Below are 56,023 nucleotides of genomic sequence, written 5' to 3' on the forward strand. Positions count from 1 at the left end.
CGCCGCTGTCGAAGTCCGTCCTCGTCGACGACGACCCGCGACCGGTCGAGCCGTACCGCGACGGGCGGCTCGACGTCGAGGGGCTCGAGGTCGTCGCCGGACGCGCGGCGACCTCGCTCGACCTCGAGGGGCGCACGGTCGAGCTCGACGACGGCACGCGCCTGGGCTTCGACCGGCTCGTCCTCGCGACGGGGTCGCAGCCGCGCCGCCTGCCCGGGCTGCCGGCTGCCGCGCTCACGTTGCGGACCTTCGAGGACGCCCTCGTGCTGCGCCAGGCCCTGCGGCCGGGCGCCCACCTGCTCGTCGTCGGCGCGGGGCTCGTCGGGCTCGAGGTCGCCGCGAGCGCCCGGACCCGCGGCGCCCGGGTCACGGTCGTCGAGGCTGCAGCGCGTGCCCTCGGGCGCGCGGTCCCCGAGCCCGTCGCCCGGGTCCTCGTCGAGCGTCACGAGGCCGAAGGAGTGGACCTGCACCTCGGCACGACCGTCGCGTCCGCGACCGGCGGGGACGGCGGGTGGCAGGTCGAGCTCTCCGACGGCAGCGTCGTCTCCCCCGACGTCGTGCTCCAGGCGGTGGGCTCCGTGCCGGAGACCGGGCTCGCCCGAGCAGCCGGCATCGAGGTCGACGACGGGGTGGTCGTCGACGCGGCGATGCGCACGAGCGCCCCGGGCGTCTGGGCCGCGGGTGACTGCTGCGCCGGGCCGGTCGCGGTGCTCGGGCGGCGTCAGCGGCTCGAGTCGTGGCGGATGGCGCACGACCAGGCGGCCGTCGCCGCGGCGTCGGTGCGCGGCGAGGACGCCTCGATGACCACCGTCCCGTGGTTCTGGTCCGACCAGTACGACCTCAGCCTGCAGGTCTCGGGCATGGCGGCGGCGGCCAGGCGGTGGGTCGAGCGCCCCCGGCCCGACGGCACCGTCGTGCACCTCGGGCTCGACGACGACGGAGCGCTCGTGTGCGCCGCCGGTGCCGGACGGGCCGCCGTGGCCAAGGACGTCCGCATGGCGGAGCGCCTCGTCGCAGCGGGCGCCCGCCCCGACCCCGACCGCCTCGCCGACCCTGACGTGCAGCTGAGGAGCTTGATCGGCTGAGGACCTACGGGTGGTCTCGAGGCTCCGTCGTCGCACCTCGACCGTCGAGACCGCTGAAGGCGCCGACGAAGGCCTCGAGCGCCGCGTCACCGGCGGCGACCGAGTCGCCACCGGAGGCGAAGGCCTCCAGCCCGACGACCCCGCGGTACCCCATGTCCTCCAACGCGACGGCCACCCCTTCGTAGCGGATCTCGCCGGTGCCGGGCTCGCACCGACCGGGGACGTCGGCGACCTGGATCTCACCGATCCAGGGCAGCGCCCGCCGGCACAGCCCGATGAGGTCGCCCTCGCCGATCTGCGCGTGGTAGAGGTCGAGGTTGAGCCGCAGGTGCGGGCTGTCGACCCCGCTCACGAGGTCGAGGGTGTCCGCGGCCCGGGCGAAGGGGGTCCCCGGGTGGTCGACGGAGAGGTTGAGGTTCTCCAGCACGAAGGTCACCCCTTCGCGCTCGCCGAGATCGGCCACGCGCCGGAGGGTGTCGCGAGCGGTCCTCCACATCTGCTCGTCGGCGCCGTCCGGACCGACCGGGGTGACCGGCAGGCCGGTCGGACCGAGACCGGTGCCGTGGAGGTTGAGCGCTCGGGCCCCGATGCGTCGGCCGACCTCGATCGACGCGGCCGCCGTGGCGAGCAGCTCGTCCGCCCCCTCGGGGTCCCCGAGCCGGCCGGTCGTGTACCCGGTCATCGACGTGAAGACGACCCCCTCGCCCGCGAGGGTCGCGAGGGCGTCGACGTCGTGCCCGCGCCAGTCCCAGATCTCGACGGCGAGGCCGCGCTCGTGGATGCGCCGCACCCGCTCGAGCATCGGCAGGTCCCCGTAGATCATCTGCGCCGAGGCAGCCAGCACGAAGGGGGATCGCACCCCCGCGGTCGCCGTCACCCCTCAGTCCGTCTGCGGGAAGCCGAGGTTGATGCCGCCGTGGCTCGGGTCGAGCCAGCGCTGCGTGACGACCTTGCCGCGGGTGAAGAAGTGCACGCCCTCCATGCCGTGGGCGTGGGTGTCGCCGAAGAGGCTGTTCTTCCACCCGCCGAAGGAGTAGTACGACACCGGGACGGGGATCGGCACGTTGATGCCGACCATGCCGACCTCGACCTCGTGCTGGAAGCGCCGGGCGGCGCCGCCGTCGTTGGTGAAGATCGCCGTGCCGTTGCCGTAGGGGTTGGCGTTGATGAGCTCGAGGCCCTCGTCGTAGCTGGCGACGCGGACGACCGAGAGCACCGGGCCGAAGATCTCGTCGTCGTAGACGCTCATCCCGGGGCGCACCTCGTCGATGAGCGTCGGGGCGACGAAGAAGCCGTCGCCGTCGGCGTCGAAGTCCCCGTCGCGCCCGTCGACGACGACCTTCGCGCCGGCCTGGGCGCCGGCGTCGACGTACGAGGCGACCTTGTCGCGGTGGGCGGCGGTGACGAGCGGGCCCATGTCGCAGCCGCGGCGCCCGTCACCGGTGCGCAGCTTGCCCATGCGGTCGACGATCTTGCTCACGAGCTCGTCGGCGACCGGCTCGACGACGACGAGCGCGGAGATCGCCATGCAGCGCTCACCGGCCGAGCCGAAGCCCGCGTTGATCGCGGCGTCGGCGGCGAGGTCGAGGTCGGCGTCGGGCAGGACGAGCATGTGGTTCTTCGCGCCGCCGAGCGCCTGGACGCGCTTGCCGGCGGCGGTGCCCGTCTCGTAGACGTACCTCGCGATCGGGGTCGAGCCGACGAAGGAGACGGAGCGCACCTTGTCGTGGGTGAGCAGCGCGTCGACGGCCTCCTTGTCACCGTGGACGACGTTCATCACCCCGTCGGGCAGGCCGGCGCGCTGCCACAGCTCGGCGACGGCGTTGGCCGCCGACGGGTCCTTCTCGCTCGGCTTGAGCACCACGGCGTTGCCGCACGCGATGGCGATGGGGACGAACCACAGCGGCACCATCGCGGGGAAGTTGAAGGGCGAGATGATCGCCGCGACGCCGAGCGGCTGACGCATCGAGTACACGTCGACCGCGGTCGAGGCGTTCTCGGAGAAGCCCCCGCGCAGCAGGTTGGGGATGCCGCACGCGTACTCGGCGACCTCGAGACCGCGCACGACCTCGCCGAGGGCGTCGGAGAGCACCTTGCCGTGCTCGGCGGTGATGAGCGCGGCGATGCGCTCCTTGTCCTCGTTGAGCAGCTCGCGGAAGCGGAAGAGGACCTGCGCGCGCCGGGTCAGCGAGGTGTCGCGCCACTCCAGCCACGCGGCGTGCGCGCCCTCGACGACCTCGCCGACGAGATCGGCGGAGGCGAGGTCGAGGGCGCCGGTGACCTCACCGGTCGCGGGGTCGTAGACCTCGCTCGTGCGCTCGGCCGTCCCCTCCCACGGGGATCCGGCGACGAGGTGGGTGATGCGGGTCGGGGTGCTCATGAACGCCTCTCTCGGGTCTAAATGTCCTGACATCATTACCTGTGACGGCTGGCGGGCGCCAGACCGTCCATGCTCAGAGCTCGGGGTCGAGCTCGACGACCACCGGGCGGCCGGAGGCCAGGGAGGCCACCCCGGCCGTGGCGACGACGGTCGCCGCGTACCCGTCCCAGCTGCGGGCGCCGACGACCTTGCCCCGACGAGACGCGTCGACCCACGCCTGCAGCTCGAGGTCGTAGGCCCGCGCGAAGCGCTCCCGGTAGTCCACCGGCAGCGCACCGCCCCACGACCCCGCACCGCCGTGCGGACCGGCCGCCGTCGAGCAGATGCCGCCCGAGGGGCGGCCGACGACCGCGCTGCCTCGCTCGGCGACGACCTCGCAGCGCACCTCGTAGCCGGTCGAGCTGCCGACGAAGACCTCGTTGGTCACGACCGCCCCTCCGGCCATCCTCAGGACCACGACCTGCGGGTCGGCCACCCCGTCCGGGACGAGCGACGAGGGCGACGGGGTGATCACCTGGATCTCGACCACCTCCTCGCCGAAGAGGTACCTGGCCGTGTCGATCTCGTGCACGAGGCTGTCGCGCACGATCATCTCGCTGCGGAAGTCCGCTCGCGGCGCGGCGAGGTTGCGGTGCACCTGGTGGGCGAGCAGCGGACGACCGACCCGTCCGCTCGTCAGGAGGTCGCGCAGCTGCACGTACTCCGGGTCGAAGCGACGCATGAAGCCCACCTGGACCAGCGGACGGCCACCGTCGCGCTCGGCGCGCACGAGGCGGGCCGACGACGCGTCGTCCGTCGTCAGGGGCTTCTCGCACAGCACGGGCGTACCGGTCTCGATGCACTCCCGCACCTGCTCCTCGTGCGCGTGGCCGGGCGAGGCGAGGACGACGGCGTCGACCGCGTCTGACCGGATGAGCTCGAGCGGGTCGGGGACGACGGCCACGCTCCCCGACCCGAGGTCGTCCGCACCCAGGCGTGCGGCCAGCTCCTGGGCACGTGCGACGTCCGGGTCGCTCACCGCCACGAGCGTGGCGCCGGCCACCCCGCGCGCGAGCCGGCGGGCGTGGTCGGCGCCCATGACGCCGACCCCGACCACGCCGACCCGCAGCGGTGCGCTCATCCGGTGCGGTCCCCTGCCGTCCCGTCGTGCACGACGGTCGGCTTGCCGGGGCCGGCGAGCTCGATCTCGGGGTTGCCGGGGTCGACGACCTTGCCGGGGTCGACGCCGCGCAGCTCGTGCTGCAGCTCGGCGAGCTCCTGACCGCCGGCCATCTCCGCCGTCAGCTCGTCGAGGGTGATCTCGTCGCGGTGCGCGTCGAGGACGACCCGGCCGAGCTTGAGGATGACGAAGTGGTTGCCCACGAGGTAGGCGTGGTGCGGGTTGTGGGTGATGAAGACGACGCCGAGGCCGGCGTCGCGCGCCTTGGCGATGTACTTGAGCACGACACCGGACTGGCGCACCCCGAGGGCTGCGGTGGGCTCGTCGAGGATGATGACCTTCGCCCCGAAGTAGATGGCGCGAGCGATGGCGATGCACTGCTTCTGACCACCCGACAGACCTCCGACCGGCCGGTCGAGGTCGCCGATGTGGATCCCCATCTTCTGCAGCTCCTCGTCGGCGACACGGCGCATCGTCGCCCCGTCGAGGAAGGGACCGCGGCGGACCTCGTTGCCCATGAAGAAGTTGCGCCAGACCGACATGAGCGGGGCCAGCGCGAGGTCCTGGTAGACCGTCGCGATGCCGAGCTGCTGGGCGGCTCGGGGCGAGGCGAGGTTGCGGGAGATCCCGTTGACCGTGAAGGTCCCCTCGGTGTGCTCGTGCAGGCCCGCCATGATCTTGATGAGCGTGGACTTGCCGGCTCCGTTGTCGCCGAGGACGCACGTCACCTCGCCCGGGTAGACCTCGAGCGAGACCCCACGCAGCGCGTGGACGTTGCCGTAGGACTTGCCGACGTCGTCCATCACCACGAGGGGCTGCACGCCCTCGGCCCGCTCACGGGTGGTCGGCTCGGTCGTCGTGCTCATCGGGCCTCCCCCTTCTTCTTGACGTAGAGGTTGACGAGGGTGGCGAGCAGGAGCATGACCCCGAGGAAGGTGTAGAACCAGTCGGGGTTCCATCCTGCGTAGTTGATGCCCAGGCGGGTCATGCCGAAGACGAGGGCGCCGAGCGAGGCGCCGACGATCGAGCCGTACCCGCCGGTGAGCAGGCAGCCCCCGACCACCGCGGCGATGATGAAGATGAACTCCTTGCCCACGCCCTCGCCGGACTGCATGACCTGGTACTCGAAGAGCAGGTGCATGCCGAGGACCCAGGCGCAGAAGCCGACGAACATGAAGAGGCCGATCTTGACCCGCTTCACCGGCACGCCCACCGCGCGGGCGGCATCGGCGTCGCCACCGACGGCGAAGACCCAGTTGCCGATCCGCGTCCTCATGAGGACCACCGACCCGACGGCCGTGAGGATCAGCCAGTAGACGACGAGCGCCTTGAGGGTGATCGGTCCGATCGTCGTCTGCCAGGCGAAGACCGCGGCGGCCGAGTCGAAGCCGGCGATGTCGGAGATCTGGGGCGTCGAGACGGTCCCGCCGACGAGACGGGTGACGGCGAGGTTGCCGCCCTGGAGGACGAAGAAGGTGCCGAGGGTGACGAGGAAGCTCGGCAGCCCGGTCCTCATGAGGAACCACCCGTTGAAGGCCCCCACGGCGAGCGAGAAGACGAGCGCGACGACCACCCCCACCCAGACGTTGAGCCCGAAGTTCCAGGCCGTGAGGGCGGCCGCGATGCCGGACGAGGTGGCCGCGACACCGGTGGAGAGGTCGAACTCCCCGCCGATCATGAGCATGGCGACGGGGACCGCCATGACCCCGATCGAGGCCACCTCGTACAGGATCGTCCCGGCGTTGTCGACGGAGCGGAAGCTCGGGGCGACCGACGCGAAGAGGATCGCCACGACGACCGCCCCGATGAGTGCCCCGACCTCGGGGCGGCTGAAGAGCAGGCCGGCCCGACCCTTCGCCGCGACGCGGTCGTCAGCCGGCTGCGCTGTCGGCGTCGTGGTGGTGGTGGTCATCGCCGGCTCACTTCAGGAGCAGGTCGACGTTGGACTCGTCGACGAAGGCAGGTCCGGAGAAGACCGGCTGCTGACCGCCGACGGAGGCGCCCTTCTGAGCGCGCAGCCACAGCGCGTCGACGGCCATGTAGCCCTGGACGTACGGCTGCTGGTCGACGGCCCAGAGGATCTTCTTGTCCTTGATCGCCGTCAGCGCGTCGTCGTTGAGGTCGAAGGTCGCGAGCTTGGCCGAGCTGCCCGACTCCTCGATCGACTTCAGGGCCACCATGGCGAAGGGGGCGCCGAGCGTGACGACGTGGGTGATGTCCTTGTCGTCCTGGAGCTTGGCGGTCATCGTCGACTGGACGTTGGCCGTGTCGGTGCCCTTGACGTAGATCTTCTCCGAGTTGGCGAACTTCTTCTTCAGGCCGTCGCAGCGCGCCTCGAGACCGACGTGGCCCTGCTCCTGGATGACGCACAGGACCTTGCCGGCCTTCTCCTCGGTGAGGCGCTCTCCGGCGGCCTCCCCGGCCAGGCCGTCGTCCTGGCCGAAGAAGGACAGCACCCCCATGTCCTTCCAGTCGCCCATGCCCGCGTTGAGGGCGACGGTCGGGATGCCGGCGTTGACCGCACCCTCGACGTTGCTCTTCATCGCCTCGGGCTTGGAGAGGGTGACGGCGATCCCGTCGACCTTCTTGTCCACGGCCTGCTGCACGAGCTGGGCCTGCTTGGCGCCGTCGGGGTCGGCGGTGTACTCGAGCTTGACGTTGTCCTTCTTGGCGGCGTCCTCGGCGCCGGCCCGGACCTGGTCCCAGAAGGTGTCGCCCGGGGCGGCGTGGGTGATGAGAGCGACGGTCATCTCCGGGGTGTCGGCAGCAGCACCGCCGCCACCGTCTGCGCTCGTCTCCTGCTTGCCACCGGTGGAGGAGCAGGCGGTGAGGGCGACGGCCAGCGCAGCCGCGCCGGCGAGGAAGGGGTATCGGGTCGGTCGGGACATCGTTGTCTCTCTTTCCATCACGGTGAGGGTGGTGCTACTGCGGGTCGCCGGGTCGAAGGTAGGCCCGTTGGCCGGTCTTGCGCTCGCGATATGCGTCGAACGCCTCGCGGGTCGAGGTGAGCTCGGAGACCTCGCTCACCGGCACGTCCCACCACGACGCGGAGTCGGGGCCGTGGACGAGCGGGTCGGTCTGGACGTGGATGACGAAGGGACCGCCGTCGGCGGGCCACCCCTTCGCCTCGTGGATCGCGGCGGCGAGGCCGTCACGGTCCTCCACCTCGACGACGTGGGCGCCGAGGGAGCGGGCGTTGGCGGCGAGGTCGACGGGCAGGGTCTGCCCGTCGAGACGCCCGTCCGCCCCCCGGGCGCGGTAGGAGGTGCCGAAGCGCTGGCTGCCGAGCGACTGCGAGAGCGAGCCGATGGAGTGGAAGCCGTGGTTCTGCACGAGGACGACGACGACCTTGACCCGCTCCTGCACGGCGGTGACGAGCTCGGTCGGCATCATGAGGTAGCCGCCGTCGCCGACCATCGCGAAGACGTCGCGGGTCTCGTCGGCCAGGCGCACGCCGATGGCGGCGGGCACCTCGTAGCCCATGCAGGAGTAGCCGTACTCGACGTGGTACCCGCGTCGGTCGCGCACGCGCCACGACTTGTGGAGGTCGCCGGGCATCGAGCCGGCAGCGCACAGGACGACGTCGCGCGGGTCGCTCAGCTCGTTGACGAGCCCGAGGACCTCGCCCTGGGTGAGCAGACCAGGCGCGAGGGCGGCGGTGACCTCGGCGGACGGGTGGTGGGCGGCCTCGACCTCGGCGTCCCAGCTCGACCAGAGCCGCTCCTGCTCCTCGCGGTAGCCGTCCTCGACCGACCAGCCCTCGAGGGCCTGCGCGAGCGCGACGAGGGACTCGCGGGCGTCCCCGACGACCATGACGCCGGAGTGCTTCACCGCGTCGACCGGGGCGACGTTGAGGTTGACGAAGCGCACCCCCTCGGCGGCGAAGGCGGTCCGCGAGGCCGTCGTGAAGTCCTGCCACCGCGTGCCCACGCCGATGACGACGTCGGCCTGCGCGGCGACCGCGTTGGCCGCGGTCGTACCGGTCGACCCGACGGCGCCGAGCAGCCGGGGGTCGCCGTGCAGCAGCGAGCCCTTGCCCGCCTGGGTCTCGCCGACGGGCATCCCCGTGTCCGCGCACAGCGCGGCGAGGGCCTCCTCGGCACGGGAGTAGTGCACGCCGCCGCCGGCGACGACCATGGGCCGCCGCGCGGAGCGGATGACCTGCGCGGCGCGGGCGATCGCCGCGGGCTCGGCCGGGGGCCGGCGCACGTGCCAGACGCGCTCGTCGAAGAGCTCGACCGGCCAGTCGTGGGCCTGCGCCTGCACGTCCTGGGGCAGCGAGATCGTCACGGCGCCGGTGTCGGCGGGGTCGGTGAGCACGCGCATCGCCTGGAGCAGGATCGCGGGCAGCTGCTCGGGGCGGCGCACCTCGTCGTAGAAGCGCGAGAGCGGTCGGAAGGCGTCGTTGACGGTGACGTCGGCGCTCACCGGGTGCTCGAGCTCTTGCAGCAGCGGTCCGGCCGAGCGGGTGGCGAAGGTCGAGGACGGCAGGAGCAGCACGGGCAGCCGGTTGATCGTCGCGAGCGCGGCGCCGGTGAGCATGTTCGTGCTGCCGGGGCCGACGGAGGCGGTGCACGCCCAGGTCTGCAGCCGGTCGCGCTGCTTGGCGAAGGCGACGGCGGTGTGCACCATCGCCTGCTCGTTGCGGGCCAGGACGTAGGGCAGACCGGGTCGCTCCCCCGCCTGCGTCGCGGCGAGCTCGTCCTGGAGCAGTGCCTGGCCCAGACCCGCGACGTTGCCGTGCCCGAAGATGCCCAGGCAGCCCTCGAGGAGGCGCTGCTGCACGCCGTCGCGCTCGCTGCGCTGGGCGGCGAGGAAGCGCACGACCGCCTGGGCGACGGTGAGGCGGACGGTCTGGCTCATCGGGTGGCTCCCATCGGCAGTCGGGGGTCGACGCGCTGCCCGGTCCAGCTCTCGCGGACCTGGCCGTGCGCGGGGTCGTCGCAGATGAGCCAGGCCCGCTCGGCGCCGGGACCGGCCATGACGTTGAGGTAGTACAGGTCGGCGTCGGGCGCGGCCATCGCCGGGCCGTGCCAGCCGTGCGGCACGAGGACGACGTCGCCGGTGCTCACCTCGACGAGCACGTCGATCGCACGCTCGTCGGTGCCGTAGACCTGCTGGTAGCCGACCGGGTCGAGGCCGTCGCCGCGCTCGGTGCCCCGGGTGACGGGCGCCCTCCCGGCGTCGGCGTCGCCGACGGCCTGGGTCTCGAAGTAGTAGATCTCCTCGAGCACGCTCTCCTCGCCGGGGCGGTCGCTGTCGTGCTTGTGCGGCGGGTAGGACGACCACCCCGCGGCCGGCGTGACGACCTCGCAGACGAGGATCTGCTCCGCCTCGGGCAGGGTGTCGGGCATGCCGTGGCCACGCACCTCGCGGCTGCAGCTGCCGGCGCCGCGCAGCTCGACGGGCGTCTCGTCGGCGGTGACGACCCGAGGGGTCCGTCCGCCGCCGGTGGGGTCGGCGACCTGGGCGCCGCACACGGCGACACGGGCGCCCTCGGCACCGGCACGAAGGAGCAGGGAGCGCCCGGCGGGCACGTAGGCGACGTCGCTCGGACCGGCGAAGACGCTCGTCCGACCGCGCAGGCCGAGGGTCTGGCCGTCGACGACGACGTCGACCGCTCCGACGAGCGGCACGACGACGACCTCCTCGCCATCGAGGTCGTGGTGCACCTCGCCGCCCGCGGCCAGCGCGGCCACGCGCAGCGACGTGTGCTGCCAGCCGTCGACGGCGTCGGTGATCTCGACCGCCCAGGGCGCACCGGCGGCGAAGGGGTGGAACCACCGCTCGTTGTCGGCGCCGGTGCGCGGGGCGCTCATCGCGCGCCCCCGTGCACGAGACCGGCCGCGATGTCGACGGCCGCGCCGACGTCGCCGTCCGGCGGGTAGAGCAGGGCCCGCCCGACGACGAGACCGCGCACCGAGGGCAGCCCGAGCGAGCGGCCCCACGCGTCGTAGCTGTCCTGGGGGTCCCCCTTCGGGTCCCCGCCGAGCAGGAGGGTCGGCATCGTCGTCGCGTCCATGACCCGCTCGAGGTCGTCGACGACCGGCAGCTTGAGCCAGGTGTACGCGCTGCTCGCGCCGAGGCCCGAGGCGACGTGGATCGACCGGATCGTGCTGTCGGGGTCGAGGAGGTTCTCGACCTTGCCGTCGCGGCGCCGGGAGAGGAAGGGCTCGACCATGGCCATGACCTCGTGCCGGGCGAGCTCGGTGACGGCCTGCGCGCTCGCCTCGAGGGTGGCGACCGTGCCGGGGTCGTCGAGGGCGATCCGCGTGAGCATCTTGCCGCCGTCGAGGCCGCGCGCGGCGATCTCGTCGGCGGTGTAGCCGGTGAAGCGGTCGTCGAGCTCGAAGACCGAGCCCTGCAGACCGCCGCGGTTCATCGACCCGATGACGACCTTGTCGTCGAGCGCGCCCATGAGCAGCAGGTCGTCGAGGACGTCGGGCGTGCCGAGGACGCCGTCGACACCGGGGCGCGAGAGGGCGGTCGCGAGGCGGTCGAGCAGGTCGCTGCGGCTGCCCATGGCCATCGCGTCGCCGCGCACGCCGAGGGCGCCGCGGGCGGGGTGGTCGGCCGCGACGACGAGCATCCGCCCGTCCTCGCCGACGAGCGGGCGGCGCCGCCGGCCGGCCCACATCCGCGCGACGAGGCCGGGGTCGGTGACCCGCAGGTCGGTGATCTGGGCGGGGCCGAGCCCGACGCGCTCGCTGGTCGTCATCGGGCCACCTCCTGGGTCTGCAGCGCGGCGAGGACCTCGTCCTCGGTGGGCATGGCGGTCGAGCACTCGAGCCGTGAGGCGACGATCGCACCCGCGACGTTGGCGAAGCGCAGGACGCGCTCGAGCTCCCAGCCGAGGAGCAGCCCGTGGCACAGCGCACCGCCGAAGGCGTCGCCGGCCCCGAGGCCGTTGACGACGTCGACGGGGTGGGTGGGGACCTCGACGCGCTCGTCACGGGTGGCCGCGAGGACCCCCTTCGGGCCCTGCTTGACGACGGCGAGCTCGAGACCGCGCTCGAGGAGCGCGTCGGCCGCACGGTGCGGGTCGCTCTCGCCGACCGCCACCTCGCACTCCTCGCGGTTGCCGACGGCCACGCTCACGTGCTCGAGCGCACGGGCGATCTCGGCGCCCGCGTCCCGCGGGTCCTCCCAGAACATCGGGCGGTAGTCGAGGTCGAGCACGCTCGGGTGGCGGCCGTCGCGGGCCGCGAGCGCCGCGTGGTGCGCGGCGCGCGAGGGCTCCTGCGACAGCCCGGTGACGGTGGCCCAGAAGATCTTCGCCTCGCGGATCGCCTCGAGCGGCAGCTCGTCGGGCTCGATCATGAGGTCGGGGGCGGTCGGGTAGCGGTAGAAGGAGAGCGGGAAGTCGTCCGGCGGGTGCACCTCGCAGAAGGTCACCGGCGTCGGCGGCACCCGGCCGGGCTCCCCGTCGAGGGTGCTGACGTAGCGGGCGTCGACGCCGAGCCGGGCTGCCTCGGCGCGCACGAAGCGGCCGAAGGCGTCCGGGCCGACCTTGCTGACGAGGGCGACGTCGTGGCCGTGGCGGGCCGCGGCGACGGCGACGTTCGTCGCGCTGCCGCCGAGGAACTTCTCGAAGGTGCGCACCTCCTCCAGCCCGACCCCGTGGTCGAGGGGGTAGATGTCGACCCCGGTGCGGCCGATGGCGACGACGTCGAAGACCACGGTGCGCTCACGCCCCCTTCGCGACGGAGAGCAGGTACGCGACCGAGGTGCGCACGTCGGCGACCGGGTCGGGACCCTCGCCGCCGTCGGCAGGATCGCCGGTGAGGATCGTGTCCTGCTCGAGGACGTACCAGCCCTGGTAGCCGTCGGCCTCGAGCGCGGTGACGATCGCGGCGATGTCGACGTCGCCGGCGCCGAGCGGCACGTACATCCCGGCGGCGACCGCCTCGGTGTACGTCGCGTCGCCGGCCTGGACCTTGCGGGCCCAGGCGAGGTCGACGTCCTTGAGGTGCATGTGGGCGATCCTGCCGGGGTGATCGGTGGCGACCGCGACCGGGTCACCGCCGCCGATGAGGAGGTGGCCGGTGTCGAGGCACAGCCCGATCCGCGAGCCGTCGAGGACCCGCTGGGTCTCCTCGCCGGACTCGACCATCGTGCCGACGTGCGGGTGGATCGTCGCGACGAGGCCGTGCGCGCGGGCGGCGTCGTCGATCCGGTCGAGGTTGGCGAGCAGGGTGCTCCAGCCGAGCTCGTCGAGCGCCGGGCGGTCGTCGTAGCCGTCGACCCCGGTCGCCGCGGCGATGACGACGGTGCTCGCGGACGCCGCGACGAGGCCCTCCATCGCGCTCTCGACGACCGGCAGCGGGTCGTGGGCCGGGTCGTGCAGGACGACGGGGACGAACTGCCCGACCGCGGCCAGGCCGTAGCCCGCGAGGGTGTCGGCCTTGGCCTGCGGGGCGTCGGGGAGGAACCCGTCGGGGCCGAACTCGGTGGCGCTGATGCCCAGCTCGCGCATCTGCGCCAGGACGGTCGGCGGCTGGTGCTGCCAGCCCCATCCGGGGACCTCGCACACCCCCCACGAGATGGGGGCGGCGGCGATGCGGTCGGGCACGGGGGTGGTCATGGTCGTCCTCACGAGGTGGCGGGGGCGGGCAGGGCGGAAGGGATCTCGCTCATGAGGACGGGGCGGCCCTCACGGCGGGAGAGGTCGCAGGCCTCGACGACGCGCGAGGCCTCGAGGGCGTCGTCGACGGTGCAGGGCGAAGGGGATCCGCCCACCATCGCGACGAAGCCGGCGAGCTCGTCGGCGAAGGCGGGGCGGAAGCGGGAGTAGAAGTCGGTGTGGACCGGGCCGGCCGGCTGGCTCGCGCCCGGCTCGACGCTGCGCAGGGCGAGGGAGTCGTCGAGACCGACGGCGACGGTGCCGTGCTCGCCGTGGACCTCGAGGCGCACGTCCTGGCCCTGGCCGTTGTAGCGGCTCGTCGAGAGCATCACGATGGTGCCGTCGTCGAGGGTGAGCAGGGCGGCCCCGGTGTCGACGTCGCCCGCGGCGGGGAAGAAGTCCGCCCCCTTCGTGCCGCCGACCGCGTAGACGCTCACGACCTCGCGGCCGGTGACGAAGCGGATGACGTCGGCGTCGTGCACGAGGCAGTCGCGGAAGATGCCGCCGCTGCCGGGGATGAAGTCCGCGGCCGGGGGGAGCATGTCGCTGGCGACGCCGCGCAGGGTGTGGACGAAGCCGAGCTCGCCGGAGCGCACGGCCTCGGCCGCCGCGCGGTAGCCGGCGTCGAAGCGGCGCTGGAAGCCGACGTGGACGGGGACGCCGCTGCGGCGGACGTGCTCTGCGACCTCGAGGATCTCGGTGAGGCTCGTCGCGAGCGGCTTCTCGCAGAAGGTCGGCAGCCCGGCGTCGACGGCCGCACGCACCCACGTGCCGTGGGCAGCCGAGCCGGTGGTGACGACGAGACCGTCGAGGTCGGCGGTGAGGAGCGCCTCGACGGGCACGGCGCTCACCGCGGCGAGGTGCTCCTCGGCCGCGGCCTGGAGGCCCTGCGCCCGACGGCCGTCGACGTCGGCGACGACGACCTCGCTCACCCCCGGGACCGCGCGCAGCGTCTGCACGTGGGAGGTCCCGATCCGTCCGAGCCCGACACAGCCGATCCGCACCCTGGCCACTCCTTCGTGACGTCCGTCGGGCCCCGTCGGCCCTCGCGGGGTCAACTCTGGCCGGATCCGCGCAGACCTGTCAAGCATTTGTCAGGACATTCTGACGTCGGGATGTCATTCGCCAGGTCGCTATCATCCGTCTCATGGCCGCCACCGAGCTCGACGTCGCCCTCGACCGGGACTCACCGGTGCCGCTCTACCACCAGATCGCCGAGCAGCTGAGCGCGGCGATCCACGACGGGCGGCTCGAATCGGGCGACGCCTTCGAGAACGAGATCGCCCTGGCCACGCGGCTCTCCGTGTCGCGCCCGACGATCCGGCGCGCGATCCAGGAGATGGTCGACCGCGGTCTGCTCGTGCGTCGGCGCGGGCTCGGCACGCACGTCGCCAACCGCAAGGTGCACCGCGAGGCCGTCCTGTCCTCGCTGTGGGACGACCTCGACGCGGCCGGTCGCTCGCCGCGCACGGAGGTGCTCGACCTCGAGCGCGCCGTCGACCCCCGCGCGGCCTCGATGCTCGACCTGCCGCCCGAGACCGAGCTGCTCTCGCTCACCCGCGTGCGCTACGCCGGCGACGACCCGCTCGCGCTCCTGCACAACTGGCTGCCGCCGAGCTCGGGCGAGATCGGCCGCGACGAGCTCGAGCGCGCGGGGCTGTACGCGGCGCTGCGCGGCCGGGGCGTGCGCCCGAGCGTCGCCCGCCAGTCCATCGGCGCCCGCATGCCCACCGCCGCCGAGCGCAAGGCGCTCCACATGCGCGCCGGCCAGCCCGTCCTCACGATGACCCGCGTCGCCTTCGACGCCGGCGGTACCGCCATCGAGCTCGGCGAGCATGCCTACCGCGCCGAGGACTACACGATCGACCTCATGGTCGACGAGCGCTGACCCCTTCGCTGGTCGAGGTGCGAAGGGGGACTCCTTCGCTGGTCGAGGTGCGAAGGGGGGACTCCTTCGCTGGTCGAGGTGCGAAGGGCGCTCAGCGCCCGAGCCTCGAGACCACCCGACCGTGCCCTCCCCGCGGTCAACGCGCGTCCCGCGGTGGGGGACTCACTTGACGGACGAGCCCCCCTGGGTGCTTACTAAGGACGACCTAAGTTGGTAGGTCGTCCTGAGCACGTCGAGAGAGACCACCATGCTCGTCAGCAACGCCCTCATCGGCCTGCGCGAAGGCCTCGAGGCCGCGCTCGTCGTCGTCATCCTCATCGCCTTCCTCGCCAAGACCGGCCGGACCTGGGCGATGAAGTGGGTCTGGGCCGGCGTCGCGACCGCGATCGTGCTGTCCGTCGTCCTCGGCGCGGTCCTCACCTTCGGCACCCGCCAGCTGAGCTTCGAGACCCAGGAGCTCATCGGTGGCAGCGCCTCGATCCTCGCGGTCGGCTTCGTCACCGTCATGGTCTTCTGGATGCGCACGGCCGCCCGGACGATCTCCGGCGAGCTCAAGGGCCGTCTCGACCGCGCCCTCGACCTCGGCCCGCTCGCGATCGCGCTCGTCGGCTTCCTCGGCGTCGGCCGTGAGGGCCTGGAGACCGCGATCTTCTTCTACGCGACGACCGAGGCCGCCGGCGCGGGCACCTACCAGCCCCTCGTCGGATGGGCGATCGGCCTGCTCTCCGCCGTCGCGCTCGGCGTGCTCATCTACCGCGGCGCGATCCGGATCAACCTCTCCGTCTTCTTCCGCTGGACCGGCGTCTTCCTCGTCGTCGTCGCCGCCGGGATCCTCGCCTACGGCATCCACGACCTGCAGGAGGCCGGCTTCCTGCCCGGCCTCAACGCCCTCGCCTTCGACGTCTCGCACGTCATCGCCCCCGACGGCTGGCTCGGCACCCTGCTCAAGGGCTTCTTCAACTTCACCCCCGCGACGACCTGGCTGCAGGCCATCGCCTGGACCGCGTACATCGCGATCGTCCTGCCCCTCTTCCTGCGGCCCACCAGCGGCGTGACGAGCGCCCCGCGCCCCGCCGCCGCGCAGTCCGCCTGACCGACCCGCCCCACCTCGACCTGCACCGTCATGACCCGAAGGACCCCGATGCGCCGCACCGTCACCACCACCGCCCTCGGCCTGTCCGCGGCCCTCGCCCTCACCGCCTGCGGCGGGGACGCGAAGGACGCGAGCGCGGGCGGCGGCCCGATCGCCGTCACCGCGAGCGACACCGAGTGCTCGCTCGCCCGGGCCGAGGCACCGGCCGGCACCGTCGAGTTCGAGGTGAAGAACACCGGCTCGAAGGTCAACGAGTTCTACGTCTACGCCGAGGGCGACCGCATCGTCGGCGAGGTCGAGAACATCGCCCCCGGCCTCAGCCGCACCTTCCACGTCACCGTCGCCGAGCCGGGTACCTACGTCACCGCGTGCAAGCCGGGCATGGTCGGGGCCGGCATCCGCTCGGACTTCACGATCACCGGCGCCTCTGCTGCCCCGAAGTCGCAGGACGAGCAGCTCGTCGCCGCCACCGACGGCTACGAGCGCTACGTCGCGAGCCAGGCCGACGCCTTCGAGACCGAGACCGGCAAGTTCGTCGCTGCCGTGAAGAAGGGCGACGTCGCCCAGGCCAAGCGCCTCTACCCGACCGCCCGCTCGTACTGGGAGCGCATCGAGCCCGTCGCCGAGTCCTTCGGCGACCTCGACCCGAAGATCGACGGGCGCGCCGACGTCCTCGACGAGGGCATGAAGTTCACCGGCTACCACCGCCTCGAGCGCGACCTGTGGAAGACCGGCCTCCAGGACGACTCCGACGCGATCGCCGACCAGCTGAAGAGCGATGTCGCCGAGCTCGTGACGAAGGCCAAGGCCGTCGAGCTCGACCCGCTCCAGCTCGCCAACGGCTCCAAGGCCCTCCTCGACGAGATGGCCACCGGCAAGATCACCGGCGAGGAGGAGCGGTACAGCCACACCGACCTCTACGACTTCGCCGCGAACTTCGAGGGCAGCAAGTCGGCGATCAGCAGCCTGCGCCCGTACCTCAAGAAGGCCGACGCCGACCTCGTCACCTCCATCGACAAGAAGACCAAGGCCCTCGACACCGTCCTGCAGCAGCACGCGACCGCCGACGGCTGGGCCCTCTACACCGACCTGTCCGACGCCGAGGTCAAGGAGCTCTCCGACGCCCTCGACGCGCTGAGCGAGGACGTCGCGAAGGTCGCCGGCGTCGTCGCCGACGGGCAGTGAGCAGGGAGCACGAGATGAGCAGCACGGGCGAAGGGGTGGGCCGTCGCGCCCTCGTCGGGTCAGCCGCGGGCGCGGTCCTCGCGACCGGTCTCGCGGTCGGCACCTCCCGGGCGGCGCACGCGAGCGCTCCCCCGGCCGCTCCCGCGGCCGACCCGGAGGAGGGCGTCGTCCCCTTCCGCGGCGAGCACCAGGCCGGCATCACCACCGCCGCCCAGGACCGCATGCACTTCGTCGCGCTCGACGTGACGACCGACGACGTCGACGAGCTGCGCGAGATGCTCACCGCGTGGACCCGCGCCGCCGAGCGGATGACGGTCGGCGCCGAGGCCGCCCCCGGCGGCGTGGTCGGCGGCGGGCCGTGGAAGGTCCCCGAGGACACCGGCGAGGCGATGGACCTGCCGCCGTCGAGCCTGACGATCACCATCGGCTACGGCCCGAGCCTCTTCGAGCGGCTCGGCATCGAGGACCGCCGCCCGGAGGCGCTGCGCGAGCTGCCCCCCTTCGCCGGCGACGACCTCGACGAGGCGCGCTCGGGCGGCGACATCTGCATCCAGGCGTGCGCCGACGACCCGCAGGTCGCCGTGCACGCCGTGCGCAACCTCGTGCGCCTCGGCTTCGGCACCGTCTCGGTGCGCTGGAGCCAGCTCGGCTTCGGGCGCACCTCGTCGACGTCGACGAGCCAGGCCACCCCGCGCAACCTCTTCGGCTTCAAGGACGGCACGGCCAACATCAAGGCCGAGGACCCGCAGGCCCTCGCCGAGCACGTGTGGATCGACCCGCAGGACGTGCCGGGCGAGGCCGCGTGGCTGGCGGGCGGCTCCTACCTCGTGGCCCGACGGATCCGGATGCACGTCGAGGTGTGGGACCGCACCCACCTGCAGGAGCAGCAGACCGTCATCGGGCGCGACAAGGGGGTCGGCGCGCCCCTCGGCCGCTCGGCCGAGATGGACGAGCCGGACTTCGCGGCGAAGGGGGCGGACGGCGCCCCGGCGATCGACGTCGCCGCCCATGTGCGGCTGGCGCACGCCGACAACCTCGACGGGGTGCGCATCCTGCGCCGCGGCTACAACTTCACCGACGGCACCGACGGGCTGGGCCACCTCGACGCGGGCCTCTTCTTCGTCGCCTTCTGCCGCGACGCGCACCGGCAGTTCGTGCCGATGCAGCGGGCGCTGGCGCGCGCGGACCTCCTCAACGAGTACATCGAGCACACGGGCAGCGCGCTCTTCGTCGTCCCGCCCGGCCTGGCGCCGGAGGAGGACTGGGGCACGCAGCTGCTCGGCTGACCCTCAGCGCACCGCGCGGGTCACCAGGGCTTCTCGGCGTAGTCCCCGCCGTTGCTCTCCTCTGCCTCGTCGATCTTCTTCTTCGTCTCGGCGTCGCCCTGCCCGGCCTTGTTCTTCTCCTCGAGCTGCTTCTGCTTCTCGTCCTTCTGGGGGTCCTCGCCCTCGCCCTCGGAGTCGTCCTTCGAGGGGTCCTGCTCCTCGTCCTCGCCGTCGCCCTCCTCGGGCTGGGTCTTCTCCTCGAGGCGCTGCTTGGACTCCTGCTGCTTCTGCCCGGCCTCGCCGCCGTTGCCGTCGGCGGACCCGTCGAGGCAGCCCTCCGGCCCGCCCTCGATGAGGGCGAGGGCCTCCTCGGCGATCTTCTTCTCGCCCTCGGTGTCGCCGGCCTCGCCCGCGGCGTCGGACTGGCGCTCGATCGTCAGCACGAGGTTGGTGCGCACGGTGCAGTCGTCCTGCGGGTTGCCGGTGCGCCCGAGCGCGAGCTCGAGGTCGCGCCGCCCGCCCTCGAGGTCGCCCTCCATGGCCCGCCCGGTGCCCTCGACGTACGGCGCGCGCCAGCGCTGCACGATGTCGACGATGCCGAGACGCTCGCCCGCGGTCCGCACGCCGGCGCCGTCGCCGCTCTCGTGCGCCCCTCCGGCGCTGCTCGTGAGCACCGGCAGGCTGAGCAGCTTGAGCGCGAGGAGCAGCACGAGCAGGACGGGCAGCGCGGAGGCGAGGAGCAGCCGGCGTCGACGACGCACCCACGGGGTCGTACTCATGACGCCTCCATCTCACGGGCCGCCCGGGTGATGCGCGAGACGTCGCGCGACACGAGCCACAGGTCGACGAGGAGCAGCGCGGCGGCGAGGGTGGCGAGCACCCACACGAGCGAGACGTGGGTCGGGGTCGACGCGGACGCGTCCTCGACGAGCTCGCCCGGCTCGGCCTGGGCGAGCGCCGGCGCGATGTCGCCGCCCTCGCGGTGCACGTAGGGCACCCCGAGCTGCTCGGCGACCTTCTTCAGGTCGTCCTCGCTGGCCTTCGAGATCGCGGTCTGGCCGTCGGTCGTCGTGATGTCGCCGTCGCTCTCGCCGATCGAGGTGAGGTTGGCCATCGGTGCCCCCTTCGCCGTGCCGTAGCCGAGGACCGCGCCGCCGTCGACGAGGTCACCGAGGTCGAAGGGGGTCGGGGCCTGGCCGTTGGTCTGCTCCCCGTCGCCGAGGTAGAAGACGACGCGGGCCCGCTCGGGGTAGCGCTCCTTGCTCTTCGTCAGCGCGCCGCGCAGGTACTCGTCCGCGACGGTGATCGAGGAGCCCGCCGAGTAGAGCGTGATCTCCTGCGACATCGTGTCGACCGCCGTCTGCAGGGCGTTCGTGTCGGTCGTCAGCGGCATCGTCGCCCGCGCCGAGGAGTCGAAGGTGACGAGCGAGAAGCGCGCGCCGGGCAGCGCCTCGGCGATCTTCGGGATGTCCTCGCGGTAGCCGTCGAGACGTGGCTTGCCACCCGGGTAGTCACGCGCCATCGCCGAGCTCGTCGTGTCGGCGACGAACCACACGTTGATCGCCCGGCTCGCCTGGGGGGCCTGGGCGCCGGCGACGCCGGGACCGAGCAGGGCGAGCGCGACGGCGGCGGCGGCCCCGGTGCGCAGCGCCCAGCGACGGCGCTGGGCGGGCCGGGTGAGCAGGGCGGCGACGCACAGGCCGACGAGCACGAGCCCGAGCAGGACCGCGACCGGCCAGGGCAGGACGGGGTGCAGACCGAGACCGTTCATCGACGCCACCTCCAGGCCAGGGGCAGGTACGCGAAGAGACCGAGCACGAGGAGGAGCACCGGCCAGCGGGGCTTGTCCGTGCGCAGGAACTGCGGCTTGGTGTCGGGCAGACGGGCCGCCTCGAGCCGCTCGATCTCGTCGGTGATGCCCGTGACGGCCTCCTCGTCGGTGAGCGGGTAGGTCTTGCCGCCGGTGCCCTCGGTGGCGTCGACGAGCTCCTCGTGGGCGCGGCCGCTGTCGTTGGGGTCGATGGCGTAGACCCGCGCGCCGAGGTCCTCCGCCGCGCGGAAGGCCTCTTCCTGCGTGTACACGCCCCGCCCGGCGACCATGTTGTCGGTGCCGAGGATGATCGCCCGGGGGCGGTCCTCCTCGCGCCGGTCGAAGCCGTAGGTGCAGCTCGCGAGCCCGTCGGGGATGAGCGAGGTGCCCGAGCTGTTGGGGTTCCACGTGCCGGCCTGCGGGTCGAGCCCGTCGCCGCCGATCGAGGAGAAGCCGTTGGCGTACTCCTCGAGCTGGGTGGTCACGAGGTCGTAGTCGTCGGTGAGCGGGAAGGCGGTGACCGCCTGGCTGTCGAAGAGGACGAGACCGATCCGCTCGCCCTCGAAGCCCTTCACGACGTCGGCGAAGGAGCGCAGGATCGCCTGGTCGGTGACGAACATCGAGCCCGAGACGTCGAGGCAGAGCATGATGTCGCGGTTGCGCTTCTCCGGCTCGACGAGGTAGCCGTCGGCCGGGCGCGAGGCGGCCCAGGCCGCCGGCACGAAGACGAGGGCCAGCACCGCGGTGAGCACGAGCAGCTGACCGCGCAGCCGGGTCAGGGCCCGCCGGTAGACGGGCAGGTCGGTCATCCGTCGCGTGTGCGCCGCGAGGACGACCTCGCCGACGCGCTCCTGGCGGGCACGCCACCACGACGTCGCGGCGACGAGCACCGCGGCGAGGAGCACGAGCACCCCGAGCCACCACCAGGTCAGCTCCATCCGCCGACCACCTCCCGGGCCGCGCTCGCGGCCTTGGCGATGCTCGGAGGGGCGCTCTCGGCAGCGCCGAACTGGCTCGGGTAGTACGCGGCGATGAGGCGCGCGAGGTGCTCGGGCCCGCGCTTGCGCAGGTCGCGGGCGGTCATCTTCTCGGCGTCCAGGCCGCTCACCTCGGCGACGAAGCGGCGCACGACCTTCGACAGCTCGTGATGGCCGGCGCGCGCGGTGCGCTCGCCCTCGCGCACGGAGCGCTCGACCTCGTCGATCTGCGCGAGCGTCTCGCCGCGCAGCTTCACGAGCGCGCTCGGCGGCAGGGGCGCGTGGCTCTCGTCCTGCGGGGGCCGCGTCATGAGCCACACGACGCCGGCCCACACGAGGAGGAGCAGCAGGAGCAGGCCGCCGAGGAGCGGCCACACGACGCCGTAGCTGCCCGGGGGCAGGAAGCTCGGGTCAGCGTCCACGACGCCTCCGCTCGAGCAGGCCGATGACGGCGGGGACGACCTCGTCGCGCGAGCCGACCCGGACCTCGCCGACGTCGACCCGGCGGAAGGTCGTCTCGAGCTCGGCGCGGCGCACCCGCTCCTGCTCGGCGTAGACCGCCCCGATCTCCGGGGCGAGCTCGAGCAGCGCGGGCAGGGTCCGTCCGCTGCTCACGTCGCGCACCCGGGTCGAGGCGGGGACCCCGACGACGTCGAGGTCGGCGACGGTGACCCAGAGGATCTCGTGACGCAGCCGCAGCGTGCGCAGCACCGCCTCGACCTCGGCGGCGTGCACGCCGTCGTCGGCGACGACGAGGACGATCTTGCGGCCCGTGACATGACGGGCGACGTGGTGGAGCAGCCCCGGGAGGTCGCCCGAGGGCGTCGTCTCGCCGCTGCGGGCGAGCATCTCCTGGAGCAGGCGCTCGAGATGACCCTCGCTGGCCCGGGCGCGGGTGGGGTGGATCGCCCCCGGCCGCCCGCTCACCATCGCGACCTCGTCGCCGTGACGGACCGCGAGCCAGCCGATGACGCCGGCGGCGAGCACCGCGACGTCGCGCTTGCTCTCCCCCGAGGTCGTCGCGGCGGCCATCTCGCGCCCGCCGGGCACGACGAGGACGAGCCCGAAGTGCCGCTCGGCGACATAGCGCTTGATGAGCATCGAGCCGTGCCGGGCCGAGGCCCGCCAGTCGATGTCGCGGACGTCGTCGCCGGCCGTGTACTCGCGCAGGTCGTCGAAGTCCATCGAGCGACCCTTGTGGATCGAGGCATACCCGCCCTCGAGGAGCGCGAGCGAGCGACGGCGCACGTGGATCGAGAGCCGTCCCTTGACCTGCTGGACGAGTGAGGACATGTCGGTGCCGGGGCGCCCTACGGGGTGCGCACGGAGCGCACGACGGCGTCGATGATCGTCTCGACCCGCACGTCGTCGGCGGTGGCCTCGTAGGTGAGAAGCACGCGGTGGCGCAGCACGCGGTGCGCGAGGTGGCGCACGTCCTCGGGGATGACGTGGTCCCGACCCTGGAGCAGGGCGCTCGCCCGGGCGGCCTTGGCGAAGGCGATGGACGCACGCGGCGAGGCGCCGATCTCGACATAGCGGGCGAGCTCGGGGGGCAGCACGTCGCGCGCCCGCCGCGTCGCCGCGACGATGAAGGTGATGTAGTCGAGGACGGCCTTGTCGAGGTAGACCGAGCCGGCGATGCGCTGCAGCTCGCGGGCGTCGGCGATGTCGATCATCGCCTGGTTGGGCCGCTCGAAGATGCCCGAGTCGATGCGTCGCACGACCTCGGCCTCCTCGCCGGGCGAGGGGTAGTCGAGCAGGTCCTTGAGCATGAAGCGGTCGAGCTGGGCCTCGGGCAGCTGGTAGGTGCCCTCCTGCTCGATGGGGTTCTGGGTGGCCAGGACGAGGAAGGGCTCGGGGACCTTGTAGACCTTGCCGCCGATCGAGGTCTGGCGCTCCTGCATCGCCTCGAGCATCGCCGACTGGGTCTTGGCCGAGGAGCGGTTGATCTCGTCGAGCAGGACGAAGTTCGCGTGCACCGGCCCGAGCTGGGTGACGAAGGCGCCCTGGCTCGCGTCGTAGATCTGCGTGCCGACGATGTCGCTCGGCAGGAGGTCGGGGGTGCACTGGATGCGCTTGAAGGAGCCGCCGATCGCCGTCGCGAGCGCGTGCGCCGCAGTCGTCTTGGCCAGACCGGGCACGGACTCGAGCAGGACGTGACCGCCGGTGAGCAGACCGATGAGGAGGCTCTCGCGCAGCCGGCGCTGGCCGACGACCTTGGACTCGAAGCCGCGGTCCACCGCCTTGACCAGGTCCCGGGCCCGGCTGACCTGGTCCGTGGTGATCCTCGCGGCAGCCGTCATGGCGCCCCCTTCGTGGCTCTGCTCCGGGACCCGTGCCCCGGCTCGACGCGGCCATCGTATGGCCCAGCACCGGTGTCCCCCATGGGGAGCGGTACCCCGCGCGCCGGGACGAGACAGCGCCGGGACCACGGGTGGTCCCGGCGCGCCTCCCCCTTCTTCAGGGGCGAAGAGGGTCCCGTGCGGCACCGCCGATCTCCCCCCGGCGAGTGCTGCGTCTGCAGAGTACGCCGGGGTAACTTCGGCGGGCGCCGGTTTGCGCATTTCCGCGAGACCACGCGCTGGGCAACCGGGGCGAAGGGGGAGACTGTCCCCCGATGAGCACCGTCGGAGCCCGCCAGATCCTCTCCCTGGCCGTGCCAGCATTCCTCGCCCTCGTCGCCGAGCCGCTCTTCCTGCTCGTCGACTCCGCCGTCGTCGGCCGGCTCGGCGTCGTGCCGCTCGCCGGTCTCGGGGCGGCGAGCGCCGTGCTGCTGACGATGGCCGGCGTCTTCGTCTTCCTCGCCTACGGCACGACCGCGGCGGTCTCGCGCCAGGTCGGCGCCGGGCTGCACCGCGACGCCATCGAGAGCGGCTGGTCCGGGGTGTGGCTCGCGCTCGTCATCGGCGCCCTCGCGGCGGTCATCACCGCGGTCTTCGCCCACCCGCTCGTCGCCGCCGTCGGGGGCTCGCCAGAGGTGCTCCTCCAGGGCGAGACCTACCTGCGCATCAGCGCGCTCGGGCTCCCGGCGATGCTCGTCGTCCTCGCGGCCACGGGCATCCTGCGCGGGCTTCTCGACACCCGCACACCGCTCGTCGTCGCCGGGGTGGGTTTCACCGTCAACGCCGTGCTCAACGTCGTCCTCGTCCACGGGCTGGGCATGGGCATCGCGGGGTCCGCCTGGGGCACGGTCGTCGCCCAGGCGGGCATGGCTCTAGCGCTCGTCACCGTCGTCGCCCGCCACGGACGTGCGCATGATGCGTCCCCCCGGCCGCACGTCGCCCGGGTGCTCCGGTCGGCCGTCGAGGGGGTGCCGCTGCTCGTGCGCACGCTCGCGCTGCGCGCCATCCTCCTGCTCACCGTGTGGACCGCCGCGAGCTTCGGCGACGTGCCCCTCGCGGCGCACCAGGTGACGATGACGATCTGGTCGGCCCTCGCCTTCGCCCTCGACGCGATCGCCATCGCCGCCCAGGCCCTCACCGGTCAGGCCCTCGGGGCCGGCGACCGCCGGGCGGTCCGCGACGCGAGCGCGATCATGATGCGGTGGGGCTGGTGGACCGGCGTCGTCCTCGGGCTCCTCGTCCTCGCGGGGCACCAGGTGCTCCCCGCCCTCTTCACGACGGACGCCGGGGTGCGCGCCGCCATCGCCTCGGGCCTGCTCGTCGTCGCGATCGGCCAGCCGCTCGCCGGCCTCGTCTTCACCGCCGACGGGATCCTCATCGGGGCCGGCGACGGGCGCTGGCTCGCCGGGGCCTCGACGGTCGTCCTGCTCGCCTACGTGCCGCTCGTCCTGCTCGCCCGCCACCTGGGCCAGGGGCACACGGCGACCTCGGCGATGGTCGTCCTCTGGGTCGCCTTCAGCGGCTTCATGCTCGTGCGCTGGGCGACGCTGTGGTGGCGCCTGCGCAGCGACGCCTGGCTCGTCACCGGCGCCCGCCGCTGACCGCCCACGGTCGCGGCACGTCCGGCACCGCGGGTCACAGCCGGACAACGTCTCGGTCTCACCCGTTGATCTGCCGCCACGACTGCGATTGCGTGGATCGGCATGACCCCGCCACAAGCGTCGTCCGTCCTGCCCGTCCCTGCCGCTGACAGCGGTGGCCTGCGAGGATTCGAGGAGGCGGTCAACGACGTCGTCGGCCCCTTCGCCGACTGGTTGTCCTCCGTCGTCTTCTACGCCGTACCCCTCCCCGGGGGCTCCGAGCTGCCCCTCGTCGTCCTCTGGCTCGTCGCCGCGGGCGTCATCATCACGGCCTATCTCGGCGTCGTGCAGGTGCGCGGCGCGCGGCTGTCGCTCGAGGTGGTCCGCGGCAAGTTCTCGCGCCCGGACGACCCCGGTGAGATCACGCACTTCCAGGCTCTCTCGTCGGCGCTGTCCGGCACCGTCGGCCTCGGCAACATCGCTGGCGTCGGCGCGGCTCTCGCCCTCGGTGGGGCGGGTGCGACCTTCTGGATGGTCATCTGCGGCCTGCTCGGCATGGCGACGAAGTTCGCGGAGTGCACGCTCGGCGTGAAGTACCGCACCGTCAACCCCGACGGCTCGATCTCCGGCGGCCCCTTCAAGTACCTCCCGGTCGCGTACGGCAGGTTCGGCCGGGTCCCTGCCGCGATCATGACCGGCGCCTTCGCCATCGCGATCTTCTTCTTCGGGGTCGGCGGCGGCAACATGTTCCAGGCCAACCAGACCTTCGCCCAGGCCCGCGAGGTGACCGGTGGCGCCGACGGCTTCCTCGGCTCCGACGGGTCCGCACTGGTCTTCGGCCTGGCCCTGGCCGCGCTCATCGGAGCGGTGATCCTCGGCGGCATCACCTCGATCGCCGCGGTGACCTCGAAGCTCGTCCCGGTCATGGGCATCGGCTACGTCGCGGCGTGCCTGCTCGTCATCGGCTCGAACATCAGCCAGGTCCCCGGCGCCCTCGGCGACATCGTCAGCGGCGCCTTCACCCCGGAGGCCGGGCTCGGCGGCCTCGTCGGCGTCCTCATCGTCGGCTTCCAGCGCGCGGCCTTCTCCAACGAGGCCGGCCTGGGCTCGGCACCGATCGCCCACTCGGCCGTGAAGACCACCCGCCCCGTCTCCGAGGGCTTCGTCGCCCTCCTCGAGCCCTTCATCGACACGGTCATCGTGTGCACGATGACCGCCCTGACCATCGTCATCGCGAACCCGCCGTCGTGGCGCGAGGGCATCGACCAGGTCAAGGCGGGTGGCGGTGCGCCCGACGGCGTGCTCCTCACCAGCGACGCCTTCGCCACCTTCCTGCCGCAGTTCCCGGTGATCCTCGCCGTCATGGTGGCGCTCTTCGCCTTCTCCACGCTCATCACGTGGAGCTACTACGGCGAGAAGGCCTGGGAGTACTTCTTCGGCCCGTCGCGGCCGAGCCTGCTCACCTACAAGCTGATCTTCGTCTCCTTCACGGTCATCGGCACGGTGCTCACCTTCGGCTCGGTGCTCACCCTCACCGACGCCTTCCTCTTCATGTGCGGCTTCATCAACCTCCTCGGGCTGTACTTCCTCCTGCCCGAGCTCAAGAGCGAGATGCGCGACTACCTGGCCGACTGGCGCAGCGGACGTCTCTACGAGCTCGGCGCCGCCGACGAGGCCGAGCTGAGCGCCATCCGCGAGGAGCAGGGCAACACCGGCGACCTCCCGCAGATGCGCACCGACTCGGCTCACGACGGCGGGCTGAGCATGGAGGAGCGCGCCCGCGGCGGGGCCCGGGCCGACGAGGACTGACACGCCCGACCCACGTCATGACGAGGACGACCCGCCGGCACGCAGCCGGCGGGTCGTCCTGCGTCCGTAGGCGGTCCGAGATGCGAGACACGAATCCCTACTGTTGCGATAGGACTTGGTCGCGCGCTAGGTTCCTCGCAGGTCATGAGCTCCAGCGCCAAGCCCCGGCTCGCTGGACAGCAACCCTCCATCTCGCGGTGGGGTGCTCCGGGTGAGGACCTGGCCCCTGCCGACGTGGCAGGGGCAAGCGCGAGGCCCCACGGCCTCGAGACGAGGACGGGCACCACATGAGCACCGACACGACCCGCACCGCGGGCCGGCGCAGCTGCCGGCACGTCGAGCGACGGCACGTCGACCTGCTCCGCGTCAGCAGCGCGCTCTGTCGCCGCTGACGCAGCAGACGTAGCACCCCCACCACCGACCGGTCGCCCCGCGGCCCGGTGAGCGTGGCGTGCCCGTCACCCCTGACCCAGCGCCCCTGGGTCGCCCGCACCCTCACCGCACCACGGCCGTCCGGCACCCGCCGACGTCCGACGACCCCCCATGCCCAGGAAGGCATCCCCATGGCTCTCGTCGCCACCATCTCGAGCAGTCCGTCGACGACATCGCGCACCGACGGCGTGCTCACCCACCTCTCGCGCTGGGTCCAGCGCGCCGGACACCTCACCCTGCCCGTCGTCCTGCGCGACCTGCCCGCCGAGCCGCTCCTGCGAGCCGACACGACCCACCCCGACGTCGCCGCCGCGGTCGCGACGATCGCGAGCGCCGACGCCGTCGTCGTGAGCACCCCGGTCTACAAGGCGGCCTACAGCGGTCTGCTCAAGACCTTCCTCGACCTGCTGCCCCAGGACGCGCTGCGCGGCAAGGTCGTCCTGCCCGTGGCCACCGGAGGCAGCCCCGCGCACGTCCTGTCCGTCGACTACGCGCTGCGGCCGGTGCTGGCCAGCCTGGCGCCGAGCGCGATCACCCCCGGGTGGTTCGTGCGGGCCGACGAGGTGCACCTGCTCGACGGCGGTGAGGTCCTCCTCGACGAGTCCGCCGCCGCCCCCCTTCGCGAGGTCACCCGGGTCTTCCTCGACGGCGTCGCCGGGCGCTCGCTCGTCGCGGCCGCCGACCGCGCGCACGGCGTGGAGCGGGTGGCCTGATGCGCACCACGACCCGCCGCTCCGTCCTGTCCGCCGGCGCGCTCCTCGCCCTGACGACGAGCCTGGCCACCGGCTGCGCCCTGCCCACGAGCGACGCGCAGTCGCAGGAGGAGGGAGCGCACACGACCGTGCGCTACCAGGGCAGCGCCAACGCCGTCACCTGGCCCGAGCTCGCCGACGACCTCGGCTACCTCGATCGCGTCCAGCTCGAGTACGTCGGCGCGACGACCAGCGGCCCGCAGGACATCCAGTCCGTCGCGACCGGCCAGACCGACATCGGCGGCGCCTTCTCGGGCGCCATCGTCAAGCTCGTCGAGGCGGGCTCCCCGATCACCGCCGTCGTCAACTACTACGGCTCGGACGCGAAGTCCTACCAGGGGGTCTACGTCCGCAAGGACAGCGCCATCCGCCGGCCCCGTGACCTCGTCGGCAAGAAGATCGCGGTCAACACGCTGGGCGCCCACGCCGAGGCGGCGATCGACACGTGGCTGACGACGTCCGGGCTGTCGCAGAGCGAGATCGACCAGGTCCAGCTCGTCGTCCTGCCGCCCAACGACACCGAGGAGGCCGTCCGACGCGGGCAGGTCGACGCCGGCGCGCTCGGCGGGATCCTCCAGGACCACGCGAAGGCCCAGGGCGACATCCGTGAGCTCTTCCGCGACACCGAGGTCGTCGGACCGATCAACGGCGGGCAGTACGTGCTGCGCGACGACTTCATCGCGCAGCACCCCCAGGCCACCCGAGAGCTGACGACCGGGGTCGCCAAGGCCATCGAGTGGGCCCGCACAACGCCCCGCGCAGACGTCATCGCCCGCTTCACCAAGATCGTCGAGGCGCGCGACCGCAACGAGACGACCGCCAACCTGCGGTACTGGAAGAGCACGGGCATCCCCGCCCGCGGCGGGGTCATCAGCGACACCGACTTCACCCAGTGGTCGGACTGGCTGGAGAGCAGCGGCATCGTCGCGGCGGGCGAGCTCGACCCCTCGCAGATCTACACCAACGAGTACAACGACCTCGCGAAGGAGGGGTCGTCGTGACCTCGAGCATCGAGCTGCGCCACGTGACGAAGGAGTTCGTCGTGCGGCCCACGAAGGAGCAGCCCCGCGCGAGCGTCCTGCGGGCGCTCGACGACATCAGCCTCACCGTGCCCGCCGGCGAGTTCCTCACCCTCGTCGGCCCGAGCGGGTCGGGCAAGACGACCCTGCTCGACCTCCTCGGCGGTCTGAGCACGCCGACGAGCGGCAGCGTCCTCGTCGACGGCGAGGAGGTCACCGGTCCGGGCCTGGACCGAGGCATCGTCTTCCAGCAGTACGCCCTCTTCCCGTGGCGCACCGCGCTGGCCAACGTCACCTTCGGGCTCGAGCAGCTGCCGATCAGCCGCGCCGAGCGCACCGAGCGGGCTCGTCACCACCTCGACCTCGTCGGGCTCTCCGGCTTCGAGGACCGGCTCCCGCACGAGCTGTCCGGGGGGATGAAGCAGCGGGTGGCCATCGCCCGGAGCCTGGCCTACGAGCCCGGGATCCTCCTCATGGACGAGCCCTTCGCCGCCCTGGACGCGCAGACCCGCGAGCAGCTGCAGGACGAGCTGCTGCGGATCTGGCGCACCACCGGCACGACCGCGGTCTTCATCACCCACGGCATCGAGGAGGCGGTCTACCTCGGCCAGCGGGTCGCCGTCCTCTCCTCACGTCCCGGGCGTCTCACCGAGGTCGTCGACGTCGACCTCGGCGACCGGGCCGGCGCCGTCGACCTGCGTTCCGACCCCGCCTTCGTCGCCTACCGGCACGAGATCTGGGGCCTGCTCCACGACGAGGTCGAGCGTGCCCAGCGCGCCGGCCACCGCAAGATCCAGCCCGACGGCACCGAGAGGGCGGCCTGATGAGCACCGCGACCCTGACCACCCCCACGACGACGACGGACGACGCCCCCGCGGTCGCCCCGGTGCCCCAGGCGCCGTCAACGGCACGACGGGCCGCCGGCATCGGCCGCACGGGCATCCGACGCTCTGCCGCCGTCGTGGCCTTCCTCCTGCTGTGGGAGCTCGGTCCCCAGTACCTCCTCGAGTCGAGCCGGGCGGTCTTCCTCCCGCCGCTGCACGTCGTGCTCGAGGCGCTGTGGGACCTCGTACGGACCGGCCAGCTCCAGGAGCACCTCACGGCGAGCCTGACCCGCTCGGCGATCGGCTTCGGGCTCGCGGTGGTCGTCGGCGTCACCGTCGGCATCGCGGTCGCCTGGTACGAGGGCCTGCGCGAGCTGCTCACCCCCCTGCTCGACCTCTTCCGCAACACCGCCGCGCTCGCGCTGCTGCCGGTCTTCACCCTGCTCCTCGGCATCGGCGAGCTGAGCAAGGTCTCGATCGTCGCCTACGCGGCCTTCTTCCCCGTGCTGCTCAACACGGTGGCGGGCGTGCGCACCGTCGACCCTCTCCTCGTGCGGGCCGCGCGCACCCTCGGCCTGTCCAACCTCCAGCTCTTCGCGAAGGTCGTCCTGCCCTCGGCCGTGCCGACGATCTTCACCGGCATCCGCATGGCCGGCACGGCCTCGATCCTCGTGCTCATCGCCGCCGAGATGGTCGGGGCGAAGGCTGGGCTGGGCTACCTCATCGTCAACGCGCAGAGCAGCTTCCAGATCCCGCAGATGTACGCCGGCATCCTCACCGTCTCCGTCTTCGGGCTCGTCGTCAACACCGCGCTGGTGCGCCTCGAGCGCCGCTTCTCGCGGTGGCGCGTCACCCCCCAGGGCAGCTGACCTCCCCCTTCGACCGACAGGACCTACCCATGACCTCACGACAGCTCCACCTCAACGCCTTCCTCATGCCCAACGGGCACCACGAGTCCGCGTGGCGCCACCCCTCCACCCGGCCCGAGCAGGCGCTCACCCTGCAGCACTACGTCGACATCGCCCGCACCGCGGAGCGGGGGCTGCTCGACTCGGTCTTCCTCGCCGACAACGTCGCGCTGTCCGGTGCCGTGCGGCACAGCTCGCACAACGCCTTCGAGCCGCTGACGCTGCTCTCCGCGCTCGCGGCGTCGACCGAGCACGTCGGGCTCATCGCGACGGCCTCGACGACGTACAACCACCCGTACAGCCTGGCCCGCGCCTTCGCCTCGCTCGACCACCTCAGCGGTGGGCGGGCCGGGTGGAACATCGTCACCTCGGCGGGGCGCGACGAGGCCCGCAACTTCGGCCTGGCCGACCGCCCGGACCACGCGCGTCGCTACGAGCGGGCCACCGAGTTCGTCGAGCTGGCGACGGCCCTGTGGGACAGCGTCGACGACGGCGCGATCGTCACCGACCGGTCCGCCGGGATCTACGCGGACACCGACCGGATCGCGCCGGTCGAGCACGAGGGCGAGTTCTACTCCGTCCAGGGCCCGCTCAACGTGCCCCGACCGGTGCAGGGCTACCCGCTCCTCGTCCAGGCAGGGTCCTCCGAGGACGGCAAGGAGTACGCCGCACGCTTCGCCGAGGCGGTCTTCACCGCGCAGCAGACCCTCGCCGACGGGCAGGCCTTCTACGCCGACCTCAAGGCGCGGCTCGCCCGGTACGGCCGTGGGCCCGACGAGCTGCTCGTGCTGCCCGGCATCAGCCCGGTCATCGGCTCGACCCGGGCCGAGGCCCGTGCCCTCGAGGCCGAGCTCGCCGAGCTCGTCGTCCCGGCGTACGGGCTGGCCCAGCTGAGCGCGATGCTCGACGTCGAGCTCACCGAGGCCGACCTGGACCACCGGCTGCCCGACGTCGACCACGTCACCGAGGGCAACCGCAGCCGCTTCGAGCTCGTCACCCAGCTCGCCCGCCGCGAGGACCTCACCGTGCGCGAGCTCATCACCCGCCTCGCCGGCGGCCGTGGGCACCGTGTCCTCGCGGGCACGCCCGACGAGATCGCCGACGACCTTGAGCGGTGGTTCACCCAGGGTGCGGCGGACGGCTTCAACGTCATGCCGGCGACCCTGCCCGGCGGGCTCGAGGTCTTCGTCGACACCGTCGTCCCCGAGCTGCAGCGCCGGGGCCTCTTCCGCACCGAGTACACCGGCGCCACCCTGCGCGAGCACTACGGCCTGGCCCGTCCCGCGGGCCGCGCCGCCCGGACCGCACCCCGCACGACCACCCTCACCGAGAAGGAGCACGCAGCATGAGCACCGTCGCGACCGACCGAGACGTCCGCAAGATCACCGGCCGCATCGGCGCCGAGATCACCGGCGTCGACATCACCGGACCCCTCGACGAGGAGACCGTCGGCTTCCTGCGCGCCGCGCTCGCCGAGCACAAGGCGCTCGTCTTCCGCGGGGCGCCGCTCGACGACGAGGGCCAGGAGCGCTTCGCGGCGCACTTCGGCGAGCTGACGACGGCCCACCCGACGGTGCGCTCCGTCGAGGGCGCGCCGCGGGTGCTGCCCGTCGACGTCGACGGCGGTGTCGCCAACCACTGGCACACCGACGTCACCTTCGTGCTCACCCCGCCCAGGGCGACGACCCTCGCGAGCAAGGTCGTCCCCCCGCACGGCGGCGAGACCCTCATCGCGAACACCGGGGCGGCCTACCGCGACCTGCCCGAGCCCCTTCGCCGGCTCGCCGACGGGCTGCGCGCGGTGCACACGAACGCCTACGACTACGCGACCCCTCCGGAGCAGCAGGACGACAAGGACGCCGAGCGACGCGCGCAGTTCGAGTCGATCTCTTTCGAGACCGAGCACCCCGTCGTGCGCGTCCACCCCGACACGGGCGAGCGCGGGCTCTACCTCGGCGGCTTCGTCCGGCGTTTCGTCGGTCTGACGACCACGGAGAGCCGTGACGTCCTGCGCCTGCTCCAGGCCTACGTCACCCGCCCGGAGAACGTCGTGCGCGTCGCATGGGAGCCCGACCAGGTCGTCATCTTCGACAACCGGATCACCCAGCACTACGCACCCGACAACTTCGACGGTCTGCCCCGTCGCCTCCACCGGGTCACGGTCGCCGGCGACGTGCCGGTCGGGGTCGACGGCTCGACCAGCCGGGCACTGGTCGGCGACGCGTCGCACTACGTGCCGCAGCACTGAGGGCACGCCGCCGAGACGGCGGACGAGGGGCCGGGGCCGACCAGGGACCCGGCTCCTCGTGCGCGGCGAAGGGGGGTCAGCCGGTGACGAGCGCGGCGCCGGCGCGCCGGGGGTCCCCGGCGGCCTCGAGCGCGCCGTCCTCGCGGCGGTAGGCGGCGCCCACCCCGCCGAAGTACATCGAGCGCGGGCCGTGGTCGTGACCGGGCAGACCGCTCGCGGCGATCGCGGCCTCGATGCCCGGGTCGCTCTCGTGGTCGACGACGACCGTGCCGCCGAGCGCCCCGCCGACCTGCACGTGCACGCGGGGGGCGTCGACGGCCTGCTGCAGCGGCGCCTCGTGCAGGCAGCCCTGGCCGAGCACCTGCATGAGCGCGGTCGTGATCCGGTCGGCGCCGGGGGACCCGATGGCGAGCACCCGGCCGTCGGGGGTCCGACCGACCGTCGGCGCCATGTTCGAGGCGAGCGGGGCGCCCGGGGGCAAGGCGTGCACCCCGAGCCGGTTGAGCTCGAGCTCGCCGAGCGAGTTGTTCAGCTGCAGACCGGTGCCCGGCACGACCGCCCCGGAGCCGTAGCCCGACGACGCGGTGAAGGCGCAGGCGTTACCCTCGGCGTCGACGACCGAGACGTGCGCGGTGCTCGGCGAGGTCGGCAGCCCGGCCAGCCCGTAGCGCTGAGCGGCCTCGAGGGCCCGCCACCCCGCCTCCTCGAGGTCGGGGCTCACGTCGTGATGCCCGACGCGGTAGCCGAGGACCCGGCGCTGGATGTCGATGATGTCCGACCAGTCCGCCCGCGAGCGCCGCGTGAGCGCGCCGAGCATGAGGGCCAGCATCGGTCCGCCGACGGAGGGCGGCGGGTTCGTCGCCAGGTCCCACGCGCCGACGTCGAGGCGAAGGGGGTCGCGCACCTGGGCCGCGAAGCGCTCGAGGTCCTGCGTCGACACGAGGCCGTCGTGGGCGTCCATGTCGGCGACCATCCGCCGCCCGATCTCCCCGGTGTAGACGTCGCGCCAGCCGACCCGCGCGATGTGCTCGTAGGTCTGCGCGAGCGGCTCGTCGCGGATGAGCTCGCCCGCCTCGACGACCCGGCCCCCGGGCACGAGCAGGGCGGCGCTGTCCTCGCACCACCCGTAGATGTCGTGCCCGACGAGCGCGAGGTAGGTCGCGGCAGCCGGCCCGAGCCGGTAGCCCTCGCGCGCCTGCGTGATCGCGGGGGCCAGCACCTCGGACCAGTCGACGCGCCCGTGCCGCTCGTGGGCGGTGCCCATGCCCGACCACGCCCCGGGCACGGCGACCGAGCCGTGGCCGGCCATGAGCCTCACGCCTCCGCCGTACGTCGAGGTGACCTCGTGCAGACCTCCGCCGAAGGCCGAGCGCGGCCGGCCCAGGCCCGCCATGACGACGTTGCCGTCGATGACCTCCGGCTCCTCGCCGGCCGTCCACACGGTGATGAAGGCGCTGCCCATCGAGCTGACGAGGCCCGGCTCGTTCGTCATCGCCGTGAGCATCGCGGCGAGCGCGATGTCGACGGCGTTCCCCCCGGCGTGCGCGACCGCACGTCCGGCGTGCGCCGCGGCCAGGTTGGGGGCCGCGATGGCGGCGGGGGCGGTCATGACGCTCATCGTAGGAGGACGCGCGAAGGGGGAGACCACGGCGAGCCGTGGTCTCCCCCTTCGCGACCGCAGGTCAGCGGGTCGTCAGGCGCACCCGGAAGTCGGAACGGTCCCCGTCGCTGCTGGCGCTCATCCCGAAGGCCTTGAGGCCGCCGAGGTTGCGCTTGGCCTCGTCGTCCATGTCCTGCCCGTACTGGGCGACGACCTGCTCGATGTCGACGTAGGCGACGGCGTTCGCGTCGTCGGCGTCGGGCACCGCGTCCGTGAAGGCGTCGGAGTCCCCGAGGCCGGAGCCGGTCGCCACGTGCGAGGCGTAGCCGCCCTCGGTCGCCAGGACGTACGTGCCGTCGCTCCCGTCCTTGGTGACGAGCGGGAGCGGGGAGCCGGCCTGACCGCTGAGCGTCGAGACGAGCGTGTCCGCCTTCGCCTTCTCGCCGTTGCTGCGCAGGGCGATCTTCGGCACGCCGTCGGCGGCGGGGCCGCCCATGACGACCGAGGTGTCGTCGCCGAGGAGCGCGGCGAGGTCGTCCGGCAGGGACAGCCCGGTGGCGGTGCGGGCCTCGTCCAGGCCCGACTGCCACTGGTCGTCGCCGACGACCCCCTTCGCCTGCTTCTCGAGGTCGCCCCACATCGTCTTCACGGCCGGGCCGAGGCCGCGCACGCTCAGCACACCGGTCGCGTCGGACGGCAGCGAGTCGACGGAGACGTCGTCGTCGGAGAGCATCCCGGCCTGCTGGCCCGAGGCCGTCCCGGCGAGCTCGAGGGTCGGGCCGTCGAAGCGCAGCGCCATGGCGACGCGGCCCGAGGACTGGCCGGTCGAGCCGCCGCCGCCCATCATCGCCGCGCCGGCGATCTTCGAGGCGGCGTCGCCGTCGACCCAGGCGGTCATCAGACCGTCCTCGCCGAGGGCCTTCATGTCGTCGGCGAAGTTCGCGGAGTCGGCCAGGCTGCCCGAGGCGGCGTCGTTCACGGCCTTGTCGACGACGGCCTGGTCCTGGCCGCAGATGGCGAAGGCGTCGCCGACGCTGCAGTACCCGCCCTCGGCACCGGTGGCCTTGGCCAGACCCGCCTTGGCCTTGTCGGTGTCGGTGACCGCGAGGGCGACGACACCCGTGGGCTGCTCGCCCTCGCCACCGGCGAGCATCGCCACGCCGAAGCGGTCGCCGAGCCAGGGCTCGACGTCGGAGTCGTAGCTCAGGCCCTCGAGGCCGCCCTCCTTCTGGATGCCCTCGAAGATCACCTTGCGCAGGTCGGCGTCGTCGGCCGGGTTGCCCACCGCGTCCTTGGCGTCGGGGAACTTGCGCAGGAAGCGGTAGGCGTCGATCTTCTGGTCCGCGCTGGGGTCGAGGTCGACCTTGGCGAAGGCGATGGCGTTGCCGGGCAGCGCCTCCTCGGGCTGGGGGCCCGAGCCGTTGACCTTCGAGTACGCGAAGACCGCACCGCCGCCGAGCAGCCCGAGCCCGAGCACGCCGGCCGCACCGAAGGCGGCGACCTTCGCACCGCGCCCCGTGCGCCGCGGGGGCACCGGGGGCTGGCCGTAGCCGGGGGTGTACGCCGGCCCGGCGGGGTGACCCTGGTAGCCCTGCGGCCCGGGGTAGCCCTGCGGGGCGGGCGGGCCGTAGCCCTGGGGCGGCGGCGGGCCGAAGCCACCACCGGCGGGCCCCCCGTGACCGGGGGGCGGGGCGGGCTGACCGTTGGGCGGGTACGACATCGGGAGACCCCCTGCTAGACGAGTGCGTTGCCGCCCAGGGTAGGTCGCGATGCGACCGCGCCGGTATGGGGAGGAGTACCCAGACGACGAGGGGCCGACCACCGTGGTGGTCGGCCCCTCAAGGGGTGCTGCTGGGTCGTGCTCAGCCGGCGACGACGTCGAGCGTGACGGTCGCCTGGACCTCCGGGTGCAGACGCACGAGCGCCTGCGCCGGACCGACGGCCTTGATCGGCGTCGGGATCTCGATCGTGCGACGGTCGATGGACGGGCCACCGCCGTCGGCGACGGCCTGCGCGACCTCGGTGCTCGTGATGGCGCCGAAGAGGCGGCCACCGGTACCGGCGTGCGCGGTGACGGTCACCGGGTTGGCCTCGAGGTTGCCCTTGATCGACTGGGCCTCCTCGAGCGACTTCACGGCGCGGGCGGCGCGACCGGCCGCGATCGCGTCGACCTGCTTCTGCGCGCCCTTGGTCCACTGGGTGGCCAGACCGCGACGGAAGAGGAAGTTGCGGGCGTAGCCCGGCTTGACGTCGACGACGTCACCAGCGGTACCGAGGTTGCTGACCTCGTGGGTGAGGATCACCTTCATGTCGTTCTCCTTCGAAGTTCTCGTGCAGCCGGCTCAGCGCGAGCTGGACGAGTAGGGCAGCAGAGCCATCTCGCGGGCGTTCTTGACCGCCTTGGCGATGAGGCGCTGCTCCTGGACGGAGACGCCGGTGACCCGACGCGCACGGATCTTGCCGCGGTCGGAGATGAACTTGCGCAGCAGCGCAGCGTCCTTGTAGTCGATGTTCTCGACCTTCGCCGCCTTCAGCGGGTTGGCCTTCTTCTTGGGCTTGCGCACAACGGGCTTGGCCATCGTGGTGCTCTCCTTCTAGCTGAGGTGAGCCCGAGGGTGATCCTCGGGATGGGGTGTTTCAGTGGGTGTGGACGCGACCGGTCAGAAGGGGGGCTCGTCGTAGCTGGGGGCGTTGCCCCAGCCACCGCCGCCGCCCTGGCCGCCGCTCGGGGCAGCGCCCTGGGAGCCGCCCTGGCCGCCGAAGCCGCCCTGGTTGCCCCCCTGACCGCCCTGACCGGACTGCTGGCCGCCAGTGGCCCAGGGGTCCTCGGACTGGCCGCCGAAGCCGCCGCCCTGGCCACCCTGAGCGCCGCCGCCCTGCTGGCCGCCGCCCCAGGAGCCGCCACCGCCACCGCCGCCGCGCTGGGTCTTGGTGACCTTCGCGGTGGCGTAGCGCAGCGAGGGGCCGACCTCGTCGACCTGCATCTCCATGACGGAGCGCTTCTGGCCGCTCTCCTTGTCCTCCCACGAGCGGGAGACCAGGCGGCCCTGGACGACGACGCGGGACCCACGGGTCAGCGACTCCGCGACGTTCTCGGCGGCCTCACGCCACACCGAGCACCGCATGAAGAGGGTCTCCCCGTCCTTCCACTCGTTGCTCTGGCGGTCGAACTGCCGCGGCGTGCTCGCCACGGTGAAGTTCGCGACGGCCGCACCGCTGGGCGTGAAGCGCAGCTCGGGGTCGCCGGTGAGGTTGCCGATGATCGTGATGACGGTGTCGCCTGCCATGCCTGTCCCTTGTCCCTGGTGGTGATCGTGTCCGATGAGCGTGCCGGTTCGCACCGACAGCGCTGGTGAGAGTCGGGGCTCAGGCCTCGACGCGCATGAGCTTGGTCCGCAGGACCTGCTCGTTCAGACCGAGCTGGCGGTCGAGCTCCTTGCTCGTGGCCGGCTCGCAGGTGAAGGTCGCGACGGCGTAGAGGCCCTCGGACTTCTTCTCGATCTCGTACGCCAGGCGGCGACGGCCCCAGGCGTCGACGTTGTCGACGGTGCCGCCGTCCTTGGTGACGACGGTGAGGAACTTCTCGAGCGTGGGCGTGACGGCCCGCTCGTCGAGCTCCGGGTCGAGGATGATCATGAGTTCGTACTGACGCATGCTGATAACCCGCCTCCTTCGGTCTTGACGGTCACGGTCTCTCCGTGACAGGAGGGTTGCTGCGTACCCGCGTGCGGGCGCGACGAGACGTCGAGATCGCACGAGGGACACCCCAGGGTAGCCCGAAGGGGGATCCGGCCCGAAATCATCGGGCCGGGTGCGGCTCCGGCACGGCGCGGGGCGGGGCCGGCTGGCCCGGGGGCGGCCCGTGCCGCTCGCCGCGGGTGTCGTTCGGGGTGTACCAGACCGACCACATGAGGAAGCCCCAGGTGAGGGCCCGGCCGAGGGTGATGACGACGTACCAGGCGGCGGGCAACCCCTTCGCCGCGTCGGACAGGCCGCCGATGTAGAGCCACAGCGCGCTCGCGTGGACCACCTCGACGGCGACGAGCCCGAGGTGCGTGCGCCACGAGACGCCCGCGAGGATCGCCAGCGGCACGACCCACAGGGCCGCCTGGACCGGCGTCGCGCGGGAGGTGATGGCGACGACCGGCACGACGAAGGCGCTTAGCTGGGCCCACGTCGGGGTGCGCCAGGCCGCGCTGAGGAACCACAGGCCGAGCGCGAGGGCCGCGAGCCAGCCGAGGGCCACGAGCGCGAGGACGGACCAGACGGGCAGCGGGTGCCCGAGCAGGGCCGGCACGTGCCACGGCGACCCGTAGCCGGACCCGTTGCCGGTGAGCACCTCGAGGGGGCGACGCCACACGCCCGGCGCGAGCAGCGCGCTGGCGAGCCCGAGGACGAGCACGACGACCGCGGCCGGGACGAGCGCACGACGCAGCTCGGCGCGTCGCTGCTGGGCGAGCGCCGTGCCCACGAGCGCGAGCAGCACCGCGAGGACGTAGCCGTGCGCGAGGAGCGCGACGCCGAGGAGGACCCCGGTGGCACGCGGTCGGTCGTGCTCCCAGGCCCACATCGCCCACAGGACGAGGGCGACGGCGAGCAGGTCGGGGCTGAGGAAGGCGGCGACGACGTAGACCGGGCTGAGGGCGAGCTGGGTCGCGAGGTCGAGGCGGTGCGGACGGGTCAGCCCCACCGCGACGACGCACGACATCGCGAGGACGGTGACGAGCACCGCCCACAGCGCGAAGTACCACCGGGTCTGGGCGAGCCACGAGCCGTCGGGCACGAGCGTCGCGACCGCCGCCATGGCCCCCGAGAGCACCGGGAGCGGCTCGAGCGGCACGTCCCCGCGCACCCACGCGCCGACGCCCCGGTCGAGGCCGGCGATCTGGTACTGCGCGGGCAGGTCGGAGAAGCAGCCGCGCCAGAACTGCTCGTCGCCGGACCACCCCTTCGCCACGCAGTGCCCCTGCCGGGCCACGCCGAGGACGAGCGGGATCGCCATCATCGCCGTGACGAGCGAGAGCAGCTGGGCCAGCGACGAGGCGCGCTCGCTCGCGCGCCGGCCGAGGGGCCCGCCGATGATCGCGCTCACCGGGGCGGGCAGGAGGTCCTGCCCCACGTCAGTCCTGCGTGCCGCTCGTCGTGGACGCCCCGGCGGTCGGCGGGGTCACCGGCAGCGAGGGCGGCGACGGGGGTGGCGTCGACGGCGGCGGGGTCGACGTCGGTGGCGTCGTCGTCGGCGGCGGCGTCGAGGTGGACGGGGGCGGCGTCGTCGTCGACGTCGTGGTGCTGCTGCTCGACGAGCTCGAGGAGGTGCTCGAGGTCGAGCTCGACGTGCTGCTCTGCGTCGTCGTGCTCGACGAGGTGGTCGTGCTCGGCGGCTGGGTCGTCGTCGGAGCCGGCGGCTGGGTCGTCGTCGGGGCCGGCGGCTGGGTCGAGGTCGTCACGCCCGGCTGGGGCCGGTACTGGACGTTGCCCGCCGGGGGCAGCTGCTTGACCGGCTCGCCCTTGAGCGCGCCGATCATGAAGTCGGTCCAGATGGTCGCAGGCAGGGTGCCGCCGGTGACCTCGGAGTACTGGCCGATGTTCACGAGCTGGTTCTTCTCGACGAGGCTGCCGTCGCCCTTGTAGATGCCGACGGCGGTCGCGAGCTGACCGGGGGTGAAGCCGTTGAACCACGCCGCGTAGTTGTTCGACGTCGTGCCCGTCTTGCCGGCGACCGGGCGACCGAGGTTGGCGACCGTCGGGTACCCGGTGCCGCCCGGGGCGCCGACCTGGCTCATCGCCTGGATGGCGTCGCGGCTGACGTCCTGGGGGAAGGCCTTGCGGACGTCCTTCTTGACCTCGTAGTCGATCTCGTACGCGCCGTTGCCCTTGACCGAGGCGATGAAGTACGGGCGGGCGCGGTTGCCCTGCGCCGCGATCGTCGCGTACGCGTTCGCCATGTCGAAGACGCGGACCGAGTCGGTGCCGAAGACGTTCGACGGAGAGGTCGACAGCGGGATCTTCTTGCCCCCGTCGTACCCCTGCACACCGGCCGCCTTGGCCGCGGCGGCGCTCGACTTCGGCGTCGCCGCGAGGTTGAGCTGCGCGTAGTAGGTGTTGATCGACTTCTGCGTCGCGGTGCGCATGTCGACCGGGCCGTAGCTCGCGTTGCCGTAGTTGACGACACCGCCGGCGCGCTGGATGTCCGTCGCGTCCGGACCGTCGTAGGCGAAGTCCTCGCTGTAGAAGGGGCTCGAGCCCGAGTACACCGTCGACAGCGGGATGCCCTTGTCGAGCGCGGCGAGCATCGCGAAGGGCTTCATCGTCGAGCCGGCCTGCATCTTGCCGTCGAGCGCGTCGTTGAAGTAGCTGCCCTTGCCGAAGCGCTCGCCGCCGTACATCGCGCGCACGGCGCCGTCGCCGGGGGCGATGGAGACCAGGCCGATGTGGAGGTTCTTCGCGCGGTCGCCCTCGGGGTAGTTCTCCTCGACCGCCCGTCGCGCCGAGTCCTGCGCGCGCTTGTCGATCGTCGTGACGATCTTGAAGCCGCCCTGGGAGATCTGCGCGTCGGTGAGCTTGAGGCGGGTGCGCAGCTCGTCGCGCACCTCCTCGGTGACGAAGCCGAGGTCGTCGCTGGCGCCCTGCTCGGTCGCGATGGGCCGCGTCCAGGGGAAGGTCGCGTCGTCGCGCTCCTCCTGGGTGATCCAGCCCTCGTCGAGCATCCCGTCGAGCACGTAGGCCCAGCGGTCCTTGGCCACCTCGCGCTGCTCGGCTCCCAGGCGCGGGTCGTAGAGGGAGGGACCGCGGATGACGGTGGCCAGGAGCGCGCCCTGAGAGACGTCGAGCTTGCTGATGTCCTTGCCGAAGTAGGCCCGGGCGGCGGTCTGGATGCCGTCGGCGTTGCGGCCGAAGTAGATGGTGTTGAGGTAGTCCTGGAGGATCTGGTCCTTGCTCAGCTCGTTGTCGATCTTGACGGAGATGAGCAGCTCCTTGGCCTTGCGGCTGAGGGTGCGGTCCTGCGTGAGGTAGTAGTTCTTCACGTACTGCTGGGTGATCGTCGACCCACCCTGCTGCTCGCCGCCGCGCAGGGTGACCCACACGGCGCGGCCGATGCCCTTGGGCGAGATGCCGTCGTTCTCGTAGAAGGAGCGGTCCTCCGCCGCGAGGAAGGCCTCCTGGACGTCGCGGGGCACCTTCGAGATGTCCACCGACTCGCGGTTGACCTGCGCGACGCGGTCGAGCACGGTCTTGCCGTCCGAGTAGTACAGGACCGAGGCCTGCTGGGTCGCGCGCTCGTTGGGCTTGGGCACGTCGGTCATCGCGTAGGCGATGCCGATGCCGACGACCCCGAGCAGGGCGAGGGCGAGGACCCCGAGGCCGATCTTGCGCAGCCATCCCCCACGGCGACGACGGCGACCGTCGGGGCGACGGCGGGACCGTCCGGAGCGCGAGCGGGTGGCCTGGGCCTCGGCTCGGGAGCGGGGGGTCTGCGGCATCTGGTCTTCCTGGGTCGTGAGGGTCTTCGGGCGCGCGTCAGCGGCGGGCCGGGCACGCCAAGTATGACGGCTGAGCCTGAGACCGGGCTCAGCAAGAGCCCGCTCGTGGGCCGGGCGCTACCAGTCGACCCGGCCGGTCGTGGCGACGACGACGCCCTCGTCGTCGAGGACGGTGACCTCGACCTGGGGGATCGCGGTGCTCGCGTAGCACCCCGTCGCGGTCGTCGTCGGCTCCGGGCCGAGGGTGGTCGTCAGCTCGCCGAGCGGGGTCCCCACCGGCGTGCTCCACCCCGTGCAGCGCAGCGTGTAGACCCCCGTCGGCAGGTCCTGGGTCGTCGCGAGGAGCTCGGGGCAGGTGTGCACCGGCCCGCACAGCACGGGTGACCCGCCCGTGCTCGCGACGACGGTGATGACCGGGGTCACCGGGTCCTCGACGGTCGTCGAGGTCGGCGAAGGGGACGGCGCGGGGTCGGAGGTGGGCGGTGGCGGCTCCCACGTCGTCGGCGGGGTGTCGACCGGCGGCGAGGTGCGGAAGACCGGCGGGTCGTCGGGGGTGCGAGGGTCGGCGACGACCGGCGGGCGGGTCGAGCTCGGCTCGCCCCCGGCCGAGGTCTGCGGGGACGAGGTGGGCGGGGTCGCCGTCAGGTCCTGCGGGCTGCTGCTCGGCGCGGGGACGGCGGGCGCCGGGCGAGGCTGCGGCGCACCGGTACCCGTGGGCGTGCCCGGGTCGAGGGTGAGCGAGGCGGAGGGCACCCGCGCCGTCGTCGGCGAGGAGGTGATCGAGGTGTCACGGGTCGAGGTCGGGGCGGGGATGGCCTGGGTCGGGGGACCGGGGGCGGGCGAGGTGCTCGCGGCGTCGAGGGCCCCGATGACGATGACGGCGGCGGCGGCCGCCCCGGCGAGGCCGGCCCCGGCGAGCAGGGCCCGGGAGCGCCAGACCTCGGCCCGCGTCGGCCGAGCCGCCGGCAGGCCCCCGACCCACCGCCCGGGCTCGAAGTCGACCTCCTCGGCCCGCCGGGCGAGGGTCGAGCGCAGCAGCGCGTCGAGCTCGTCGTCCGACCAGGTCATCGCGACACCCCCTTCGTGCGCAGGGCAGCGAGCGCGCGGCTCGCGCTCGCGCGCACGCTCGAGACCGCGATGCCGAGCGTGCGGGCGATCTCGTCGTCGTCGAGGTCCTCGAAGTAGCGCAGCACGAGGACCGTGCGCATGCGCGGGGGCAGGGTGGCCAGGAGGTGCCACAGCTCGTCGTGCTCGTCGACGGCGCTCGTCGGGTCGCTCGCCCGCCGGTCCAGCGCCACGACGTCGGCCGGGTCGGTCGGGTGCTCGCCGTGCCACTTGCGGCGACGCCCGGAGATGTGGCGGTGGTTGAGCATCGTGCGGACGTACGCGTAGGGGTGGTCGCTGGCCTGCACGCGGTCCCACTTGCGGTGGACGTCGGCGAGGGTGTCCTGGAGGAGGTCCTCGGCGTCGGCGTGGCTGCCGGTGACGAGGTAGGCCAGGCGCAGGAGCTGCTCGCCCCGGGCGGCGACGAAGGCCTCGACGCTCGCGGTCTCGGCCCGCTCCTGGGGCACCACGCGATCGGTCGTCGCCGGCCGCAGGGGCACGACGGCGGCACGGGGGGTCGAGATCCCCGCCCTGCGTCGCACCGCCACTGCTGTCACATCCCTCTAGACGCCGACCGGGTCCTCTCCCGCTGCGTCGCTCACCCTGCTGCTCCTCCATCCTCCCCCGCCAGGCTCCTCCGGCCCGGGGACGGGGCCCCCGCCGCCGTGTCGCGACACCCCGGTCGCACGTCGCCGACCTATCGAAGCGATATATCTGCGTTACAGTCCACGGGTGCCAGAGGCGAAGGGGGGACGGATGCGACGTCGAGCGCTGCTCGACTTCGCCGTCCTCGGGCTGCTCCACGAGTCCCCGATGCACGGCTACGAGCTGCGTCGTCGGCTCAACGCCGCGCTCGGGGCCTTCCGGGCGCTCTCCTTCGGCACGCTCTACCCCTGCCTCAAGGCCCTGCTGCAGGCCGGGCTCATCGTCGAGGACGCGCAGGTGGCACCGACGGGCAAGCGCCCCCGGATCACCTACGCCCTCACCGAGGCCGGCCGCGAGGAGTTCGCCCGGCAGGCGGCCCGGATCGACCCGGGCGCGTGGGAGGACGACGGCTTCGAGCTGCGCGTCGCCTTCTTCTCGCGCACCGACCGTGACACCCGGCTGCGCATCCTCGAGGGCCGGCGCAGCCGGCTCGAGGAGCGCCTCGACACGATGCGCTCGAGCGCCCAGCGCTCCCGCGACCGCATGGACTCGTGGACCGCGGCCCTGCAGCGCCACGCCGAGGACTCCACCGAGCGCGAGGTGCGATGGCTCACCGAGCTCATCGACGCCGAGCACCGTCCCGGTCCACCGGCCTGACCCTCGTCCCCCTTCGACCACCATCACCACAACCGAGGAGCACCACATGAGTTCCATCCGCGTCGCGATCGTCGGCGTCGGCAACTGCGCCAGCTCGCTGGTCCAGGGTGTCGAGTACTACAAGGACGCGCCCGCGGACGGTCACGTCCCCGGCCTGATGCACGTCCAGTTCGGCGAGTACCACGTGAGCGACGTCGAGTTTGTCGCCGCCTTCGACGTCGACGACAAGAAGGTCGGCAAGGACCTCGCCGAGGCGATCGGCGCCAGCGAGAACAACACCATCAAGATCGCCGACGTGCCCACGAGCGGTGTCGAGGTCCAGCGCGGCCACACCCTCGACGGCATCGGCAAGTACTACGCGATGACGATCGACGAGTCGCCGGCCGAGCCCGTCGACGTCGTCCAGGTCCTCAAGGACCGCGAGGTCGACGTGCTCGTCTCCTACCTGCCGGTGGGCTCGGAGCAGGCCGACAAGTTCTACGCGCAGTGCGCCATCGACGCGGGCGTCGCCTTCGTCAACGCGCTGCCGGTCTTCATCGCCTCCGACCCGGAGTGGTCGGCGAAGTTCGAGGCCGCGGGCGTGCCGGTCATCGGCGACGACATCAAGAGCCAGGTCGGCGCGACGATCACGCACCGCGTCATGGCCAAGCTCTTCGAGCAGCGTGGTGTCGTCCTCGACCGCACCTACCAGCTCAACGTCGGCGGCAACATGGACTTCAAGAACATGCTCGAGCGCGAGCGCCTGGAGTCCAAGAAGGTCTCCAAGACCCAGGCCGTGACGAGCAACCTCGAGGGCCCGCTCGCCGGCAAGATCGACGACAAGAACGTCCACATCGGCCCGTCGGACTACGTCGCGTGGCTCGACGACCGCAAGTGGGCCTACGTGCGCCTCGAGGGTCGCGCCTTCGGCGACGTCCCGCTCAACCTCGAGTACAAGCTCGAGGTGTGGGACTCCCCCAACAGCGCCGGCATCATCATCGACGCGATCCGTGCGGCGAAGATCGCCAAGGACCGCGGCATCGGCGGCGCCCTGCTCTCCGCGAGCTCCTACCTCATGAAGTCCCCGCCCGAGCAGCGCGAGGACACCGAGGGCCGCGCGAAGCTCGAGGCCTTCATCGCGGGCACCGAGGAGCGCTGAGCCGCAGCGGAGGAGGGTGGTCGGCGACGAAGGAGCCGCCCGCCCGGAGGAGCGAGGACTCAGCGCTCCTCAGATGGCAGGAGCGCTGAGCCGCAGCGGAGGAGGGTGGTCGGCGACCTCGCTGATCGCTGAACCGCAGCGGTGACATCGATGGTCGAGGTGCGACGGGCGCCCAGCGCCCGAGCCTCGAGACCACCGGTGCCTCGCTCTGACCCGGCTCCCCGCGCATGACGAAGGGGTGGTGGCCAGTGGCCACCACCCCTTCACCCGTGCCCGTATCGGGACTCAGCGACCCTTGGACGCCTCGTCCTGCTGCGTGGCCTGATCCAGCGCAGCCTTCGAGTACGCCGTGATCGCATCCGAGGCCTGCTGCAACGCCTTCGCCGCCTGCTGCCACGCCTGCCCGAACGCCTCCGAGTCAGACCCCAACCAGTTCTCCGCCAGCGTCCCCTGCTGCGAGGTCCCGTTCTGCTGCACCTCACCGATCTTGCCCGCCTGCGTCTGCAGCTGACCCGCAACCTCACGGATCCGATCAGTGTCCATACCCTCGGTCAGATTCCCACCCATAGCACTGCTCCTACTCGTGTCGAAGAAAAAGAAAGTTCGTCAGAAAAGACCGCTACGACGACCAACCCCACAAAGGGTCAGGCCCCCGAGGTCTCCCGCTGCTGGTTCACGTCCTGCGTCAGCTGATCCACCAGCTGATCGATCATCTGCTTGATCTGCTCCAGCGCCGGGCGGTACTTGTCATTCCAGTCACCCACGAACTGATCCGAGTCCGTGCCGTTCCACGCCTCGTTCGCCGCCTGCACCTGCGTGTTCGTGTTGTTGATGATCGAGCCCACCTCCTCAGAGAGGCTGCTCCACTTCGGGATCTCACCCGAGACCGTCTCCAGGTTCATACCCAGCCAAGCCATGTCGAATCCTCCTGCTCGAGATGCTCGAGCGGCTTCCCCGCCCGACTGGTGACAACACTAGGCAGGACGAGGCGGGTTGAGAATGGGGAGGACTCCCCCGCGGGGAGGTACGGCGAATGCCGTTGTGGCACAACGGTTCTCACGGCTGAGCGAGGGTGGGCGAGGACGGGCAGACGACCGCTGCCCGGTGTGCGGCCCGTCAGTCGACGGACAGGACGACGAGGGTCTCGCCCTCCTGGACGACGTCGCCGACGTCGACCTTGACCGAGCGCACGCGGCCGGCGTGCTCGGCGAGAACGGGGATCTCCATCTTCATCGACTCGAGCAGCACGAGCTCGTCGCCCTGCGCGACGTCCTGATCGGGCGCGACGTGCACCGCGATGACGTTGGCGACCAGCTCAGACTCGACGACGTGATCCATGGCACACCAGCCTAGGGCAGGGCGAGGCACGCCCTGACCACCCCTTCGCCCTCGCTCCCCCGTCGCACCCCGGGGCCGTGACGAGGAGGCCTCGCTCCCCCTTCGCGCCCTCGAGGCCGCGACGGGGCGGGGCTCGCTCCCCCTTCGCATGACTTACCCCCGCTTCGCACGAGTGCGGTACTCATGCAGAGCGGGGGTTTATCGGGTGACCCGAGAAACTCGTGGCCCCTGTGACTCGCTCGAAGGGAGGGGCGCGGAAGGGATGACGAAGGGGTGGTGGCCACTGGCCACCACCCCTTCGCGCCGTCCCGAACCAGGACCTCAGCGACCCTTGGACGCCTCGTCCTGCTGCGTGGCCTGATCCAGCGCAGCCTTCGAGTACGCCGTGATCGCATCGGAGGCCTGCTGCAACGCCTTCGCCGCCTGCTGCCACGCCTGCCCGAACGCCTCCGAGTCAGACCCCAACCAGTTCTCCGCCAGCGTCCCCTGCTGCGAGGTCCCGTTCTGCTGCACCTCACCGATCTTGCCCGCCTGCGTCTGCAGCTGACCCGCAACCTCACGGATCCGATCAGTGTCCATACCCTCGGTCAGATTCCCACCCATAGCACTGCTCCTACTCGTCTCGAAGAAAAAGAAAGCTCGTCAGAAAAACCGCTGCGACGACCAACCCACAAAGGGTCAGGCCCCCGAGGTCTCCCGCTGCTGGTTCACGTCCTGCGTCAGCTGATCCACCAGCTGATCGATCATCTGCTTGATCTGCTCCAGCGCCGGGCGGTACTTGTCATTCCAGTCACCCACGAACTGATCCGAGTCCGTGCCGTTCCACGCCTCGTTCGCCGCCTGCACCTGCGTGTTCGTGTTGTTGATGATCGAGCCCACCTCCTCAGAGAGGCTGCTCCACTTCGGGATCTCACCCGAGACCGTCTCCAGGTTCATACCCAGCCAAGCCATGTCGAATCCTCCTGCTCGAGAAATGTGCTTTCGTGCACCGGACCGGCCGTGCTCTCGCCCCTGCGGTCCGTGTGCGACGAACCTACTAAGAGGTAGGCGCCCGGACCATGGGGAGCACTCCCCCTGTCCCGGGCGCCTGCTCAGCGCTGCGGCAGCGCGACCTGGACGATCTGCGCACGCCCGCGGCGCACGAGGACACCGCGGCCCTCGGGCATGAAGACGCGCTGCAGCGGCGGGAAAGTCGTCTTGAAGATCATCGAGCTCTCCGACCCGTCCGGGACGAGCGCGATACCCGAGCGCGACCCCTTGACCAGGCCCTGCAGACCCATGCTCGTCGTCATGGCCGACGGGTCGGCCTCGGCGATGACGAAGTGGTCGTTGTCGACGAGCGGCTTGACGCACTCCTGGAGGGGGTTCTGGTACGGCATCTGGGCGAGGTCGTCGAGCTTCTCGAGGACGAGCACGACGTGGGGCCCGCCCTCGGCGAGCGCCTTCTCCTTGAGGGTCGCCGACAGCGCGGTGATCTCCTCCTCCTTCGTCGCCGTGCCGGTGACCTCGGGCAGGTGGAGCAGCTCGCTGTTGCGCCGCAGGCTGACGACGTAGATCTCCGTGCTCGGGTCCGCAGCGCAGATCGAGCGCAGCAGCTGCACGAGCGTCGTCGTGCGACCGCTGCCGGGAGGACCGGTGACGACGAAGCCGCCGCGCGGCTCGAAGGTGCACGGCGCGAGCTGCTCGGAGTCCATGCCGAGGACGGGCAGGCCGTCGACGACCCGGGGCAGGTCGGCCGCGTGCACGACCTCCGGCAGCGACTCGATCTCCGGCGCCGGTGCCGTGCCGCTCTTGCGCATCGCGTCGGCGAAGCCCTGCACCATCCGCGACTGCTCCGAGGCGTCCTGCGTGCCGCCGAGGACGGCCACCTGGACCTCGCGCTTCTTGAAGATGCCGCGCCCCGGAGCGGACTCGGCGGTGAGGACGTCGGCGGGGACGCCGAGGAAGGAGTAGTCGTCCTCCGTCGCCATCCGCAGCACGAAGCGCGACTGCACCGAGGAGCCCATCGAGACGGGCAGGCCGTTGCGCGCGTCGACGGAGAGCACGAAGTGCACGCCGACGGGCCGGCCGTCGCCGAGCAGCGAGGTGAAGGCGTCGAGCCACTTCATGAGCGCACCGGTCGACTCGTAGGCGCTGCGGAAGGAGGTCAGGCCGTCGACGAGGACGAAGATCCGCGGCTCGTCGTGCCGGCCGGTGAGCTGGCGGTAGGCGGTGATCGTCGAGGCGTTCGCCTTGCTGTAGCGCACGGCGCGCTCCTCGATGACCTCGCGCAGGTGGTTGATGAGGCGCTTGACGCGCTCCTCGTCCTGACCCGAGATGATGCTGCCGACGTGCGGGAGCGTCTCGAGCATCGACAGCCCGCGGTTGCCGAAGTCGAGCCCGTAGACGTGGCACGGCCCGCCGCGCACCGTGAAGCCGGCGGCGATGGCGATGGTGCGCAGGAAGGCGCTCTTGCCCGACCCGGACGCGCCGTAGACGGCGAGGTTGCCCTCGGCGTCGGGGCGGAAGGAGATCGTCGGCTGCGACTGCAGCGCGGGGTTGTCGGAGATGCCGATGACGAGCTCGTCGTCGCGCCGGTCGGTCGGCAGCTTCGCGAGGTCGTACACGGGCTCGAGCTCGGGCAGCCAGGGCTTGCGGGGCACCGGGATCTCGGCCTCGACCCGGGCCGCCTCGACGACCTCGACGACGCGCTGGATGTCGTTGGGGCCGAGCTCGTCGTCCTCCTGCGTCTTCGGCGTCGCGGGCAGCTCCCAGCGCACGGGGGCGCCGAAGCTCAGCGTCTCGACGAGCATGTCCGGCGGCGGCGGGGTGTCGCTCGTCCACCCGCCGGCGTACCCGGTCTGGAAGGGGACGAGCCGCCCGGGGCCGGACTTCGCCATCGCGCGACCGGGCAGGCCCGGGTCGAAGTACGCCGCCTCGGGCGTGCCGAGGACGTCGGTCGAGTCGTCGGTGTCGGCCATGCGCAGCGCCATGCGCAGGTTGGTGTTCGCGCGCAGGTTGTCGCGGATGACGCCCGCGGGGCGCTGGGTGGCGAGGATGAGGTGGATGCCGAGGGAGCGGCCGCGCTGGGCGATGTTGACGACGCCGTCGACGAAGTCCGGGACCTCCTGGACGAGGGCCGCGAACTCGTCGACGACGATGATGAGGCTCGCCGGGGCCTCGACCTCGCCGCGCCGCTCGAGCTCGACGAGGTCCTTGGCCTTGAAGCGCGCGAGCAGGTGCTCGCGGTAGTGCAGCTCGGCCGACAGGCTCTCGAGCGCGCGCCGCACGAGGTGCGGCGAGAGGTCGGTGACCATGCCGACGGTGTGCGGCAGGTTGACGCAGTCGCGGAAGGCCGACCCGCCCTTGTAGTCGACGAGCAGGAAGGTCACCCGCTGCGGGCTGTGGGCGGTGGCCATGCCGAGGATCCAGGCCTGGAGCAGCTCGGACTTGCCGGCACCGGTCGTGCCGCCGACGAGGGCGTGGGGCCCGTCGGTGCGCAGGTCGACGCTGTACGTCCCGAGCGCGCTCTGGCCGAGGACGGCGCGAAGGGAGCCCGGCTTGCGGCTCGGGGTGGCTGGGGCGTGCCGGCCGGTGAGGATCGAGCGGTTCTCGTTCCACCGCTCGATGACGGCCATCTGCGAGCTCGCGAGCTCGGTGCCGACGAGGGCGAGGAAGGAGACCGAGCGCGGGATGTCCGAGTCGTCCTCGGACAGCGCGCCGGAGTCGGTGACGGGGGCGAGCCGCCGGGCGGCGACGACGGCCTGCTCGTAGGAGAGCACGTCGGCGGTGACGTCCTGGGCGACCTCGGCGGGCGCGACGTAGCCGACGCGGGCCCGACCGCCGGTCTCGACCTCGACGAAGGTGCGGCACGCCGCCGGCAGCTGCTCGGTGACGGGCGCGACCCACACGACGACGACCCCGGAGCGCCAGCCGCGCTCGGCGAGCTGGACGAGGCGGGCCCGGTCGACGGGAGCGTCGTTCTCGACGAGGACGACGACGTTGACCCCCGTCGGCTTGCCCTTCTCGATCGTGCGGCTCGCATAGCCCTCGAGCTGCTCCATGAGCGCCGAGCAGCCCGGGCCCGAGCTCGCCGTGTGCTGCGCGTCGATCGGGCTCTGCGGCGACGCCGTGTGGGGCAGCCACTTCACCCAGTCCCAGTCGCGGGCGGACTTCGTCGAGGCGAGGGCGCACAGGACGACCTCGGCCGGCGAGTGCAGCGCCGCGGTCTGCACGACGAGCGAGCGGGCCATCGCCAGCGCCTCGTCACGGGGGCCGGAGATGCCGATGGCACCGTCGATGAGCGGGTGTGCGGTGACGGGCACGTCGGCGACGTGGCCCAGGCCCTGCATCGTCTGCGAGACCTCGAGCCAGGCCTCCGCGCGGGTCCGACCCATCTTCGGCAGCTTGATCTCGGAGCGGCTGGGACGCACGCCGAGACCGAGGCGGTACTCGAGGTACCCGGGCTCACCGGGGCGCCGGGTCCACATGAGCGGGTGGTGCCGGCGCACGGCCTCACCGGTCTCGGCGACGGCGGGGTGCTCGAGCCGGCGCATGTCGTGCTCGCGGTCGAGCTCGGCCTCGATGTCCTCGACGAGGTAGCCGATGTCCTCGCGGAAGTCGTTCATCGCGTCCTCGAAGTCGAGGCGGACGCGGCGCCGCGACTCGTAGGCGTTGGCCATCATCATCGCCGGCATCATGAGCATGAACATGATCGTGTACGGGCTGCGCGTGACCGCGAAGAGCGTCGCACCCATGAAGAGCGGGACGAGCATCATCGCCAGCGGCATGCGCTGGGGCTTGCCGCGCTCGGGCAGGTCGGGGACCTCGAAGACGAGGCCCTGGTAGACCGGCGCGATCCGCGGGCTGCGGGAGAAGGCGACGGTGCCGCTGTCACCCATCGTCACGCCCGCGGCGGCGCGCGCCTGGCGGATCTCGATCGTCGTGTCGCCGACGGTGAAGGCCTCGCCCTCGCGCAGGATCGCGCGGTCGATCCGCTCGTCGTCGACGACGACGCCGTTGCTCGAGCCGAGGTCGGTGACCTCGACGACGTCGGCGACGAGGAGCTTCGCGTGCCGTCGGCTCACCGACCCGTCGTTGACCTGGATCTCGCAGTCGCGCCCGCGACCGACGTGGGAGGTGCCGCGCTGGAGGGGGAACTCCCTCCCTTCGTCCGGGCCGCCGACGACGACGGCGGTCGCCAGCGGCGCCGCCTTGTCCTCGTACCCGCTGGAGCGACGGGTGACGGCGACGTGGACGCCGCTGCGCAGACCGGACTCGGCGACCGTCGTGCCGGGGTCGACCGCGCGGTAGTTCTCGTCGACGAGGGCGAGGGTGTGCGTGCCGAGGTCGGAGCGCGCGTAGTAGTCACCGCCGGACTGCCGGTCCGGGTCGGACAGGACGAGGTGCTCGGCGAGGTCACCGACGGTCGTGCGGCCGTCGACGGTGGCGACGAGGTCGACGTCCTTGTCGTTCGACCCTCGCAGGGTGAGCATGAGCTTCATGTCCGGTCAGCCTTCCGACGGGATCGGCGCGGGGCGTGGTCAGCGGGCACGTCGTGGGTGACGACGCGCCGGGGGTCGGTGCGGGCGACGAGGGCGGCCGGGAGACCGGCCGAGCGACGGGCGCGACGGCGCACGGCGCGCAGGTCGCGCAGCCAGGACCCGACGGCGGCGGGGTCGGCCGGTCGCTCCTCGAAGACGAGGGCGTCGGCGGCCACCGCGACGGGCATCGCGTCGACCTGCGGGCCGAGGGCCATCGCCTGCTCGGGACGCGTCGCGCGAAGGGGGACGTCGAGACCCATCGAGCGGGCCTCGTCGACGAGATCGGCCCAGGCCCGGCCGACGCGCTGGTCGGGGTCGCCGGTGCGCGAGCGCAGGACGCGGCGCACGCCCCCGACGAGGGGGGCGATCGCGAGGAGGAGCAGGGGCAGGACGACGAGGACGGCCAGGGCCTTGGCCCACAGCGGCCAGGTGCGCGGCGAGGACCAGTCCGTGGTGTCGCTCTGGACGACGGGGGGCGGGGGCGGCGGCGGGAGCGGCTCGGACGCCGGCGCGTCCCAGGCCTTCATCTGCTCCGGCGGCGCGGTCTCGCGGTCGGGCATGAAGGTCTGCGGCATGACGGGGTACCAGGACCGGTCGGCGCGCTGCACCTCGACCCACGCGTGGACGTCGCGCCCGCGCACGACGCCGTCCTGGGTGGCCACGGCGCCGAGGACGACGCGGGTCGGGATGCCCAGCCGATTGCCCATGAGGGCGAGCGCCGCGGCGTACTGCTCGTCGTCGCCGGCGAGCGGGTCGTGCCCGAGGAAGTCGGTGAGGCGGGCGGTGCCGTGGCCGGGGCCGTGGACGAGCAGCGCCTCGGCCGCCCGCTGACGGTAGGCGGCCGAGGTCGAGCCCTCGGCGGAGATCGCGGGCAGGCCGTCGGTGTACGTGCCCTCCTCGCGCATCGCGGTCGCCACGGCGACGAAGCGTCGCCACGGGTCGCTCTCGTCCGCCGCCCACGCGCGCAGGCGGGGCTCGACGAAGTCGGTGCTCGCCCCCATCGGCAGCGAGCCCCGCGCCACGGGCAGGCTCTGCGGCAGCTCCTCGCCGAGCGACTCGGTGAGCACGGTGCGCAGCGTGTAGCGGTCGCCGGCCTTCAGGCCCGAGGGCACGAGGACCGCGTCGGTCGAGAGGTTGAGCCAGGCCTTGCCGTCGACGCGCTCGGCGGTCGGCTCGTCGAGCGTGATGCCCTGGACGCTGCCGGTCGTCGGCACCCACGGGCCGTCGTAGCCCTCCTCGGGCACCTCGACGGTGATCTCGCTCGGGGTCCGGCCGGCGCTGTCGGAGACACCGACCCGCTGGCCGAAGAGCTGGAAGGCCCGACGCGGGTCGCCCCCGGCCTCGTCGAGCCCGGTGACCCCCCACGTCGTGCCGTCCCACGAGTCGAGCGTCGCCAGGCGCAGCGGTGCGCCGACGGGCACGCCGCCGACGCGGAAGAGCTCGGTGTCCCACAACCGGGTGGGCGACTGCTCGGTGTAGCTGCGGAACTCGCCGAGCGGGCTCGTGAGATAGCTGAGGTCGTGCACCGGTGAGACCTCGGCGCGCAGCGTCGAGCGCTCCGACGGGTCGGCGTCCCCGAGCAGCGGGCCGAGCAGACCGGCGACGAGGGCGGAGATCGCGAGGATCCCGCCCCCGAGGGCGAGCCGGGAGAGGGCGGGCCGCCCGCGCCGCTCCTGGCCGCGCCGGGCCCGCAGGGCGAACCACGCGAGGAGGGCGACGGGCAGGGCGACCCCGTGGACGAGCGGGGACGCCGGCGCCTGCGTGCCCATGAGCAGCACGACGCACAGGAGCACGAGGACCGGGGCGGCGACGAGGAGCGCCGAGCGGTGACGGCGGGCGGTCGCGTAGACGACGAGGGTCCCCACGACGGCGACGAAGAAGACGAGGGCGAGCATCTGACCGCCGGCGTCGACCGGTGGCACGAGGGTCAGCCAGCGCTTCCACCCGTGGATCGGCGCGCCGGCGAGGTCGGTGAAGGTGCGCAGGGTCGGCAGCACGCCGAAGCGCAGGTCGTCGCGGACGACGACGAGAGCCCCGACGAGCAGGTAGAGCACGACGGTGAGGGCGCTGATGGCGACGAGCGGCCACCGGTAGGTGGCCTGGACGTGCCCGAGGACGAGCCCGAGCAGCATGCCGACGACCCCGGCGAGGAGCGAGTGGGTGCCGAAGACCGAGGTGCGCAGCCCGACGAGGACGAGCGCGACGACGAGCACGGCGAAGCCCGCGTCGACGAGGTGCTCCGGGCCGGGGCGCATCCGCCCGAGCGTCGCCCGGACCCGCTGCCCGCCGGTGAGCTGGGGCTTGATCATCCCCTCGCGAGGGGCGCCGACGACGCTCATGCGGTGCTCAGCCCGGACAGGACGTGGTGCAGCTCGTCGAGACCGCCGACGGTGGCGATCGTCATGCCGCGCTGCCGGCGAAGGGAGGCGCTCGCCCCGCCGTCGACGAGGAGGGCGACGTGGTGCACCTCGACGTCGAACTGGAAGAGCACCTGCTGCAGCTCGAGGAAGGCCCGCCGCGGCCCGGTGACGAGGACGACGACCGAGCTGTCGGGGGCCAGGGCGGCCGCGCGGCGCGCCGAGCTCAGCAGGTCGGCGCGGCCGACGCCGGCCTGGGCGATGGTGTCGAGGGTGAGCGGGATCGTCGTCCGCGAGGCGACCCGGTCGCCGGCGACGACGGTCGCCTCCTGCTCGTCGCGGATGGACTGGACGACGAGCGAGGCGGCGATGTCCATCGCGGCCTCGACGTCCTCCTCGGCGCGATACCCGGAGGGGTCGACGTCGACGATGACGGTGAGGTGCGCGCGACGCGTCTCCTGGAACTGCCGCACGAGGAGCCGGTCGTGCTTGGCCGAGCTGCGCCAGTGGACGTAGCGCCGGTCGTCGCCGGGCTCGTACTCGCGCAGCGCGTGGAAGTTGATGTCGGCCATCGACAGCTCGGGGGTGACCTCGCCCTCGAGGTCGCGCAGCAGGCCGTGGGCGCCCGACTCCAGCGGCCGGGTGCTCGGGTGGACGAAGAGCTGCTTGACCTCGCCGAAGACGCGGGTGCGGTTGGTCAGGCGCAGCGGGTCCTCCTGGACGGTGCGCACGGGTCCGACCTCGACGACACCGCGCCGGTCGGTGGGCACCGGCAGCTCATGGCGGACCTGCTCGCCGCGGC

At 72.5% G+C, this 56,023-nt stretch carries 52 protein-coding genes and 1 riboswitch (2 of these 53 cut by a window edge); of the genes, 16 read left to right on the forward strand and 36 right to left on the reverse strand.

The features are described 5' to 3' along the window. Positions 1-1,085: the 3' portion of an NAD(P)/FAD-dependent oxidoreductase gene (locus EEW87_RS11300; protein ID WP_123093469.1), read on the forward strand. The gene continues 136 nt to the left of window position 1, outside the view; only the last 1,085 of its 1,221 coding nucleotides appear in the window; its start codon lies off the left edge, out of view; it ends in the stop codon at positions 1,083-1,085. A gap of 4 nt (positions 1,086-1,089) precedes the next feature. Here EEW87_RS11300 and EEW87_RS11305 read toward each other — a convergent pair whose 3' ends face one another. The 12 genes from EEW87_RS11305 to EEW87_RS11360 form a co-directional block, all read right to left on the reverse strand. Next, entirely contained in the window at positions 1,090-1,908 is an 819-nt protein-coding gene (locus tag EEW87_RS11305; protein ID WP_123093507.1) for a TIM barrel protein, read from the reverse strand. A 57-nt stretch (positions 1,909-1,965) separates the two neighbouring features. Further along, entirely contained in the window at positions 1,966-3,465 is a 1,500-nt protein-coding gene (locus tag EEW87_RS11310; protein WP_068270694.1) for a CoA-acylating methylmalonate-semialdehyde dehydrogenase, read from the reverse strand. Between the two features lie 73 nt (positions 3,466-3,538). Next, complete coding sequence (locus EEW87_RS11315; protein WP_123093470.1) at positions 3,539-4,585, reverse strand: Gfo/Idh/MocA family protein; 1,047 nt, start codon at positions 4,583-4,585, stop codon at positions 3,539-3,541. After that, on the reverse strand, positions 4,582-5,490 hold the full coding sequence (locus EEW87_RS11320) for an ATP-binding cassette domain-containing protein (protein ID WP_123093471.1): 909 nt from the start codon (positions 5,488-5,490) through the stop codon (positions 4,582-4,584). The genes EEW87_RS11315 and EEW87_RS11320 overlap by 4 nt, the downstream gene beginning before the upstream one ends. Continuing rightward, entirely contained in the window at positions 5,487-6,536 is a 1,050-nt protein-coding gene (locus tag EEW87_RS11325; protein WP_123093472.1) for an ABC transporter permease, read from the reverse strand. Before EEW87_RS11325 ends, EEW87_RS11320 begins: the two co-directional genes overlap by 4 nt. Before the next feature lie 7 nt (positions 6,537-6,543). Continuing rightward, positions 6,544-7,512, reverse strand: coding sequence for a sugar ABC transporter substrate-binding protein (locus tag EEW87_RS11330; RefSeq protein ID WP_205473714.1), 969 nt, complete (start codon positions 7,510-7,512; stop codon positions 6,544-6,546). A 34-nt stretch (positions 7,513-7,546) separates the two neighbouring features. Further along, positions 7,547-9,487, reverse strand: coding sequence for a 3D-(3,5/4)-trihydroxycyclohexane-1,2-dione acylhydrolase (decyclizing) (gene iolD, locus EEW87_RS11335; protein WP_123093474.1), 1,941 nt, complete (start codon positions 9,485-9,487; stop codon positions 7,547-7,549). Next, the gene (gene iolB, locus EEW87_RS11340) at positions 9,484-10,443 is read right to left on the reverse strand and encodes a 5-deoxy-glucuronate isomerase (RefSeq protein ID WP_123093475.1); all 960 of its coding nucleotides are present in this window, start codon (positions 10,441-10,443) and stop codon (positions 9,484-9,486) included. Before iolB ends, iolD begins: the two co-directional genes overlap by 4 nt. Beyond that, positions 10,440-11,342, reverse strand: a complete 903-nt coding sequence (locus tag EEW87_RS11345) for a class I fructose-bisphosphate aldolase (protein ID WP_123093476.1) — start codon at positions 11,340-11,342, stop codon at positions 10,440-10,442. The genes iolB and EEW87_RS11345 overlap by 4 nt, the downstream gene beginning before the upstream one ends. After that, positions 11,339-12,304, reverse strand: a complete 966-nt coding sequence (iolC, locus tag EEW87_RS11350; RefSeq protein WP_123093477.1) for a 5-dehydro-2-deoxygluconokinase — start codon at positions 12,302-12,304, stop codon at positions 11,339-11,341. The genes EEW87_RS11345 and iolC overlap by 4 nt, the downstream gene beginning before the upstream one ends. A 7-nt stretch (positions 12,305-12,311) precedes the next feature. Next, positions 12,312-13,208: a TIM barrel protein gene (locus tag EEW87_RS11355; protein WP_123093478.1), complete on the reverse strand. Its 897-nt coding sequence runs from the start codon at positions 13,206-13,208 to the stop codon at positions 12,312-12,314. A gap of 8 nt (positions 13,209-13,216) precedes the next feature. Continuing rightward, positions 13,217-14,260 (reverse strand): Gfo/Idh/MocA family protein, encoded by a 1,044-nt coding sequence (locus EEW87_RS11360; RefSeq protein WP_318836132.1) that lies wholly within the window; start codon positions 14,258-14,260, stop codon positions 13,217-13,219. A gap of 134 nt (positions 14,261-14,394) precedes the next feature. Between EEW87_RS11360 and EEW87_RS11365 the strand changes: the two genes are divergently transcribed. From EEW87_RS11365 to efeB, 4 genes are all read left to right on the forward strand, one after another. After that, positions 14,395-15,135, forward strand: a complete 741-nt coding sequence (locus EEW87_RS11365) for a GntR family transcriptional regulator (RefSeq protein WP_123093480.1) — start codon at positions 14,395-14,397, stop codon at positions 15,133-15,135. A gap of 247 nt (positions 15,136-15,382) precedes the next feature. Beyond that, positions 15,383-16,228, forward strand: a complete 846-nt coding sequence (efeU, locus tag EEW87_RS11370) for an iron uptake transporter permease EfeU (RefSeq protein WP_123093481.1) — start codon at positions 15,383-15,385, stop codon at positions 16,226-16,228. A 48-nt stretch (positions 16,229-16,276) separates the two neighbouring features. Further along, entirely contained in the window at positions 16,277-17,413 is a 1,137-nt protein-coding gene (gene efeO, locus EEW87_RS11375) for an iron uptake system protein EfeO (protein ID WP_123093482.1), read from the forward strand. Positions 17,414-17,427: 14 nt separating this feature from the next. Next, the gene (gene efeB / locus EEW87_RS11380; protein ID WP_123093508.1) at positions 17,428-18,699 is read left to right on the forward strand and encodes an iron uptake transporter deferrochelatase/peroxidase subunit; all 1,272 of its coding nucleotides are present in this window, start codon (positions 17,428-17,430) and stop codon (positions 18,697-18,699) included. 20 nt (positions 18,700-18,719) lie between these two features. On the opposite strand, the gene EEW87_RS11385 is transcribed toward efeB, so the two are convergent. Genes EEW87_RS11385 through EEW87_RS11410 form a run of 6 tightly spaced genes read right to left on the reverse strand, consistent with a single transcriptional unit; the run spans position 18,720 to position 23,768 of the window. After that, positions 18,720-19,457 carry a hypothetical protein gene (locus EEW87_RS11385; RefSeq protein ID WP_148041623.1) on the reverse strand — a complete coding sequence of 246 codons (738 nt, stop codon included), beginning with the start codon at positions 19,455-19,457 and terminating at the stop codon, positions 18,720-18,722. Beyond that, a complete protein-coding gene (locus EEW87_RS11390) occupies positions 19,454-20,449 on the reverse strand; it encodes a vWA domain-containing protein (RefSeq protein ID WP_083968254.1) in 996 nt (331 codons plus the stop codon). The genes EEW87_RS11385 and EEW87_RS11390 overlap by 4 nt, the downstream gene beginning before the upstream one ends. Beyond that, the gene (locus EEW87_RS11395) at positions 20,446-21,426 is read right to left on the reverse strand and encodes a vWA domain-containing protein (RefSeq protein WP_123093484.1); all 981 of its coding nucleotides are present in this window, start codon (positions 21,424-21,426) and stop codon (positions 20,446-20,448) included. The genes EEW87_RS11390 and EEW87_RS11395 overlap by 4 nt, the downstream gene beginning before the upstream one ends. Next, positions 21,417-21,887: a hypothetical protein gene (locus tag EEW87_RS11400; RefSeq protein ID WP_123093485.1), complete on the reverse strand. Its 471-nt coding sequence runs from the start codon at positions 21,885-21,887 to the stop codon at positions 21,417-21,419. Before EEW87_RS11400 ends, EEW87_RS11395 begins: the two co-directional genes overlap by 10 nt. Continuing rightward, on the reverse strand, positions 21,877-22,758 hold the full coding sequence (locus EEW87_RS11405; RefSeq protein WP_068270743.1) for a DUF58 domain-containing protein: 882 nt from the start codon (positions 22,756-22,758) through the stop codon (positions 21,877-21,879). The genes EEW87_RS11400 and EEW87_RS11405 overlap by 11 nt, the downstream gene beginning before the upstream one ends. 17 nt (positions 22,759-22,775) lie before the next feature. Then, positions 22,776-23,768: an AAA family ATPase gene (locus tag EEW87_RS11410; RefSeq protein WP_123093486.1), complete on the reverse strand. Its 993-nt coding sequence runs from the start codon at positions 23,766-23,768 to the stop codon at positions 22,776-22,778. Between the two features lie 314 nt (positions 23,769-24,082). On the opposite strand from EEW87_RS11410, the gene EEW87_RS11415 reads away from it, so the two are divergent. The 9 genes from EEW87_RS11415 (at position 24,083) to EEW87_RS11450 (ending at position 33,379) form a co-directional block, all read left to right on the forward strand. Then, the gene (locus EEW87_RS11415) at positions 24,083-25,408 is read left to right on the forward strand and encodes an MATE family efflux transporter (RefSeq protein ID WP_123093487.1); all 1,326 of its coding nucleotides are present in this window, start codon (positions 24,083-24,085) and stop codon (positions 25,406-25,408) included. A gap of 102 nt (positions 25,409-25,510) precedes the next feature. After that, complete coding sequence (locus EEW87_RS11420) at positions 25,511-27,196, forward strand: alanine/glycine:cation symporter family protein (RefSeq protein WP_123093488.1); 1,686 nt, start codon at positions 25,511-25,513, stop codon at positions 27,194-27,196. A 140-nt stretch (positions 27,197-27,336) separates the two neighbouring features. Further along, a riboswitch (SAM riboswitch) is annotated at positions 27,337-27,452 on the forward strand. Between the two features lie 31 nt (positions 27,453-27,483). Continuing rightward, complete coding sequence (locus EEW87_RS17230) at positions 27,484-27,588, forward strand: putative leader peptide (RefSeq protein ID WP_318183129.1); 105 nt, start codon at positions 27,484-27,486, stop codon at positions 27,586-27,588. Between the two features lie 171 nt (positions 27,589-27,759). Next, positions 27,760-28,341, forward strand: a complete 582-nt coding sequence (gene ssuE, locus EEW87_RS11425) for an NADPH-dependent FMN reductase (RefSeq protein ID WP_123093489.1) — start codon at positions 27,760-27,762, stop codon at positions 28,339-28,341. After that, complete coding sequence (locus EEW87_RS11430) at positions 28,341-29,381, forward strand: ABC transporter substrate-binding protein (RefSeq protein WP_123093490.1); 1,041 nt, start codon at positions 28,341-28,343, stop codon at positions 29,379-29,381. The genes ssuE and EEW87_RS11430 overlap by 1 nt, the downstream gene beginning before the upstream one ends. Next, on the forward strand, positions 29,378-30,223 hold the full coding sequence (locus tag EEW87_RS11435) for an ABC transporter ATP-binding protein (protein WP_123093491.1): 846 nt from the start codon (positions 29,378-29,380) through the stop codon (positions 30,221-30,223). The genes EEW87_RS11430 and EEW87_RS11435 overlap by 4 nt, the downstream gene beginning before the upstream one ends. Beyond that, the gene (locus EEW87_RS11440) at positions 30,223-31,092 is read left to right on the forward strand and encodes an ABC transporter permease (RefSeq protein ID WP_123093492.1); all 870 of its coding nucleotides are present in this window, start codon (positions 30,223-30,225) and stop codon (positions 31,090-31,092) included. Before EEW87_RS11435 ends, EEW87_RS11440 begins: the two co-directional genes overlap by 1 nt. Positions 31,093-31,121: 29 nt before the next feature. Further along, positions 31,122-32,480: an LLM class flavin-dependent oxidoreductase gene (locus EEW87_RS11445; protein ID WP_123093493.1), complete on the forward strand. Its 1,359-nt coding sequence runs from the start codon at positions 31,122-31,124 to the stop codon at positions 32,478-32,480. After that, positions 32,477-33,379: a TauD/TfdA dioxygenase family protein gene (locus EEW87_RS11450; protein ID WP_123093494.1), complete on the forward strand. Its 903-nt coding sequence runs from the start codon at positions 32,477-32,479 to the stop codon at positions 33,377-33,379. Before EEW87_RS11445 ends, EEW87_RS11450 begins: the two co-directional genes overlap by 4 nt. Positions 33,380-33,455: 76 nt before the next feature. Here EEW87_RS11450 and EEW87_RS11455 read toward each other — a convergent pair whose 3' ends face one another. The 10 genes from EEW87_RS11455 to EEW87_RS11500 form a co-directional block, all read right to left on the reverse strand. Continuing rightward, on the reverse strand, positions 33,456-34,988 hold the full coding sequence (locus tag EEW87_RS11455; RefSeq protein WP_123093495.1) for a gamma-glutamyltransferase: 1,533 nt from the start codon (positions 34,986-34,988) through the stop codon (positions 33,456-33,458). A gap of 73 nt (positions 34,989-35,061) precedes the next feature. Further along, the gene (locus tag EEW87_RS11460) at positions 35,062-36,699 is read right to left on the reverse strand and encodes a DUF3352 domain-containing protein (RefSeq protein WP_123093496.1); all 1,638 of its coding nucleotides are present in this window, start codon (positions 36,697-36,699) and stop codon (positions 35,062-35,064) included. Positions 36,700-36,841: 142 nt separating this feature from the next. Further along, positions 36,842-37,288: a 50S ribosomal protein L9 gene (rplI, locus tag EEW87_RS11465; protein ID WP_123093497.1), complete on the reverse strand. Its 447-nt coding sequence runs from the start codon at positions 37,286-37,288 to the stop codon at positions 36,842-36,844. Between the two features lie 33 nt (positions 37,289-37,321). Next, a complete protein-coding gene (rpsR, locus tag EEW87_RS11470) occupies positions 37,322-37,558 on the reverse strand; it encodes a 30S ribosomal protein S18 (protein WP_068270764.1) in 237 nt (78 codons plus the stop codon). A gap of 81 nt (positions 37,559-37,639) precedes the next feature. Beyond that, positions 37,640-38,266 carry a single-stranded DNA-binding protein gene (locus EEW87_RS11475; RefSeq protein WP_123093498.1) on the reverse strand — a complete coding sequence of 209 codons (627 nt, stop codon included), beginning with the start codon at positions 38,264-38,266 and terminating at the stop codon, positions 37,640-37,642. 79 nt (positions 38,267-38,345) lie between these two features. Beyond that, positions 38,346-38,633: a 30S ribosomal protein S6 gene (rpsF, locus tag EEW87_RS11480; RefSeq protein WP_068270775.1), complete on the reverse strand. Its 288-nt coding sequence runs from the start codon at positions 38,631-38,633 to the stop codon at positions 38,346-38,348. 145 nt (positions 38,634-38,778) lie between these two features. Then, positions 38,779-40,098, reverse strand: a complete 1,320-nt coding sequence (locus EEW87_RS11485) for a hypothetical protein (protein ID WP_123093499.1) — start codon at positions 40,096-40,098, stop codon at positions 38,779-38,781. Position 40,099: 1 nt separating this feature from the next. Then, positions 40,100-42,460 carry a transglycosylase domain-containing protein gene (locus EEW87_RS11490; protein WP_123093500.1) on the reverse strand — a complete coding sequence of 787 codons (2,361 nt, stop codon included), beginning with the start codon at positions 42,458-42,460 and terminating at the stop codon, positions 40,100-40,102. Positions 42,461-42,577: 117 nt separating this feature from the next. Beyond that, positions 42,578-43,528 (reverse strand): hypothetical protein, encoded by a 951-nt coding sequence (locus tag EEW87_RS11495; RefSeq protein WP_123093501.1) that lies wholly within the window; start codon positions 43,526-43,528, stop codon positions 42,578-42,580. Beyond that, complete coding sequence (locus EEW87_RS11500; protein ID WP_205473716.1) at positions 43,525-44,106, reverse strand: SigE family RNA polymerase sigma factor; 582 nt, start codon at positions 44,104-44,106, stop codon at positions 43,525-43,527. Before EEW87_RS11500 ends, EEW87_RS11495 begins: the two co-directional genes overlap by 4 nt. A 214-nt stretch (positions 44,107-44,320) precedes the next feature. Between EEW87_RS11500 and EEW87_RS11505 the strand changes: the two genes are divergently transcribed. Together EEW87_RS11505 and EEW87_RS11510 are read left to right on the forward strand one after the other, a co-directional pair. Then, positions 44,321-44,866 (forward strand): PadR family transcriptional regulator, encoded by a 546-nt coding sequence (locus tag EEW87_RS11505; protein WP_123093502.1) that lies wholly within the window; start codon positions 44,321-44,323, stop codon positions 44,864-44,866. A 46-nt stretch (positions 44,867-44,912) separates the two neighbouring features. Continuing rightward, a complete protein-coding gene (locus EEW87_RS11510) occupies positions 44,913-46,004 on the forward strand; it encodes an inositol-3-phosphate synthase (protein WP_068270794.1) in 1,092 nt (363 codons plus the stop codon). Positions 46,005-46,289: 285 nt separating this feature from the next. Here the strand turns inward: EEW87_RS11510 and EEW87_RS11515 are convergent, their stop codons facing one another. The 8 genes from EEW87_RS11515 to EEW87_RS11550 all read right to left on the reverse strand — a co-directional run. Further along, positions 46,290-46,571, reverse strand: coding sequence for a WXG100 family type VII secretion target (locus EEW87_RS11515; protein ID WP_123093816.1), 282 nt, complete (start codon positions 46,569-46,571; stop codon positions 46,290-46,292). Positions 46,572-46,648: 77 nt separating this feature from the next. Next, on the reverse strand, positions 46,649-46,921 hold the full coding sequence (locus EEW87_RS11520) for a WXG100 family type VII secretion target (protein WP_068270800.1): 273 nt from the start codon (positions 46,919-46,921) through the stop codon (positions 46,649-46,651). Positions 46,922-47,120: 199 nt separating this feature from the next. Next, positions 47,121-47,342, reverse strand: coding sequence for a biotin/lipoyl-binding carrier protein (locus EEW87_RS11525; RefSeq protein ID WP_123093815.1), 222 nt, complete (start codon positions 47,340-47,342; stop codon positions 47,121-47,123). 321 nt (positions 47,343-47,663) lie between these two features. Continuing rightward, positions 47,664-47,945, reverse strand: a complete 282-nt coding sequence (locus EEW87_RS11530) for a WXG100 family type VII secretion target (RefSeq protein ID WP_123093816.1) — start codon at positions 47,943-47,945, stop codon at positions 47,664-47,666. Positions 47,946-48,020: 75 nt separating this feature from the next. Then, positions 48,021-48,293: a WXG100 family type VII secretion target gene (locus EEW87_RS11535; protein WP_068270800.1), complete on the reverse strand. Its 273-nt coding sequence runs from the start codon at positions 48,291-48,293 to the stop codon at positions 48,021-48,023. Between the two features lie 140 nt (positions 48,294-48,433). Beyond that, a complete protein-coding gene (locus EEW87_RS11540; protein WP_123093600.1) occupies positions 48,434-52,825 on the reverse strand; it encodes an FtsK/SpoIIIE domain-containing protein in 4,392 nt (1,463 codons plus the stop codon). Continuing rightward, a complete protein-coding gene (locus tag EEW87_RS11545) occupies positions 52,822-55,203 on the reverse strand; it encodes a transglutaminase TgpA family protein (protein WP_123093601.1) in 2,382 nt (793 codons plus the stop codon). Before EEW87_RS11545 ends, EEW87_RS11540 begins: the two co-directional genes overlap by 4 nt. Continuing rightward, positions 55,200-56,023: the 3' portion of a DUF58 domain-containing protein gene (locus EEW87_RS11550; RefSeq protein WP_123093602.1), read on the reverse strand. It continues 697 nt past the right edge of the window; only the last 824 of its 1,521 coding nucleotides appear in the window; its start codon lies off the right edge, out of view — the gene reads right to left on this strand; its stop codon occupies positions 55,200-55,202. The genes EEW87_RS11545 and EEW87_RS11550 overlap by 4 nt, the downstream gene beginning before the upstream one ends.

The organism is Janibacter melonis (genome assembly GCF_003721155.3).
In the GTDB taxonomy this organism is placed as follows: Bacteria; Actinomycetota; Actinomycetes; order Actinomycetales; family Dermatophilaceae; genus Marihabitans; species Marihabitans melonis.

Coding starts and splice junctions, on each gene's coding strand:
- EEW87_RS11320 (WP_123093471.1), bottom strand. CDS start 5,490: ATGAGCACGACGACCGAGCCGACCACCCGTGAGCGGGCCGAGGGCGTG.
- EEW87_RS11415 (WP_123093487.1), top strand. CDS start 24,083: ATGAGCACCGTCGGAGCCCGCCAGATCCTCTCCCTGGCCGTGCCAGCA.
- EEW87_RS11545 (WP_123093601.1), bottom strand. CDS start 55,203: ATGAGCGTCGTCGGCGCCCCTCGCGAGGGGATGATCAAGCCCCAGCTC.
- EEW87_RS11420 (WP_123093488.1), top strand. CDS start 25,511: ATGACCCCGCCACAAGCGTCGTCCGTCCTGCCCGTCCCTGCCGCTGAC.
- EEW87_RS11315 (WP_123093470.1), bottom strand. CDS start 4,585: ATGAGCGCACCGCTGCGGGTCGGCGTGGTCGGGGTCGGCGTCATGGGC.
- EEW87_RS11410 (WP_123093486.1), bottom strand. CDS start 23,768: ATGACGGCTGCCGCGAGGATCACCACGGACCAGGTCAGCCGGGCCCGG.
- EEW87_RS11530 (WP_123093816.1), bottom strand. CDS start 47,945: ATGGGTGGGAATCTGACCGAGGGTATGGACACTGATCGGATCCGTGAG.
- EEW87_RS11355 (WP_123093478.1), bottom strand. CDS start 13,208: ATGACCACCCCCGTGCCCGACCGCATCGCCGCCGCCCCCATCTCGTGG.
- EEW87_RS11430 (WP_123093490.1), top strand. CDS start 28,341: ATGCGCACCACGACCCGCCGCTCCGTCCTGTCCGCCGGCGCGCTCCTC.
- EEW87_RS11390 (WP_083968254.1), bottom strand. CDS start 20,449: ATGAACGGTCTCGGTCTGCACCCCGTCCTGCCCTGGCCGGTCGCGGTC.
- EEW87_RS11395 (WP_123093484.1), bottom strand. CDS start 21,426: ATGGAGCTGACCTGGTGGTGGCTCGGGGTGCTCGTGCTCCTCGCCGCG.
- EEW87_RS11525 (WP_123093815.1), bottom strand. CDS start 47,342: ATGGATCACGTCGTCGAGTCTGAGCTGGTCGCCAACGTCATCGCGGTG.
- EEW87_RS11445 (WP_123093493.1), top strand. CDS start 31,122: ATGACCTCACGACAGCTCCACCTCAACGCCTTCCTCATGCCCAACGGG.
- EEW87_RS11440 (WP_123093492.1), top strand. CDS start 30,223: ATGAGCACCGCGACCCTGACCACCCCCACGACGACGACGGACGACGCC.
- EEW87_RS11535 (WP_068270800.1), bottom strand. CDS start 48,293: ATGGCTTGGCTGGGTATGAACCTGGAGACGGTCTCGGGTGAGATCCCG.
- EEW87_RS11345 (WP_123093476.1), bottom strand. CDS start 11,342: ATGACGACCAGCGAGCGCGTCGGGCTCGGCCCCGCCCAGATCACCGAC.
- EEW87_RS11385 (WP_148041623.1), bottom strand. CDS start 19,457: ATGAGTACGACCCCGTGGGTGCGTCGTCGACGCCGGCTGCTCCTCGCC.
- iolB (WP_123093475.1), bottom strand. CDS start 10,443: ATGAGCGCCCCGCGCACCGGCGCCGACAACGAGCGGTGGTTCCACCCC.
- EEW87_RS11505 (WP_123093502.1), top strand. CDS start 44,321: ATGCGACGTCGAGCGCTGCTCGACTTCGCCGTCCTCGGGCTGCTCCAC.
- rpsF (WP_068270775.1), bottom strand. CDS start 38,633: ATGCGTCAGTACGAACTCATGATCATCCTCGACCCGGAGCTCGACGAG.
- EEW87_RS11455 (WP_123093495.1), bottom strand. CDS start 34,988: ATGACCGCCCCCGCCGCCATCGCGGCCCCCAACCTGGCCGCGGCGCAC.
- EEW87_RS11405 (WP_068270743.1), bottom strand. CDS start 22,758: ATGTCCTCACTCGTCCAGCAGGTCAAGGGACGGCTCTCGATCCACGTG.
- EEW87_RS17230 (WP_318183129.1), top strand. CDS start 27,484: ATGAGCACCGACACGACCCGCACCGCGGGCCGGCGCAGCTGCCGGCAC.
- EEW87_RS11450 (WP_123093494.1), top strand. CDS start 32,477: ATGAGCACCGTCGCGACCGACCGAGACGTCCGCAAGATCACCGGCCGC.
- iolD (WP_123093474.1), bottom strand. CDS start 9,487: ATGAGCCAGACCGTCCGCCTCACCGTCGCCCAGGCGGTCGTGCGCTTC.
- EEW87_RS11460 (WP_123093496.1), bottom strand. CDS start 36,699: ATGTCGTACCCGCCCAACGGTCAGCCCGCCCCGCCCCCCGGTCACGGG.
- efeB (WP_123093508.1), top strand. CDS start 17,428: ATGAGCAGCACGGGCGAAGGGGTGGGCCGTCGCGCCCTCGTCGGGTCA.
- efeO (WP_123093482.1), top strand. CDS start 16,277: ATGCGCCGCACCGTCACCACCACCGCCCTCGGCCTGTCCGCGGCCCTC.
- efeU (WP_123093481.1), top strand. CDS start 15,383: ATGCTCGTCAGCAACGCCCTCATCGGCCTGCGCGAAGGCCTCGAGGCC.
- EEW87_RS11325 (WP_123093472.1), bottom strand. CDS start 6,536: ATGACCACCACCACCACGACGCCGACAGCGCAGCCGGCTGACGACCGC.
- EEW87_RS11305 (WP_123093507.1), bottom strand. CDS start 1,908: ATGATCTACGGGGACCTGCCGATGCTCGAGCGGGTGCGGCGCATCCAC.
- EEW87_RS11330 (WP_205473714.1), bottom strand. CDS start 7,512: ATGTCCCGACCGACCCGATACCCCTTCCTCGCCGGCGCGGCTGCGCTG.
- rplI (WP_123093497.1), bottom strand. CDS start 37,288: ATGAAGGTGATCCTCACCCACGAGGTCAGCAACCTCGGTACCGCTGGT.
- EEW87_RS11490 (WP_123093500.1), bottom strand. CDS start 42,460: ATGCCGCAGACCCCCCGCTCCCGAGCCGAGGCCCAGGCCACCCGCTCG.
- rpsR (WP_068270764.1), bottom strand. CDS start 37,558: ATGGCCAAGCCCGTTGTGCGCAAGCCCAAGAAGAAGGCCAACCCGCTG.
- EEW87_RS11475 (WP_123093498.1), bottom strand. CDS start 38,266: ATGGCAGGCGACACCGTCATCACGATCATCGGCAACCTCACCGGCGAC.
- EEW87_RS11495 (WP_123093501.1), bottom strand. CDS start 43,528: ATGACCTGGTCGGACGACGAGCTCGACGCGCTGCTGCGCTCGACCCTC.
- EEW87_RS11365 (WP_123093480.1), top strand. CDS start 14,395: ATGGCCGCCACCGAGCTCGACGTCGCCCTCGACCGGGACTCACCGGTG.
- EEW87_RS11515 (WP_123093816.1), bottom strand. CDS start 46,571: ATGGGTGGGAATCTGACCGAGGGTATGGACACTGATCGGATCCGTGAG.
- ssuE (WP_123093489.1), top strand. CDS start 27,760: ATGGCTCTCGTCGCCACCATCTCGAGCAGTCCGTCGACGACATCGCGC.
- EEW87_RS11540 (WP_123093600.1), bottom strand. CDS start 52,825: ATGAAGCTCATGCTCACCCTGCGAGGGTCGAACGACAAGGACGTCGAC.
- EEW87_RS11310 (WP_068270694.1), bottom strand. CDS start 3,465: ATGAGCACCCCGACCCGCATCACCCACCTCGTCGCCGGATCCCCGTGG.
- EEW87_RS11520 (WP_068270800.1), bottom strand. CDS start 46,921: ATGGCTTGGCTGGGTATGAACCTGGAGACGGTCTCGGGTGAGATCCCG.
- EEW87_RS11510 (WP_068270794.1), top strand. CDS start 44,913: ATGAGTTCCATCCGCGTCGCGATCGTCGGCGTCGGCAACTGCGCCAGC.